Here is a 56605-nt window from a genome sequence, read left to right as displayed (position 1 = left end):
TGGCCAACCCATGATGGCCTGGTGCTGCGGCAATGCCAGGGTCGAGCCGCGTGGTAACTCGATCCTCATCACCAAGCAGGCTTCAGGCTCGGCCAAGATCGACCCGCTCATGGCCACCTTCAACGCGGTATCCCTTATGTCACTCAACCCCGAAGGTAAAGGCGGGATGGATGACTACCTGAATAATGGTTTCTTCGGACTTGTAGGCTGACTATGTCATTTCGTTGGTACAACCCACTGACGTGGCGTTTCTTTGGCTACACCGATCCGTTGACCGGTGACTACGTCGAAGTCGATCTTGAGATAGGCGGTAAGCGCACCAAGGCTGGCGTACGCATCACGTCCAAAAACGCGCTGAGCATCGGAATTGTCTGGTCTTGCGTGAAGATTCTGTGCGAATCGGTGTCCGGGCTGCCGCTCAAACTGTATGACGACCAAGACGGCAAGCGTGTGTTGGTCCCGTACAAGGACCGGGCAGCAAGGGTGCTGCGTAAGCCCAATCCCTACATGACGCGGCTGAACTTCCTGAAAGCGGCCGTCGTGAACATGGCGTTGCGGGGTAACAGCTACAACCTGATCGAGCGCGCGGCGAACGGCGATCCGATAGCGTTTCTGCCAGTGCCGTTTGACTCGGTTGAGGTCAATACAGACGGCGACCTGATTTATTTCGTGACCCTGGCTGGCGAGCGGTTTCCGGTGTCGCCCGAGAACATGCTGCATTTCAAGCTGTTCAGCATTGACGGCATCGTTGGGCTGTCACCAATCGAGTATCAGGCCGAAACGATGGGGCTGGCCAAGGCCGCGCAGGACTGGTCGGCGCACTTCATGCGCAAGGGCGGATTCACTGGCGGCTATGTGATCTACGAGCAGTTCCTGACCAAGGAACAGCAGGCGCAGGTCATGGAGAAATTCCCCGATGTTCGTAAAGGTGATGCAGCTGACATCGGCAAGATGGCGATTTTGCAGGGCAACCCCAAGATCATACCGGCGGGCCTCAGTCAGAAGGACAGCCAGTTCATTGAGTCTCAGCAGTTTCAGGAAGAGGCGCTGGCAGGTGTGTGGGGCGTTCCGCTCTATCTGGCCAACCGGGCCGGTAAAACCTCAATTATGGGTTCGAATCTGGAGCAGCAAACCAGCGGCTTTGTAACCTTCGGCCTAAAGCCCTACCTCGATGCCATCGAGGACGAGCTCAACGACAAGTTGTTTGCAGGCACGACTCGCTTTGTCGAGTTCATCGTGGAAGGCCTGCTGCGCGCTGACAGCGCTGGTCGATCGGCTTACTACACAGCGGCTCTTGGTGGCTCCGGCGGCTCTGGCTGGATGGCGATCAACGAAGTCCGCGAAAAAGAAAATCTGCCCCCGCTATTGGGCGATCAATACAACCAGGTCACCCGATGGGAGATGCAGACCAATGCTGACAAAAATTGAAGTTCCCTTCGAGGTAAAGGCCGTTGATGACGCCGGTAACTTCGAAGGTTACGCCTCGGTGTTCAACAACGTGGATCTGGGCGATGACGTGATTCTGCCGGGCGCTTTCACCAAGGTGAAGGCAACGCGCGGAGGGCGCTTGAAGCTGGCACTGTTTCACGACCTGACTCGCCTGGTTGGGTCTGCCGAGTTCACCCAGGACGCCCACGGCCTGTTCCTGAAAGGCAGGATCAACCTTGCCGTCAGCTATGCCCGTGATGCCTACGAGCTGATGAAGGAGGGCACGCTGGACAGCATGTCCATTGGCTTCAACACGCTGCTGTCGAGTTACGAAGAGCGTGCAGGCCGCCAGATTCGCATCATCAAGGAGGCTGAACTGTGGGAAGCCTCAATCGTCCCGTTCGGCATGAATCCCGAGGCGACCATTACCGACGTGAAGTCGGATATCAGACTTTTTGAAAAGGCCCTGCGTGAACGTATGGGCCTTTCGCAAAAGGAGGCGGCTGCGGTCGCCTCGCTCGGCTATACCGCCGTCCACCGTGATGGTGGTGCAGCGGACACGGTGATCGTGGATGAGCTGAAAGCAATCTCCCAACTGTTCATTACCCAATTTGGAGTTCAGCCATGACCGCTGACGTAAAAGAAATTCGCGAATCCCTCGAAAAGCAACTCAAAGAGGGCTTCGGTAACCTGCAAGTGAAGTACGACGCCGTTTCTGGCGAGCTGGAAAAAGGCAACGCTGTGGCTGGAGATCTGAAAAAGCAGATCGAAAACCAGAAAGGTGAGCTGGAGCGCATCATAGAGCAGGTGCAAATTATCGAAGAGAAGGGCATCAAGCTGCGTGGCCAGGGCGGCGAAAAGAAAGGCTTTATCGATTTCGTCAAAGGCAATGACGATTTCAAGGCCATGAGCTCGCGAAAGCAGGATAAGGCTGAAATCGAGATCATCAAGTCCGACATGGCGTCGATGACTGAAATGAAAGTCACCAGCTCCGGCCTGGTGGTCCCTCAGTACGATCCGATTATCCAGGACGTGCCCCGCCAGAACCTGCTGATTCGCGACCTGATCCCGAGCACTCCAGTAGACGGAAATTCTTACAGCTACTTCGTCGAGAACGTCCACACCCGGGGCGCTGGCATGGTTGCTGAAGGCGGTGTGAAGCCCACCAGCAACGTGACGTTCACCCAAAAGACCGACACCATCAAGAAGATGGCGGTTTGGATGCCGATCACCGACGAAGCGCTGGACGATGTGCCGCAGCTGTATTCCTACATTCAGGAACTGCTGCGCTACGACCTGAAGCTGGAAGAAGAAGGGCAGATCCTCAAAGGCGACGGTCAAGACAACAATCTCAACGGCGTCATGACCCAGGCAAGAGCATTTGACGCTGCTCTGTCCAAGACTGGCGACACGGCAATCGACACCGTGCGCCGCGCGATCTACCAAGTCCGCAAGCAGTCCAAGCGCGCCGCAGATGCCGTGGTCATGACCGACCTCGACTGGATGAACATCGAGCTGCAGAAGGATGCGGAAAACCGCTACCTGTTCGCCAACCTGCAAGGCCTGGTCACTCCAATCCTTTGGGGTCGTCCGGTGGTTGCTTCGGACAGCATGGACGAGGGCGATGGCGACACCACAGGTGGCGAGTTCCTGACCGGCTCGTTCGCCCAGGGCGCGCGCATCTATGACCGCATGGCGTTCACCGTAAAGGTCGGCATGATCAATGATGACTTCGTGCGCAACCAACGCGTCGTACTCGTCGAAGAGCGTCTGGGTTTGGCGGTCCGCCGTCCATACGCCTTCGTCAAAGGTCGCTTCGCGGCCAAGTAAGCAGCATTTCATTCACAAGGGCCTAACGGCCCTTTTTTTATGGATAACGAATATGAAAATTCGAGCGCTGTGGGGCTTTAAGGGCGTCCAGGCAGAGTTGAAAAACGCCACGGGCCAGGCCCGCGCTGGCGAAGAGTTCGACGTGAGCGACGAATACGGGCACACACTGGTGGGCAAAGGGTTGGCTGCGGAGGTTGACGGCAAAACTGCTCCCAAGACCACCAAGCAGGCCAAGCCCGAAGAGAACAAGTAAATGATCGACCTGGCGCTGGTGAAGATACAGCTCAAGGTGGACGGCGAAGAGGAAGACAGGCTCATTGCTGGCTACGTCGAGGCGGCCAAGTCTCACGTCGCCATGCACTGTGACCGGGAGCTGGTCGAGGGAGATCCGGCCGGCCCAGAGCAGATGGGTTTTACCCCGGATGTCGAGCAGGCCGTACTGCTGTTGGTCGGCCACTGGTACGTCAACCGCGAGGCCGTCGTTATTGGTGGCGCGCCTGCTGAGGTGCAATTGGCCTTTGAGCGACTGCTTTGGTACAGGAAGCGATTCTAATGAGAGCAGGCCCAATGCGGCACCGTCCTACGCTCTACAAGCCTGAGCGGGTCAAGAATCGAACCGGTGGTTTTGACGACACCTGGATCGAGTCCGGCAAGCTCTGGGCGGAGTTCACCTTGCCAACTGGCCGCATCGAAGCCATTGCTGAAAAGCTTTCTGCGGTGGTTACCGCAGAAGTCCGGGTCAGGCCACGGCCGGACCTGATTGCAGGCTGCCGCCTGGTGAACAGAGGCGTCACCTATCTGATTGTGGCTGCACTGCCAGACAACGAGCTTTCAATGCTCCGTCTGCTCTGCACCAATGTCCCCAACCCTTGAGGAAATCCCATGAACGTTAGAGCACTTGCCAACATCTCCGGCGCCGTAGGCGAGCGGACTACAGGCGATGAATTCACCGTGGACGCTGCTACGGCAAAGTCTCTGATTGAGCGAGGCCTGGTCGAAGAGGTCAAGAACACCCCGGCGCCGAAAGCCGACAAGGCAAAGGAGTAACCCATGGCGCGCCGGTCCCGTATGTCCGGTGACTTCAAGCTACGCCGGACGCTGCGCAACATTCATCAGAACGTGGATAACGAGCTGCGCCCGACCATGCAGGAGGCCGCCAACAAGATCCTGGCCACCATGAAGTCGACCATCCCTCGGGACACTGGCGAAGCGGCTGGCGCCCTGAAGGCGTTTGTCTCCAAAAGTGGCTTGGATGCGCAGATCGGCATTCGTGGCAAAAAGGACAACCGTCGATTCTTTTACCTGCGGTTCCTGGAATATGGCACCAAAGGCTACGACGGGGCAAAGCGCGCGGGCAACCGAAGCCGCTCGGTCAAGAATAAGTCGGACGGCTCCACTTTTTTCGGCAAGTACCCGAGCATACCTGCGCTGCCGGCTCATCCCTGGTTGCGGCCTTCGTTGGACGTGAACCGGGAGGTGGTGCTGGCAGACATCCGCGCTGCCGTGAATCGAACGCTGAAGAAGGCCAGTCAGGGAGGAAGCGATGGCTGATCCGTCCGTTGCCCTGCAGGTCGCACTTTTCGAGCGGCTACAGGCCGAGGTGTCATGCCCCATTTACGATGGTGCACCGCTGGACACGCCTATGCCGTATGTATCCATCGACCGCGAAATCTCGACCAACACCAGTCCTATCGCCGGGCGCAAGCGTCAGCAGCGCCTGCTCTACCTGACCGTCTGGTCGGATGCTCACGGCCAGGCCGAGGTCAAGCGCATCAACGCTGAGGTAACCGCCGCGCTGGATGAGCGCCCCCTGCCGCTGGAAGTTGGCAGGGCGGTGTCTGTCCGCGTAGAGCGCGCGGATTCACAGCGTGATGCAGACGGCGTCACGTACATGGGCGCTATCACGGTCCGCGTCATCACCACTCACTGATTCAACATCTGCCGCTTCGCGGCTTTATCCAATGTGCCTTTTGGAGGAATTTCCATGGCCGACGACAATTTGAACACCGCTGCAGGCTGCCGACTTAGCCTCGGCACCAAAACCGGCGCCGATACCGAAGCCGATTACAAACAGGACGTTTACGTCGAGCTCGGCGAAATCGAAGACCTGGGCGAGTTTGGCGACACCTTCAGTTCGGTGACCTTCACGTCGCTGAAGGATGGCCGCGTGCGCAAGTACAAGGGCACTGCTGACGCTGGCGACATGACGCTGACTGTCGGCCTGGACAACGGCGACGCGGGTCAAAAGGCCGTGAAGGTTGCCCACAAGGACCGCTCCAAGGGCGATTACAACATCAAGGTCACGCTGAACGACGGTGACGCGACAGCAACGCCTGCCGTGCTGCCGACCACCTTCTACTTCCGCGTGAAGGTGATGAACAACACCGTTGCGCCTGGCGCAGCTGACAACGTTGTGCGCCGCAACATCACCATGGGCATCAACTCCGATGTCATCGAAATTGCTGCCGGCCCTGCCGCCTGATCGGGTGAACCATGAGCAAGACATTGCACGGCAACATCGATCTTGTCATTGGCGGGACCACTTATCAATTGCGGCCAACCCTGGCTGCCGTCCGTTCTATCGAGGCGCGTTTCGGCGGACTTCGAGGCGCAGCCAGCGCGCTGCATCAGGTCAGCGTGGACGGTGCCGCGCTGATCATCGCTGCCGGTGCCAACCTGACTGAAAAGCAGACGGAAGGCTTGGCAGAGGCGGTATGGCAGGCGGGCGTAGCAGACATGACCCCGCAGCTGAACGATTACCTGGCAGCCCTGTACAACCCGCGCGGCGGTGAGCCGGGAAAGGAGCAGCCGACGGAGTCAGCGCCGTAGAGGCGGGGAGCTACGTCGATCGGCTTTACGCGGTGGCCACCGGCTGGCTCGGTTGGTCACCGCAAGTGGCGTGGCATACCTCGCTGCCCGAACTGTTCCTCGCCATGGACGCGAAGATCGAGTGGGCGCGCATGACCAGCCCCTTCCCCAGCAGCACCCAGTCCAGCCCCCAATCCAAACCCAAGCCGGCGACCGTCGCGCAGAAGCTGCGTATGGCGCTCACCGGCAAGGGCAGCACATAACGTTTTTCCGGAGTTCTACACGTGGCCGATACCGACGTCCAAGGCATGCTGGTTCGCATCGAAGCCACAACGGCGCAGTTGCGCCAGGAGTTGACCCGCTCGGAAGGCTCGGTGTCGAGCACCGCTCATAACATCGATCAAAGCCTGGGTCGGATCGACAACGCTTTCGACCGAGTGAACGCCAGCGCCCAGACCGTGGGCCGTGCGGTCACATCAGCATTCGATCAGATCGGCGCCGGTAACCTGGCCGCTGCTGGTTCGATCGCTGGGTTGGTGGCGCTGACGACCAGCACCATCGATTACGCGAAAGAGGTCAAGAACCTTTCCGCGCTATCGAACACCACGGTCGAAGACTTCCAGCGCATGGCCTTTGGTGCAAAAACTGTCGGCGTTGAGCAGGACAAACTGGGCGACATCCTGAAAGACACCAACGACCGCGTCGGCGAATTCCTGCAGCGCGGCGGCGGCGAGATGTCTGATTTCTTCAAAGAAATCGCGCCGAAGATCGGGGTAACTGCTGGCCAGTTCGCCAATCTGTCCGGGCCACAGGCCTTGCAGCTTTACTACACCTCGCTCGAAAAGGCCGGTCTGAATCAGCAGCAGATGACGACCTACATGGAGGCGATGGCCGACGAAACCACGGCATTGATTCCGCTGCTGCGCAATAACGGCAAAGGGTTCAAGGAGTGGGGGGATCAGGCCGATCGCGCGGGCTCGGTTATCTCAGAGTTTAACGTCAACCGTCTTGTCGCTGCGGGGCAGGCTATTTCCGGGTTGAAAGCGACCTTCTCCGGGGCGGCCAACCAAATCACCATCGGCCTGCTGCCAGGTATAGAGAGCATCACCAAGTCTCTGCAGGGCCTGAGCGACAACGGCGGCGCTCAGCGCCTGGGCGAGACGATCAGTTTTCTGGCCGAGAACGTGGATGTACTGGTCGCAGCGCTGGGCGGCAAGATGGCGGCGGCTTTTGCCAAGTTCGCCATCGATGCGGTGGCATCGTCTGCGGCGGCTACAAAGGCGACTCTCACCAACATCGCCACCACCAAGGCCTCGGCTATCGCCAAGGCCGAGGAAACGGCGGCGTCGGCAGCGTCCGCTGCGGCCAAACTGCGTGAATCAGTCGCAGCGTACTCGGCAGCTCAGGCGTTGGAAGCGGAGACAATCGCGCGGCTCGCCCAGGTGCAAGCAGCGCGTCAGGCGCTCGCCTATCAGGCCCGCCTGGCCGTTGGCACTGCGGAAGAGGCGCGCTACACCGCCGCGCTGGCGGCAATGGACGCTGAGCTGGCGGCAGCCAAGACGGCGGCCACCGCTGCCACTCAGCGCCTGGCTATCGCTACTGCGGCGTCTTCGTCTGCCATGGCGCGCGACACGGCGGCCACCGTCGCCAACGCGGCAGCACAGGCTCAGGCCGCAGCGGCCAAGAACGTGCTGGCGCGGGCGAGCTCGTCCCTGCTGGCGCTGCTGGGTGGACCGGCCGGGATCGCGGCACTGGCGATCGGCGTCGGCGTGGCGTTCCTGGCTATGGGGTCCAATGCCCAGACCGCCCGCACGGACGTGAACGATCTGAAGCGGTCGGTCGAGGAGGTGCGCAAGGAGTTCGCTCAGCTCACCCGCGACCAGCAGCAGGGCGCACTGGTGCGTATCTCCGAGCAGCAACGAGACTCGGCAAACGAAGCGGCGGACGCGTTCGAGGGCCTGCGCACTTCGATGCAGCGTGCGCTCATCGGGCCGCGCTCCAGCGAAGCGGGCGGCAAACAGTTCGCTGCGTTGGCGAGCAGCATGGACGAAGCCAGGAAGGCGGGACAACCGCTGTCCGACACGATTCTCAAGGTCGGCCAGCAGCTGGGCATTCCTCAGAAGCAGCTGGACGGCTGGGTCAAACAGTCCGAAGCCGTCAGCACGCTCGACGTTAATACCAACCTGCTGGCGGCCCGTCAGGAGTTGTACACCAAGCAGCTTGACGGCAGCACGAAGAGCACGAAGGACAAGAACGAAGCCGATATCGCCGCCGACAACGCCGGCAAGAATTATCAGCAGACCCTCGACAAGCAGATCCATGCGCTCAAGGACAAAACGAAGCTCGAGGAAGCCGACCGGTTCATTACCGAGAACAAGATTGATCCGCAGGGCGCGCTCGCTAAGCAGATCCGTGACACCGCCAAGGCCTACGACGCCCAGAAGGACGCGGACAAGTCTGCGACGGAGTCAGCGCAGAAACATAAAGAGGCCCAGAACAAGCTTGAGCAGCAGCTCAAGACCGCTGCTGATGCCTATGCCAAGCTCAAGGAGAGCTTCGATCCGGTCAGTGCGGCGGCAGATGAACAGTCGAAAAAAACCGATGAACTTCGGCTGCTTTACAAGGCCGGGAAGATTTCTACGGAAGAGTACGGCAAAGGCCTGCAATGGCTGAAACAGCAGTATGACCAGACCGTGGCGTCCGCCGACGGTATGGCTGCAGCGATGAAGTACGAGGCTGACCTGCAGCGGCAGCTCGCTATTGCTACCGCGTCTTACCAGCAGACGGCCTCAGCAGTCGGCATGGGTAGCAAAGAGGCTGAGCGGGCACAGGCTCGTTTGTCGCTGGAACAGGACACTAACAACAAGGTACTGGCGTTGCGTGAAGCTCTGGCAACTGCCACGACGGACAAGCAGCGTCAGGATCTGGAAAGACAGATCGCCTTGACTCAGCAATACGGCGCTAAGACCGCCCAAGCGATGCAGGACGGCTGGAAAAAGGTGGATCAGGCGCAAGGTGATTGGACCAACGGTGCTAAAGCAGCGTGGCAGAACTACCGGGACGAAGTTGCCAATATCGCCGGACAAACCCAGTCGCTGATTTCTGACGCGTTCGACGGCGCCGAGGATGTTCTGACCGAGTTCGTCAAAACCGGAAAGCTGTCTTTCAAAAGCCTGGCTGACTCCATCGTCGATGACTTGATCCGCATCCAGGTGCGCAAGGCGCTGGTCGGCGCCGTGTCATCTTTTGCCAGCAGTGGCCTGGGATCAGGTATCGCCTCGGTGTTTCAGGCTGATGGCGGTGTCTGGGATCGAGGCGTGCAGAAGTTCGCCAAGGGCGCCGCCTTCACCAACTCCATCGTCAACACCCCGACGCTTTTCGGTATGGCGGGCGGTAAGACTGGCATGGCGGGCGAGGCCGGGCCGGAGGCGATCATGCCCCTAACGCGCGCTGCCGACGGCTCGCTGGGCGTCCGCATGGTAGGTGGTGATGCAGGTGGCGGCAGTACCGCGACGACTTCGACCGCGCTGGGAAGCGTTACCCAGCACTTCACCTTCCAGGGCAACGCTGACGCCGTATCGAGAGCCGAGGTTCGGCGCGCAGCCCAGGAGGGCGCACAGGCGGCATATCAAATGGTGCTTAACGATTTCAAAACCAACGGGCCAGCCCGGCAACTGATCAACGGCTGATTACCAGCATAAGGAGGCGTCATGGCGCTTGATTGGCCTGAATCGCTTGAGCCATCGCAAACAACATGGGGTGTCACGTACAACAACCGCGCATTCACTTCCATTCTGTCGAACTCCCAACAAATCCTTGGCTACCCCGGCGCGTACTGGATATGCACGATGACCTTCGGCGTGCTGTTTGATGAGGACGAGCGCCAGCTCACCTCGCTGATCGGGAAGCTGCAGGGCATGTATGGGACTGTGAATATCCCCGCTATCACCCGTACCCGAGTCGACGATATTGGTGCTGCGGTAGTGGTGTCAGGTTTTTCCCAAGCCACGTTTATGACCATTGGCGGCGTGATACCCAGCGCCAAAGTGTTTTCGATGGGGGACTACATCACGGTTGGCGGTGAGATGTTCGAGGTGATAGATGATGCCAGTTCGACAGCGGAGGGCCGGGTGCAAGTTTCGCTCAACAAGCGCATCCGAAAAACGCTGACCGTGGGCGCACACGTTGAATATCGCAATCCCTACTCGGAGATGCGCCGCTTAGACGACACCCACCAGGTGGTTCAGGATCCCTTGGTATCCAACAGCGCTTTGCAATTCAGGGAGGCGTTCTAATGCCCTCAGCATTTCCTTTCAGTCAGCGTGTGGTGGATATCATCGCCACTGGCAAATTCATGCCGGTCTACGCCGTGCAGCTGGACTTCGCCGACGGCATGGTTTTCGCTCACACCGGAACCGGTGAGCTGGTCGTCGACGGTATCACCTACGAAGGCGTGGGCAATTTCGGTCAGGTCAGCCAGTCGAAAGAGAGTGACAACTCAGGCTCGCCCATGTCGGTGGATCTGACCCTGAGCGGGCTGGACTCCTACATCCTTTCCGAAACCAACGTGCGCGGTTGCCGGGGCCGAATGGCCAAGGTCATCTTCGTGGTGTTCGACGAGGCCGGTAACTACGCCGCCGACATCCTGTTTTCCGGGCGCATGGACGCCGCCAAATTCTCGTTCGCAGGGAATGGCCAGGAAGGCAACACCATAACCGTCCCGGTCATCGACCGCATGGCCGAATGGAGCCGGACCGGCACTGAGCGCTGGACGGATGAAAACCACCGCGCCCGGCACCAGGGCGACCGGTTCTTCTACGCAATCGCGCAAATGTCCGAATGGCCCATCTACTGGGGGTCTGCCAAGGATGCGCCGACCTTCAACTACGGTAGTTAGCTATGCGCCATAGAGACTGGACCACGCGTCTGAACGAAGTAATCAAGGCTGCCCAAGGGCGGCCTTTTTCGTGGGGCGGATTTGACTGTTGCCTGTTCGCCGCCGACTGCTCTAGCGCCGTGTGCGGTGTCGATCCAGCAGAACAATACCGTGGCACCTACAAGACTGAAGCGGGCGCCAAGCGTGCGCTGAAGAAGCGTCACGGTAGCCTGGAAGCTGCGTGGGACGCGTGCTTTGTAAGGGTTGCAGTTCCGTTCATCCAGCGCGGCGATGTGGTGATGTACGAAGCGCCGGCAGGGCGAAGCATGGCCGTGTTCTGGGCTGGTGATTATTGGGCGACGACCGATGACGGCGTTGCGCGCGTTATGTGTGAGCCGCTGGCGGCGTGGAGGGTTGAGTAATGCCAAGTGGCGTAAAGAAAATTGCTCAGGTCGCTGTCGGTGCTGTGATCGGCTTCGTGCAAGGTGGCCCGGTGGGCGCTGCTATCGGCGCTGGCCTGGCCTTCTATGCAGCATCGCAGCAGGAGAAGCTCAACACCAAATCCCCTTTGCGCGATAACGAGCCCTCCGCTCAAACGGTGAGGTCGTCGAAAGCACCGATCCGTTTCATCCTTGGCCGTGTGTCCACTGGCGGCGTGCTGGTCTGGGCTCAGGAGCAGTCCGGCACGCTCACAGAGGGCGAGCAAATCCACCTTGTGTACGTGTTGTGTGAAGGTGCTATCGATGCCTTGGAGAACATCTACCTGGGCGAGGAAGAGATCGGCTCGTTCGGTGAGTTCGCCAGCTATGAGCTGATCGTCAACCCGACAGAAGTGAACGCATTCCTCAAGGCAAACTGCCAGGACTGGAAAGACAGCCAGATCGGGCGCGGCCTGTCGTACGTGCGCATCACCCTAAAGTACAGCGCCGAGAAGTTCCCGTCCGGCATACCTGACACCCGCTTTGTGCTCCGTGGCCGGAATGATATTTACGACCCGCGCACCGGCAATAACATCTACACCGCCAACACCGCGCTGCACATCCTCTGGTATCTACGCACCCGCTGCAACGTTCCGGATGACGAGATCATTTTCGAGACCTTTGCCAGTGCGGCAAACGTCTGCGATGAAGCGCTGACCAATGCCGATGGCTCCGTCAGCCAGCGCTATCGCACCTCCTGCGTGATTGGTGCAGACGAGCAGCGCCCGGGCGTGCTGCAGAAGCTGGAAGCGTCATGCGCCGGGAAGTTGATACGCGTCGGCGGACGCTGGATGCTCCAGGCCGGGGCCTATTACGGGCCGTATGACTTCGAGATCACCGAAGACATGATCATCGGCACTGTGTCCGGCAGCACCGAGTCGACGAACGATTCCGCCATCAACACGGTGCGTGGCACGTTCATCGATCCTGAACAGTCCTGGACCGAAACGGATTACCCCGAGGTCAGCGTGTCCGAATGGATTCTTGAGGACGGCGGCGAAGCTGCAGAGACGATGACGTTCTCGTATGTGACCGACGCCTATCAGCCTCAGCGCCTGGCGAACATATCCCTGCGACAGCGGCGCGCTGGCGGGGCAATCAGCCTGCCGATGAACTTCTCTGGCTACAACTGCCGGCCAGGCCGCGTCGTTCGCGTAAACCTGCCATCACTGAACATTCTTGGCGAGTTCATCGTCTCTGACTGGTCGATGGGTGACAACGAAGGCTGCACTGTTCAGGTCAAGCAGTACGAGGCGGCTATCTTCGATGATGCCGTAGGGCAGCCTTACAATCCGCTGGGATTCATCAACCTGCCAAGCGGCGGGCTTGGGTCGCCCACCGGCCTTGCATGGTCCGCTGGCGATGCTGCTGAGGTGGTGCAGGGCGTTCTGTCGTGGGTACCACCGCAGGGCATCGTCACCTCGTATGTGGTCACGGTCCGCCAGGGCGGCGGTGTCGCGCAGTCACGCTCGGTGCCCGCGACGGCCAACACGCTTGCCATCAACGGATTGGCGTCAGGCACATACACTATGAGTGTGGCCGCCCTGGGCCCAATGGCTCGATCTGGCGAAGCGACTATCTCGGTGAGCATTCAGGGGCCGCCAATCCCTGAGTCGTGCGTGGTGCAGTCCTCAATCGACAGCATCGTACTGATCCCGCAGAACCCGAACCACGGATTGAACGGCGGCACCTACGAGTACTTTTTCAGCACCAACCCCAACGCTACATCGGGCACGGCGCAGTACTTGGGCCAAGGCCTCTCGTTCACGCACAACGACCTGACGTTCTATACCAATTATTACTATTTCATTCGCTCGACCAACGCATACGGGAAGAGCGCCTTCCTTTATGTGCCTACGTCGACATCAAACGATGTGTCGGCCTATCTGTCGGCTCTGGCCGGCAAGATCAGCAAGACCGAGCTCTCGCAGAACCTGCGTTCAGAGATTGAGCTGATCAGTGGCGACGGAGCTGGCTCAGTCAATGAGCGCCTGGAAGAGCTGAAGGCCAACATCGGAGAAATCACCGACGCGCTGGTCTACGTGCCGACCGATGCCTATGTGCGCGACAACACCGTGCGTGTAGGTGACAACCTTTGGACGGCCATTGCGGCGGTCCCAGCGGCTGCCAATGGTTCGAACGGTCCGCCCAATCCGACGTACTGGGTCAACACTGGCCAGTCGATTCGGTCGGCCAACGCGCAGGCGGCGCAGGTCAGCAAGAACACCGCCGATATCTCGACGGTTGACGGCAAGACCACCGCGACAGCTACCCAGTTGCAAGCGGTTCAAGCTCAGTACCGATCAGACAGCGTGGAAGGCGATCTGCTCGAAGCACTGAAAGGTTGGGACAGCACAGCCAGTTACGCGCAGGAAGTAAAGGTCAGGACAGAGCAGAACTTTGCCCAGGCGCAGCGCACTACGTTGCTGGATGCTCGGGTGGGAGGCACAGAGTCAAAAATCAGCATCGTTGAAACTGCTCAAGCTACGGACAGGGAGGCTACCACCCAGAAAATTACGAACCTGACGGCGACGGTCACCACGAACCAAACGACGGTTCAGGCGGCCATTCAGTCTGAAGAGAATGCCAGGTCGACCGCTGACGGTGCGCTGTCCACAAAGCTGGACCAAGTGCAGGCTACGGCCAACGGCGCGAGCGCAGCCGTTCAGACGGTCAGCTCGGCCCAGGCGACCACGGACGGCAAGCTCACAGCGATGTACACCGTCAAATTGCAAGTCAACTCCAACGGCCAGTACGTCATGGCGGGGATAGGCGCAGGGATTGAGAACGTTGGCGGGGTGCTGCAGAGCCAGATCCTCATGTCTGCCGACCGGTTCGCGCTGGTAAACACGCTGGCGGGCGGCGCGATATCGACTCCGTTCGTTGCCCAGAACGGGCAGCTGTTCCTCGGTCCGACCTTCATCATGGACGGCACGATCACTAACGCCAAGATCGGGAGTTTCATCAGCTCGACTGACTACGTCGCCGGACAGCGTGGATGGATCTTGCGCAAGGATGGAACGCTCGAGATAAACGGTTCAGGCGCTGCTGGCGGCAGGCTGGTGGTGACCAACAGATCGGTACGCGTGTACGACGCCAACAACGTCAAGCGCGTGCAGTTGGGGGACCTCAGCGAATGAGCAACGGAATGAGGGTATGGGGCGCAGATGCTGCGCTTCAGCTTGACGAGAATTCGTTCACGATCCGGGTTGTGCTGTCGACGCTCGTTACCTTCTCCGGCACCACAAAGACCAGTCAGGACTTTGCTGTGCCGGGTGTCGGGCCGGGTAACGGTGTGGCAATCGTAATTCCGGCTGGCGCTTACGACGGCAATCAGAGGCAGCACGAAACGGAGCTCGTTGACGGTATCGCGAGGGTTTACAACCACACCAGAACTTACGGCTCAAGCACGGTTTCGAACGGCACCATGCGGCTGCTTGTCATGAGGTTTTCATAATGGCGGAAGCATATGGCCTGGAGTTTTCCAACAACAGCAATGTGGTAGTTCTCGATTCGCAATATGCGCGTCTGATGGTGATTGCTTCGGGTCGCTATCAGCCCACCGAGGAAAGCGGGCTTGGCTCAACTACCTATTTTCCTCGGCCTGTTACATCACAAGAACCGCCCTTGGTGTTTGTGCGGCCCGACACTGTGAATGCGGTTGCAGGGCTTTGCATGATGCGTCTTGTCGGATCGGCCGGTAACTGGACGGGTTTCTATGTGCGGGCATATGACGTGAACACCGCTCAACCCAACGGCCGCTATTTCGTTGCTCAATTTGCTGCCCAGCCGGTGGCTGACTTCGGGATGCGGCTTTGGGATGGTGCGACAAACTTGCTGTTTGATTCTGGTACTTCAAGTGCGAACTTCACTCGCTCGTTCCAATCGTGGACCTACGAGAGATTTGATTACACCAGCCAGAGTCTTGTCAGGTGTTATTACTCAGTACCTTTTAACTTCCCTGAGAATGAATATCTATTGATTAATTCGTTCGGTATGGGACTGAACTCGGGTAGCGCCATATCCCGCGCACTGTATTGCTGGTGGGACTTTCCGAACAGTAAGCTTTACGCGATCACTATTGCCGCCGCTAACCCAACAGCATTTTTCCTACCGGCAGTCTTCGCAAAGATGAATGTCTGAAATCCATTTAGTGAGTAACAAATATGCCTTGGCTTAGAAACGGTACTGTGTCCGTGACAAACGGATCAACAGCTGTAACTGGCGTAAACGTAGCGTTTGACGCCAACTCGCGAGTGGGTGATGCATTCGTAGGTCCGGACGGACTTAATTACGAGATCGCCAACGTGGCCAGCCCCACGGTTATCTCGATTCTGCCACCCTATAAGGGGGCGACAGTCAGCGGTGCCGCATACGCAATCATGCCTGTGCAAGGCTACGATAAAATGCTGCGCGACGCTTTCAACCAGCTGCGGGTACAGTTCGGCGACAAGATGGCCGGACTCGGCACTACTGGCAACTACGACACGCTGCCAGTCGCGAAGGGGGGTACAGGTCGCAGTGACGGGAGAGCGATATTTTCAGAGGTCGGGATTCAGCAGTCCAGCGCGCTCTACAATATCCAAGGCCTGTATATGGGCTGGAACTCGGGCTCGCAGGGTGAGGGGCACTTCATTGTGAACCGTGGCGGCGGGGCTGGCGGATTTACTTGGCGCTCCGTAAACGGTGCAAACACAGCATCCGGACCGTCAATGACCTATAGCTATGAAGGTCTTCTTACCGTTCCCTCGCTTTACGTTAGTAGTCCCATTGGAGTTGCATCAGGCGGTACTGGCGGTAACAGCCAAGCTGCTGCGCGTCAGGGGTTGGGGCTGGGAGCAGCCTCGGTCGAGGACGTGGTTCCCATCTCTAAGGGCGGGACAGGGGCTAATAGTTCAAACGGCGCTAGAACCGCATTAGGCGTAGGTCCAGGTCAGGCCCCGACATTCGCGTCTATTGAACTTACAAACTCCAGTCCTTATATAGACTTTCATTATAACAATTCCGCAACGGACTATGACGTCAGGCTTATAAACCAACAGGCTGGCGTGTTGCGATTGGAAGGGGCGTTTCAAGTATCAGGAAGGCTAGAGTCGACCGGCACGTGGTGCCGTGCAGGCTTGAGCGCAGGTCGTGGCGGGACCGTATATAACTATAACTGGACCGGCTCTAATGTGGATGTATGGATCGATAACACTTACGTCGGCACAATGACGCTGTTTACTTCCGATTATCGCATCAAGAAGTTTATTAAGACCTTGTCCGATAAGCGCGAAATGGTCGTTGATTCTGTACCGTCGTTTTTTTTAGACCGTATTGATGCGTACCGAGTAGTTACGTTCCAAAAGAAAAAGTTCGGCGATGTGTTTTCTGGCGATGGCACCACCTACCAAGGGCTTATCGCGCATGAGGCGCAGGAGGTAAACCCGTTGGCCGTTACCGGCGAGAAGGACGGCGTCGACGAAAAGGGTAATGCACGTATCCAGCAGCTCGACCCGATGGCCTTGATCACAGACCTGATGGGGGCCGTCAAGGAGCTGCGCGCCGAGGTTATAGCGCTCAAGGCTGCTGCACAGCCAGCGGCTGAACCTGCCGCCGCGTAACACCTGCACAGCAACACCCGCACCCCGCCATCGAGCGGGTATTTTTTTGCCTGGAGAAACACCGATGTCGATCACCGCGCAGCAACTTCTGCAGATCCTCCCGAACGCCGGCCAGAAAGCCGGCGTTTTTGCACCCGTCCTCAACACAGCAATGAGCAAGTACCAGATCGTCACGCGCCTGCGCATTGCTGCATTCATTGCCCAGGTTGGGCATGAGTCCGGCCAGTTGCTTTACGTGCGCGAGTTGGGCGGCAGCGCCTACCTGTCTAAGTACGACACCGGCAAGCTGGCTGAGCGCCTTGGCAACACACCCGAGGCGGACGGCGACGGCCAGCTTTACCGTGGCCGTGGCCTGATTCAGGTGACTGGACGTGCCAACTACGAGGCTTGCGGCGAAGCACTGGGCCTGGACCTGATCAACCATCCCGAGTTGCTCGAGCTGCCGCAGCACGCCGCGATGTCGGCGGCGTGGTTCTGGCACCGGGCCGCGCTCAACACGCTGGCAGACAAGGGCGAGTTCGTGACCATCACCAAGCGGATCAACGGAGGCACGAACGGCATGGCCGATCGGCAGGCGCTGTACGCCCGGGCGCTTGAGGTGCTGGCGTGAAGGCCCTGCCGTGGAAGGCAGTCGGCCTGCTGCTGATCCTGCTGGCGCTGGCCGGGGCGTTATACGGGGCATACCGGCACGGCGTGACCGTCACCGATCTGGCCTGGAAGGCGAAGTGGGCCGAGGAAGTCAGCGCCCAATCCGAAGCGGTGGCCACCACGACCACCGACTACCGAACCGAAGAGCAACGCCGCCAGAAAGCGGCCAACCAGGTGGCAAACGATGCAAGACAAAACCAGACCGCTGCGCTTACTGATGGCTCTGTCGATGATGCTTCTGGTGAGCTCATGCGCATCGAAGCCGGAAAAATGGCAGCAACGGCAAGTTGCGTGCCCAGCGATACCGGAGCTGCCGAACGAGGCAAGGCAGCCACCCGCGCCGCTATGGTGCTCTCCGACCTGCTCGGCAGGGCTGACGCGCGAGCGAGAGAGCTGGCTAAGGCTTATGACCAGTCCCAAATAGCAGGGCAGGCGTGTAACCGCTTTGTCGATGAGCTATCCAGCACCACCAATTCAGCCAGGCCGTAGGCCGCCGGGGAAGCACTGTGCAGACAGCAACGAAGCAAGAAACCTACGACCGCACCATGAAAGTGACGTTGGCAGTGAAGGCGAACGGCGGGTCCGTGACGGTCCAGATCCAGGCCGGTGATAACTGGATCACCACCGACACGTTCTGGACAGACGGTGGCTATCAGCTGAGCATTCCGCCCGCGACGATCCGCTACGTGCCCGCTGCTGGCGCTGCGTTTGAGGTGTACGCATGAGCCTTCTGGTCAACCCGATCCCACGCCGCCAACCGATCAGGCGGGGACTGGGCCTGCTCGGCGACAGCTTCTCGGGCAACTGCCACACCATCGCGGCGACGGCGTTTGGCACCGAGGCCTATGGCTATGCGGGCTGGATAGCGGCGCGCACCGGCCTGTTCCCGAGCTACGTCGACAACCAGGGCAAGCTCGGCGACCACACCGGGCAATTTCTGGCCAGGCTTCCGGCCTGCATTGCGTCGTCCACTGCCGACCTGTGGCTGCTGCTGTCGCGCACCAACGACAGCACCACGGCAGGTATGAGCCTGGCCGACACGAAAGCCAACGTGATGAAGATCATCACCGCGTTCCTGAACACGCCCGGCAAGTACCTGATCGTCGGCACCGGCACGCCTCGCTTCGGCAGCAGGGCGCTGACCGGTCAGGCCTTGGCCGATGCGATCGCCTATAAAGACTGGGTGCTGAACTATGTCAGCCAGTTCGTGCGGGTCGTGAACATTTGGGACGGCTTCACCGAGGCAATGACCGTTGAAGGCCTGCACCCGAATCTCCTGGGTGCCGAGTTCATCAGTTCGCGGGTGGTGCCGATCATCACCGCGAACTTCGAATTCCCCGGCATCCCGCTGCCCACGGACGCTGGCGACGTTTACTCGGCCATCCGCCCGTTCGGCTGCCTCAATGCCAACCCGCTGCTGGCGGGCACCGGCGGTTCTCTGCCTGCTGGCGTGAATGCCGCGGCCGGGTCAGTGCTGGCGGACGGATACAAGGCCGTAGGCTCTGGCCTGGCCGGTATCACCACGCGCTGGTTCAAGGAGCCTGCCGCCTATGGCGAGGCACAGTGCATCGAGCTGCGTGGAAACATGGCGGCGGCGGGCGGCTACATCTACATGCAACCCACGGCCAACGTGGTACAGACCAGCCTGGCGGCCGGCGACGTTATCGAAATGGTGTCGGCGGTGGAAATCATGGGTTCGTCGCGCGGCATTCTGGCTTGGGAGGCTGAGTTGACCATCACCAAGACGGTCAGCGGTGCTGCGTCCACGTTCTACTATCGGTCAATGGACAAGTACCAAGAGCCGTTCACCATGCCGGCCAGCTTTTCCGGGGCGTTGGAAACGCAGCGCGGCACTATTGACCTGAGTGAAACCGTGATCACCTCGCGCATGGGCCTGTACCTGGCAGCAGGCGTGCCGCAGGACTCGACGGTCAAGGCCGCGCAGTTCGGGATACGCAAGGTGTAGGTGGGCGAGCGGGGCGCTCCGCTACTCTGTCGGAACGCCTCGTTGGCGGCTGAGTGACTGCGGCAGCTTGTTCGGGCATTCCGGGTCTTCGATAAAGCCTCGTCCATCGCAGTGCGTGCAATCGTCACGCACTGCGAATCCGTCCAGGCAGTGAAGGCATCTGATAAATATCGAGTAGCTATGACGCTCCCACAGCGAAACGTAGGCCTTGAAGTCGCCTTGTTCGAGGGCTACCGCTGAGGCGTCGACGAGCGCTCGATATTGATCTTCATCGCTCAGGCGTTGATAGCTCACACCGTTGATCTGCCTGGATTGCTCAACCAGCGTCAGCGTCTGGCCGGTTTCGGTGTAGATGTAGCGACCCTCGAGCACGCCGTACTTCTTGTAATCCCTCATGATGAGGTCGTTTTTCTCGTCGAGAAAGGCGAAGTGGGCAGCACGGTAGGGCGACTGGTCGGCCTCATGAAGCACGTATCGGGAGTTGAGCAGGCTGCCGACTATTACGCCGCCCTTGTTGTAGGCCAGATAGTCCGATGCCTGATGCCGCCATTCGTGGTTGCCTTCCTCGGTGAAGTGGCAAAAAGCGGCGCTGGCCAGCTCGAAGAGCTCAAAGCGCTCCAGCGGATCGACCAACCCGCCAGCCTGCATGTCTTCGGCCATGCGTGCCAGAAACCGGTAAGTGACCGCGGGGTTCGTCCACTGCCTCCTGTCGTTGATCCTTTTGTTCCATTCGGCCAAGGCTTCTGAGCTGTTGCTCTCGTTCATGGGGGTGATTCTCAATTGCTGTATGGGCATACAGTAGTTGAGTCTTTCAGATTTGGGGAGTGGTGTTCGTCGGCAGGAAGCCGGGAAAGGGTTTGGTGCGCATAAACTCGTATCGTTGAATTTCGTTCAGACCAGACTTAGTGAAAATTTGGAAAGTGCAAAGGCGCTGGGGGAAATTTGGGGGAGAAGATCCCCCGAATGATGTGGAACCCTGTTGTGTTATAACGCGCTAGAAGCCTTGTAAATGCTAGGGTGTGCTGATTTTTGATTTGTAAATATTGGGGTTGAAAACGGATTCGAAATCCGTTGTACCTTCACCGGTACCTAGGGTTCGAATCCCTATCTCTCCGCCATTATTTATCCAAAAAGCCCCGCAATGCGGGGCTTTTTGGTTTCCGGGATTTGATAATCCCCAGCCCAGCTCCCCACTTCTATCCTAGAAGGCAGCTTTGACCGCGAGGCCAGCCGAGGTACCGCTTGAACGCGTCGCCCCGACCAGTAGGTCAAGCGCGGTAAGGCGTGTAGTCGATGTAGCCCTGCGCATCGCCACCGTAGTAGGTGTCACGGTCCGGGGTCGTCAGGGGCCAGCCGTTTTTCAGCCGGGCAACCAGGTCGGGGTTGCCGATGAAAGGCTGGCCAAACGCAGCCAAGTCGATCAGGTTTTCTTCCAGCAGTGTATCCGCGCGTTCGCGGGTCATGTCGCCGGCGAGGATCAGCGCAGTGTTGCCCAGTTCGGCCTTGCAGTGCTTGAGCAGTTTACGCAGTGCCTGTTCCTGAGCGGCCGAGCTTTCGCCGGCCATGAAGAAGTGCGTCTGGTCCATGACGTGTACATAGGCGATGCCGCGTTCGCGCATGCCTGCACACAGCGCCGAGTAGGTTTCGTCGATCTCCGGGTAGAGCGGCATATCGAACAACTGGCCGTACGGCGAGATGCGAATACCGACGCGGTCGGCACCGATTCTGGCGCAGGCGGCATCGACCACTTCGAAGACGAAGCGCAGGCGGTCTTGCAGATTGCTCGCACCGTACTGATCGGTGCGGTCGTTGACCTGCGGGTTGAGGAATTGCTCCAGCAGGTAGCCATTGGCGCCGTGAATTTCCACGCCGTCGAAACCGGCGTCGATCGCATTCTGCGCGGCCTGGGCGAAATCCTCGACGACTCGCGCCACTTCATCGGTAGTGAGCGGGCGCGGCAGAGAGGTGGGCACGAAGCCGGGTTCGCCGTCTTCTCCATAGGCGAATGCTACTGCGCCCTGTGCTTGTTTGGTGGTGGCGCTGACCGGTGCTTTGCCGTCGATCTGGATCGAAGTGTGGGACACCCGGCCAACGTGCCAGAGCTGCGCGAACATGCGACCGCCGACGCTGTGGACCGAGTCGGTCACCAGCTTCCAGCCCTGGATCTGCTCCGGGGTATAGATGCCTGGATTGAACAGATAGCCCTGGCCTTCGCGAGAGATCGGCGTGCCTTCCGAAACGATCAGTCCGGCGGTAGCGCGCTGGGTGTAGTGCAGCGCGATCTGTTCGGTGGCGATATCCTCGGGGGCACGCGAGCGGGTCATGGGCGCCATGACGACGCGGTTGCTGAGGGGCGTGTTGCCGAGTTTGAATTCATTGAACAGAGTCAAGGCTGTCTCTCCTGTGGAGGGGGAATCAAAAGAACGATGACGGCAGCAGCCTTGGGGAAGACGGCTGTCAGGGGAGTACTGGCGACGTGTCGGCGGCAGCGCAGCGATCACTCCGAAGCCCATTAGCCACCCGCCAACCGGCCCTGCAGGGATGTTGCGACCGCCATCATCAGGACTGATAGTCCGAGCGTGAGGTGTTGTCCGGAGCCAGTTCAGCGCTGCATCAGGCTTAACTCCGAACAGGTTTTGACATAGTCTATTGGAGAAATAGTGTTTTATTTCTGCTGGTTTCTATCAAGTGAGTGGAATGGAATTCAATAATCGGAGTGTCTATGTTTTCGTCTGAGCGCCTCAAGGGTATCGATGTGTTCGTCATCGTCGCCGACATGGGCAGCTTCACGGCCGCCGCTGAACGGTTGAACCTGACCAACTCGGCGATCAGCAAGAGCATCGCGCGACTGGAAGGGCGTCTGCGCACCCGGTTGTTTCAGCGCACTACGCGTCGGTTGTCGCTCACCGAGGCTGGGGAAACCTTCTACCGTACCTGCACCACGGTCCTTTCGGATCTGGAGGAAGTCGAGATTGCGCTGACTTCAACCCAGACCGAGCCACAGGGCAAAGTGCGCATTGATTTGCCTGCTTCGTATGGGCGTTTACATGTCCTGCCGTTGATTCTTGATTTCATGAAGCAGCACCCCAGGTTGCAGCCCCATGTGTCTTTTTCCGATCGGTACGTCGACCCGGTGCACGAGGGCATCGATATCGTCGTCAGGATCGGTGGTTCAGATGCCTGGCCAGCCGCTATGGCTCACCAGTTTTTCGGAACACAGAAACTGATTTTCTGCGCGGCGCCCGAGTATGTGAACCAATATGGCGAGCCCAAAACGGTGTCAGACCTCGATGCCCACCGGTGCATCGGCTATGGGCAAAATGATGGTATGGCGATCCCCTGGTATTTCAAGGGCCGCCAGCCGGGGGATCGGGAGCGCAGGATCATGCATCCGCACATTGCTGTGGGCGACGGAGAAGGTGAGGTGATGGCGGTGTTGGCGGGGCTTGGCATCGCTCAGCTACCGACCTGGCTGGTCCAGGTGCATCTGAATAGCGGCAGGCTGGTGGAGGTGCTGCCGGATCTTGCTACCGAAGGCCTTCCAATGAATCTTGTCTGGCTGCGGAGTCGCGAGGCGCTGCCAAAAGTCAGCGCCTTGGTTGCCTACCTGGGAGCCAATCTCACGCCTGCCGGGCGTGTTGAGCGGGCTTGAATAGTCATTGGATCGATGACCGTAAACCCGGTGACAACAGGCTCGCGAAAGGCCGCGGCGGCCCCAAGCGCCTGGCAGCAAGAGGCTGACCCCGCCTCCTCAGCCTGACGTGATCGAAAATTCGGGGAGGATGTGTTCCTGAAGTTCATCGATCACCTCCAGAGAAGGGCGTCGCGTGGGCTTGAGGTTCAATGCGACATGATTGATCCCGGCGTCGCGTTGCCGCGAGAAGAAGTCTTTCAGCGCCTTTCGACCGCCCCGTAGCACCCGACCGGTTTGTAGCGGCGCGTCAGGATTGGCGTCGAGGTCGAACATCGCGCCATAGCCGAAAGGGACGAATCCCCTCAAAGCGGTTGCCTCACGCCAGTGCGGTACAGCCTCCGGCATGCGCAGCGCGTCGCCGTGCCAGATCCAGGCATCCACATTGGCCGCAAGCCACTCCAGGCTCTGTCCTGCACGACCGATGGCAATGATAGGGACCCGTTGAGCTGCGGGTTTGGGCACCAGATCGATATCGCCCCGCAGTTGGCCGAAATGCTGTGTCTTCAGGCGCGGAAATGACTCCGAAATCAGCGTTTTGATCAGCGTTACCGCTTCCCGATAGCGTTCCGCTCGGCTGGCAAAGTCGACCCCGAAAGCCGGGTACTCTGTTGCTCGGTCACCCGAGGCCATGCCGGCGAGAAAGCGGCCTCCCAGAAGTTGGTCCGCCGTCGCGATCTGCTTGGCGGTGATAACCGGCTCTCGCAACGGGCTGACGATGCCTGCAGTGCCGATGGCGATTCTATGAGTGAGTGCTGCCAGCCAGCCCGCGTACACCATCGGATCAAGGACCTGGCCGGTATCGCCAAATGACGGATCGTAAAACGGCACATCGCGCAGCCACAGCGCCGCAGCATCGCTCTGATCGAGGCGCTGCACGATCTCGGCCTGGTCCTCCAGGCTGGGAAAAGGGCTGTCAGGATAGCCTCTCGCGGGCGATATGAATCCGATGGTCAACTGATCAGACTGGAATGTACGGCGGAACGCCGTATGGTTCTCCAGGCCGAGCGATTGATTGTTCTGAATCATCGTTTTACTCCGTTTCGGAAATCGATCATTCGATTCTATAGGTGACCTGAAAGCTGATCTCAGATCTTTTGGATCAGTCATTGTGAAAAAAAATCACCAATATTCTTTCTGCAATATTTGACCGAACGACCGGCTGTCGATGCAGAGTAGAAACACTGTCATCCTCCTCGTGCGAAATCGCTTGGTTTTCACATGTTCCCTTTGGCCATTCGCAAACTAATCCTGCCTCCCGGTTTCGCTTTCGCCCTTTCTGATCTATACCTTGGGTTCAACGTTTTGTGAGGCGAGGAGCTTTCAGATGTCAGACGTAGATCAGGTACAAAAGTCGCAACCTTCTCCCAGCCAGAGCCACGATGACGTGATTGCTCAGTTCAAGTGGCAGGGCAAGCAGATCGACTGGTTGCTGCAATGGCTGGTCAAGTTTGTTGCCAACACCAAGGTGGAGATGGGCGTGACGCTGTCGGTGGGCGGGAATCTGGTTTCCGGGCATCTGATTTCTCACGATGCGTATTTCGAGCAATTGGCCGACGATATCTCGGCACCTTTCAGCTCGTTCGCCAATGGCACTGACGCGACCATGAAAGAGATGATCCTGTCCTTCAAGCCCGGTGAGTCGTCTGAAGACACCCCGGCCTTCCACTTCATTCACTTGAAGGACTGCCGCACCTATTCCACTGACGGCAACCCGATTTGCGATGCCGGCGTGCTGTGGCGAGGCCGGATCTCGGCAGTCGATGGCTTCACCATCGGGCTTATCGCCGAAAAGCCTGGCGCAGCCTGACCCCATGAAGCCTCGACATTCGTCGAGGCTTTTTCAAACCCGCCCCATGATGGCTTCCGGCATGCTGAATGCACTCGCTGGTCATGGAATGCTGCGCCTGCAATAGCGTCACTTAGCCACTCTTTGCGCGACAAAATGTCGCAAGCCGCTGTCAGGCGAGTAATATGTTCGCCCTGACCTTATCCGCCGAATGGTTTTCGGCATGGCCTGATAGAGAACTGGCGACAAGAAAAAACAACAAGAACTGAGCCAGGCTGCCCGCCCCGGTCGACGTAAAGAATTAATGAGTAGACGAAAAAGGCGATTAGAGAAAATGACCAAAACTTCGCGACCTTTGTACATTTCCTACGCAGGACCCTCACTGCTGGAAATGCCCCTGCTGAACAAAGGCAGTGCCTTCACCCCGCAAGAGCGGGTCGAATTCAATCTGATCGGGCTCCTGCCACAGAACGTAGAGACGATCGAAGAGCAAGTCACCCGGGTTTACAGCCAGTACAAACAATGTGCCAGCGACCTGGACAAGCATATCTACCTGCGCTCGATCCAGGACAACAACGAAACCCTGTTTTTCCGTCTGCTCGATTCCCATCTGGACGAGATGCTGCCGATCATCTACACGCCGACGGTGGGGCAGGCCTGTCAGGAATTCTCCAAGATCTACCGCACGCATCGCGGCCTGTTCATTTCCTACCCTGAGCGTGACCGCATCGATGACATTTTGCGCAGCGCGACCAAGGACCGGATCAAGATCATTGTCGTGACCGACAGCGAACGAATTCTCGGGCTGGGCGATCAGGGCATCGGCGGCATGGGCATTCCGATCGGCAAATTGTCGTTGTACACCGCTTGTGGCGGGATCAGCCCGGCGTACACGCTGCCGATCGTGCTGGATGTTGGCACCAACAATCGTGAGTTGCTGGATGACCCGATGTACATGGGCTGGCGTCACGAGCGGGTATCGGGCAAGGAATACGAAGACTTCATCGCGCTGTTCATCGACGCGGTGCAGCGTCGCTGGCCGGACGTGCTGTTGCAGTTCGAAGATTTCGCCCAGTCCAACGCCATGCCGCTGCTGGAAAAGTATCGGGATGAACTGTGCTGCTTCAACGATGACATCCAGGGCACCGCGTCGGTGGCTGTGGGTACATTGCTGGCGGCCTGCAAAGCCAAGAATGAAACCCTTGGCCAGCAGAAGGTGGTGTTTGTCGGTGCCGGTTCGGCAGGCTGCGGCATTGCCGAGCACATCATCGCAGCGATGCGCATCGAAGGCCTGAGCGAAAGCGAAGCGCGCAAGCGCATCTTCATGGTTGATCGTTTCGGCCTGTTGACCGAGGGCATGGACAACCTGCTCGACTTCCAGAAACGACTGGCGCAAAAGACTGCCGACGTGTCCGGCTGGACTGCCGGTACAGACGCCTTCCCGCAGTTGCTCGACGTGGTCACCCACGCAGGGGCCACAGTACTGATCGGCGTGTCCGGACAGCGCGGTCTGTTCACTGAACAGGTGATTCGCGAACTGCACAAGCATTGCCCCAAACCTCTGGTAATGCCGCTGTCCAATCCGACCTCCAAAGTGGAAGCCACGCCGGAAGAAATCCTGCGCTGGACGGATGGAAATGCGTTGGTGGCTACCGGCAGTCCGTTTGCGCCAGTGGAGATCAACGGTCGCACGGTGCACATCGCGCAGTGCAACAACTCCTACATCTTTCCGGGCATCGGCCTCGGCGTGGTGGCCTGCAAGGCATCGCGCATCACCGACCGGATGCTCATGGCCGCGTCCAATGCGCTGGCCGAGTGCTCGCCGATGGTGACAGGGAAGGGCGATGCGGTATTGCCGCCGCTCAAGGAAATCCAGCAGGTCAGCCGCAAGATCGCGCTGGCTGTAGCGAAGGAGGCGCAGGCCGAAGGGCTGGCACTGGAAACCACCGAAGAGGCGCTGCTTGAGGCCATCGAGCGTAATTTCTGGTTGCCGGGCTACCGGGCTTACCGCCGTCGCTCGGTCTGATCAGGCGCATTTGAAAGGATGAGGTCTCCGCAAGCCTGCTTGCGGAGACACGCTGCTCTGAACATGCAGTAATGCTGCAACGAATTTCTTCACAGTGAAATAAGCTTCATTCAACCCAATCCTCTCACCTTTTTCACATAAAATTGATGATGCGCTGCCTACAGTGCGCGCCATCCGGGAGTTCACTGGCTCCTGAATGCCCGATGCATATTAATTCGATAAGCAGACCACGATGCCGACACCCAGAACTGTTCGTCCAGAGGTTGTAACCCTACTTGCCAGTGCGTTTCTGTTACTGGGTTTCAATCTCAATCTCTGGCAGCATCTTTTCTCGATTACCAGCGCCGATAGCAAAGGTTTGGCCATGCGCTTCGCGTTTGGTGTGATGATTTTCTGCGTGTTCAATATCGTGTTGACGCTGTTGGCGTTCCGTCGTGTGTTTAAGCCGGTGTTGATCAGTCTGTTTATGATCAGCGCGGGGGTGGTTTATTTCATGAGCGAATACGGGGTCATGATCGACGCCGGGATGTTTCGAAACTTCGCCGAAACCAACGTTACGGAAGTGCAGGGCCTGCTGTCTTTAAAACTGGCGTTGTATATCCTGTTGTTAGGCGTATTGCCTTCGCTGATACTCTGGAAACTGCCGATCAGCTACCGTCGCTGGCACCTTGAACTGTTCAGCAAACTGCTGGTGACGGTGGTGTGCTGCGTGGCAATAGGCGGCGTTGCACTGGCCAATTACCAGGGCTTGTCGTCATTGTTTCGCAATCACCATGAATTGCGCCTGATGGTGGTGCCAAGCAACTACATCGGTGCGTCGCTGGGCTACCTGAGCGAGCAGGTGATCTCCGCAAGACGTCCGTTCGTCAAGATCGGCGAGGATGCCAAACGCTCTGCGGACTGGGCCAGGCATGCCCGCAAATCCTTGACCGTGCTGGTGGTCGGCGAAAGTGCCAGAGCCGAGAACTTCGGGATCCTTGGCTATGGTCGCAACACCACGCCCAACCTGAACAGGGAAAGCGGGCTGGTAGCGTTTACCGACGTGTATTCCTGCGGCACCGAAACCGCCGTGTCGGTGCCCTGCATGTTTTCCAACATGGGTCGCAAGAATTACAACGCTACCCAGGCGCGTAATCAGGAAGGCTTGCTGGATGTACTGAAGCGCGCGGGCATAGACGTGATATGGCGTGACAATCAGGCAGGCTGCAAAGGCACCTGTGATCGAGTGACCTTTCAGGACGTGAGTAATCTCAAGGACCCGCTGTTGTGCAACAACCATGAATGCCGGGACGAGATACTCTTGCAAAACCTGCAGACCTTTATCGACAGCCTCGACAAGGACACGGTGCTTGTTCTGCACCAGATGGGCAGCCACGGGCCTGAATACTTCAAGCGTTACCCAAAGGAGTTTGAAAAGTTTACCCCGGTGTGTGAAAGCAATGCGCTGAACAATTGCAGCCGGGACAGCATCGTCAATGCGTACGACAATACGTTGTTGTACACCGACCATGTGCTGTCCACGCTGATTGATCTTTTACGCGCCAATCAAAACAAGGTCGATACCGCCATGGTGTACCTGTCTGACCATGGCGAGTCGCTGGGCGAGTACAACCTGTTTCTGCACGGCACCCCTTATGTGCTGGCGCCTGATCAGCAAAAGCATGTGCCGATGATGGTCTGGTTGTCCGATACTTATCAGAAGTCCTTTGCCGTCACGCCGGAGTGCCTGGCCAAACAGCGTAATGCACCGTTGAGCCAGGATAATCTTTTCCATTCCATGCTCGGGCTGCTGAAAGTCGATACCAAGGTCTATGACCCCGGTCTCGATATGTTTGCCGGATGCCGCAGCGAGTTGGCGGCCACCGACAAGTAGCCACCGCGCGGCGTGTCGGGTTTTGATCGTCCTCTCCCGCGATGGGGATGATCATCGGCAGCGCGTCTGCCGGGCAATGGCGCCTCCTGTCCGTCATTTGCATGAAGATGCGCCAGACCCGGACGACAGACGCGCGATAATCTCCCATGACGATATATACTGCGCGCCATTGTTGAAGGGAGAGCCGTGTGGCCATCGATATTCACTGGATTCGCGACGACGACAGCCTCGCCCGGCATTGCGCACAATGGCAGTCACTGCCTTTCGTGGCGCTCGACACCGAGTTCATGCGGGTCGACACTTTTTATCCGATCGCTGCGCTGCTGCAGATCGGCGACGGGCAGAGCGCCTGGCTGATTGATCCGTTGGTGATCAACGACTGGCGGCCGCTGTCTGCCTTGCTCGAAAACCCCGACGTCATCAAAGTGGTGCACGCTTGCAGCGAAGACCTCGAGGTGTTGCTGCGCCTGACCGGCAGCCTGCCGGTTCCGCTGTTCGATACCCAGTTGGCAGCGGCCTACCTGAACCTCGGTTTCTCCATGGGTTACTCGCGTCTGGTGCAGGAGGTCCTCGACATCGACCTGCCCAAGGGCGAAACCCGTTCCGACTGGCTGCAACGTCCGCTGTCGGAAACGCAGATCAGCTACGCTGCCGAAGATGCGGTGCACCTGGCCGAGTTGTTCATCATCCTGCGCCCGCGCTTGTCCGACGACAAATACGCCTGGCTGCTGGATGACGGCGCCGAGCTGGTCGCCAACCTGCGTCGTGAAGTGGACCCGTACGAGGTGTATCGCGACGCCAAGCTGGCCTGGAAGCTGTCCCGTGCCCAACTGGCGGTGCTGCGTGAGTTGTGTGCCTGGCGTGAGCGCGAGGCGCGCGCGCGCAACCTGCCGCGCAACCGTATCGTGCGTGAACACTCGCTCTGGCCATTGGCCAAAACCCAGCCGGACAACCTCGGCGCACTGGCGCGGATCGAAGACATGCACCCGCGTACGGTCCGCCATGACGGCGAGTTTCTGCTCGAACTGATCAAGACTGCGAGCGTGCTGCCCCCGGAAGAATGGCCACCTGCGTTGCCCGAGCCTTTGCCCATCGATGCGGCCGGGTCGATCAAGCGTCTGCGTGCAATCGGTCAACAGTACGCCGAGCAACTGGACATGGCCCCGGAGCTGATGCTGCGCAAGAAGACCCTCGAAGCCCTGCTCAAGAGCGGCTACCCCGACGGTCCTTACCAATTACCCGACTCGCTGCGTGGCTGGCGTCGCGAGTTGATGGGTCAGGCGCTGCTGGACAGCCTGGCTACACCCGGAGAACCGTCTTGAAGCGCATCTGCTCGATTTATCGCAGCCCGAAAAGAAACGAGATGTACCTTTACGTCCTGAAAAGCGACGTCCTCAAACGTGTGCCGCCAGAGCTGATGGTGGCCTTCGGCAAGCCGATTCATGCGTTCGATCTGGTGCTTAGCCCCGAGCGGGCGCTGTCGCGCGAAGACATCAACGTGGTGCTGGAGAACCTCGACAGCCAGGGCTATCACTTGCAGATGCCGCCGGCTGAAGACGATTACATCGAGCACCTGCCCGAAGAGCTGCTGCGCCGCAACGATCCCATGTAATCGTTGCTCACGTTGTAAAGCGGCCCGCATCGACGTGGGTTGCCTGTCCTGTTTTTAAGGTTTTTGAAACATGCGCGTTCTGATTGCCGAGCACGATTACCACGTTTACACCCAATTGTTGCGCAAGGCTGCGCCTGATCTGGAAGTTTTCAGCACTGGCGATTCTGCCGAGTTGTCGCGCATGGCCAGCGACTGCCCGGTCTGGCTGGGACAGCCGGACCTGATGGCCAACCTTTTGCGGCAGGGGCACAAGCCGCAATGGCTGCAATCCACTTGGGCGGGCATCACACCGCTGCTGGCCGACAGCCTGTCGCGGGACTATCGCCTGACCCGTGCGGTCGGGATCTTCGGTCAGGTCATGGCCGAATTCGTTTTGACCTACATGCTCGGCCATGAGCGTGAGGTGCTGGCGCGCCTGATGAGCCAGGTCGAACGCAAGTGGGACAACCGCACCGGGCAGAGCCTGGCGGGCCGCAAGGCATTGATCGTCGGTGCCGGTGATATCGGTCAGCGGGTTGCCGAGTTCCTGCTGCCGTTCGGTGTACAGGTTTACGGTGTGGCTTCCAGTGCACGCACTCAGGAGCCGTTCATCGAGGTAGCGGCGTTGTCAGACATGACGCGTCTGCTCGGCGAGATGGATTACGTCATCAACCTGCTGCCCAACACGCCCGAGACACACGACCTGTACGACGCGAAGCTGTTCGCCAGCTTCAAGCCCACGGCGCTGTTCATCAACGTCGGACGCGGGGTAGCGGTTGTCGATGCGGATCTGGTCGAGGCGTTGAAGGAGGGGCATCTGGCTGGCGCGGTGATTGACGTCTGCCGCCAGGAGCCTTTGCCGCAGCGCCATCCGTTCTGGACTGCCTACGGTCTGCTGTTGACCGGTCACAGCTCGGCGCCTACCTCGCCAGTGGCCATGACCGAGCTTTTCGTGCATAACCTGAACGCTTTTCAGGCGGGAGAAGCGCTGCGCGGCGAGGTCGATTTTTCGCGAGGTTACTGACGCCCTTGCCAGCGGGCCGACGTTTCAGGCGTCGGCGCGCCGGCTTCGGTTACAGCAAAAGGTCGGTTACAGCGAAAAATCACCTTCGGCGGCCAGTTCTGCCAGCGGCTTGCGCGGGCTTGGCACTTCGCGGCCTTGCAGGTAGTCCGGCAAGGTCGACTTGTCACCCAGCTTGCCAATCGCGATGGCCGCATGCACTGCGTAGCCCTCCGGAATATTCAGTTCCTTGCGGGTCAGATCCTGATCGAAACCGGCCATGCCGTGGGTGTGCCAGCCGCTCAGGCTGGCCTGCAGTGCCAGGTAACCCCATGCCGAGCCGGTGTCGAAGGTGTGCCACAGGGCCGGGCTCTCTTCGCTTGCGCCGGGGGCGACGAAGGTGGTCTTGGAAATGACGATCACCAGGGCCGCTGCATGTTGCGCCCAGCTGCGGTTGAACTCGTTCAGCAAGCCCAGATAACGCTCCCAGTTCGGCGTATCGCGACGTGCATAGAGAAAGCGCCAGGGCTGTGAGTTATACGCCGAGGGTGCCCAGCGTGCGGCTTCGAAAAAGCTCAGCAGGGTTTCCTGGTCGATGCTTTCGCCGCTGAAGGCACGTGGCGACCAGCGTTCGGTGAATTGCGGATCGATCGGGTGATCGGCGATGCGAGGGTTTGTGCTCATGAAAGTCCTTGATAGCGAAGGTTGAAAACGAGCGTGGCTTGATGGGCCGTGGTCGGCAGGCATCGCTTGAACGCACTGAAAACCCGTTAACGCTACTGTTTTGCCCTGTCGCTGACAAGTCCCGGCTACCGGCAGTCGCAAGTGCTTGGCCCGCACCCCGTGTACCTCTAGACTGGCGGCCTTTTCATTATCGATACCGTTGTCCGAACCATGGCCGCTAAAGTTGAACCCTTCTGGATTCGCAAGACCCTTGACCAGCTCGATACCCAGGAGTGGGAGTCGTTGTGCGATGGCTGCGGCCTGTGCTGCCTGCAGAAGCTTGAGGATGAGGAAGACAACGCGGTTTATTACACGCGAATTGCCTGCAAGCTGCTGGATCTGAAAACCTGCCAGTGCTCCGACTACGCAAACCGGCGTGCCTCGGTGCCCGATTGCATTCAGCTAACGCCTGGTCAGGCAGATGAATTCAAATGGCTGCCACCGACCTGCGGCTATCGTCTGGTCAGTGAGGGCAAGGATTTGCCGCTCTGGCACCATCTGGTGTGTGGTGATCGCACGGCCGTGCATCAGGAACGTATCTCCCAGTCAGGCCGCATGCTCAGCGAGAACAATGTGGCCGAAGACGACTGGGAGGATTACCTGATTTTTCGCGCAGGTTGAACGCTTAAATGACCGGCTTTGGCTCGGTCAGCGCTTCCACGCCTTTGGCAGCAGCCGTCTTCACGGCATTTTCAGCGTCGTCCTTGAGGTTGTTCAGTTCCGCACCGGCACGTTCGATGGTCGAACGTGCGCTTTGCAGATCACTGCGGCCTTTTTCCATCAGGCTTTTGGCCGAGCAGTGACCACTGATGCCGCGCGCCAGTGCCGCGCCGCCGATGGCCAGTTGGATCAGGCCCAGGAAGCCGCCACGACGGACGCCTTTACCCATCAGCAGTACGCCGCCAGCCAGTGAGCCGATGCGCTCCCAGCCCTGTACATTCTGCTCGGGGTTGCGTTGAAGCAGTTCAGGTGTGTCGATGCGTTCGATGATCGGGGTGTCGCGCATGATGGCTATCCATGAGGTAGTAGGTCGGAGTTGGCAAATTGGAAGCAGTTGCTCGATTCAGAGAAACTGACTGCCCGTGCGCGACACAGGTTCAATGCTTTTCCGTCAGCGGTCGCTGGCCGGATCAATTTTCTCGCGACCGAACTGCGGGCCCGAACGGGTATTGATACCTTTGGCCATGCGGTCATAGAGGACGACGTTGACGGTCGCCGCCAGATTCATGCAGCCCTCGGTCGGGATATAGACCACGTCTTCACACCAGTCGCGAATCTCCTGATCCAGCGAGCCATCTTCCGGGCCGAAGATATACAGTGCGCGATCAGGGTGGGTGTATTCGGGCAATGCGCGGGCGCCCTCGACCAGTTCGACGGCCACCGGAATGCAACCCAGCGGCAGAATGCTTTTGAGGTCTTCGATGCCGATCAGCGGGATGTCCTGATGGATTTTCTTGGTGTCGGTGATGAAGTCCCGCGCGCGCTCATAGCGTTTACCGGTATAGAACACCGACGCCACGCCGTAACAGCCGGCCGCGCGCATGACGGAGCCGACGTTTTCCGGGGACTTGGGGTTGTAAAGACCGATGCAGGCGTACCGTTTGTTGGCCACGGGGAGGGTGCTCTGAAGAAAACCGGGATTATACGGCAGCCTCGGAGCAATGCCATTGACTGTGTTCAGAACCACATGCGCACGCCGACCACCAGTCGCGCGTCCTGAGTGTCTTCGTCGTCCTCGCGCGCGTAATCGGCCGTCTTGCCGTACGAGCGGTCCCAGCTCACCCCGACATAAGGGGCGAACTGCGGGGTGATCTCGTAGCGCAGCCTGAGGCCGAACTCACTGGTCGACAGGCCCGAGCCGTCGCCGCGCTGCGGGTCGTTCTTGCCGTAGAAGTTCAGCTCTGCGGTGGGCTGCAGCACCAGATTGTTGGTTAACTGGAGGTCGTAGTCGGCCTCCAGGCGAGCGGCGGTCTGTCCGGCTTCACCGATGAACGCTGTGGCCTCGATGTCCAGATCCGAAATGGCTTGCCCCTGCAGGCCGAAGGCCGCCCAGGTTTGCGGTGCGCCCGGTTTGAAATCCTGACGTGCTCCGGCGACAACGTCCCACCAGGGGCTTATCGAATGCCCCCACAACGCCTGGATTTCCGCTTCTTCGGTCTTGCCGTTGGTTCGCTCACCTTCGGAACGCAGCAAAAGGCGGTCGATATCTCCGCCAATCCAGCCGGACAGGTCCCAGGCCAGCGCGCTGCCGTCGTTGGCGTCCTGCCATTCCAGCTTGTCGGCCAGAAAGTAACTGTTGATGGCGCTGTCGTGGACCTGATGGCCCGCGTGGCTGGTGTACACCGCAGCCCGGTCCGCATCGGTGATCGGCGGGATCGGAGTTCGGCTCCGGGCGGGCGCAGGCTGCGGCGAGGGCGCGTCCTCGCCGTCGCTGGCGTCCATGTGCATCTCGTGGCTGCCGTGGTCCATGCCTTCCATTCCGGCGGCCATGGTCGAGGTCCACGGCGTGGCGGTCAGCCCGGCGGCTAGCAGCAGCATCGGCAGGCGGGGCGAATTCAGCGTTCTGCTCAACATCAAGGTCCTCATTCTTCCACCCGCACTTCGCGGAACATGCCCATTTCCATGTGGTACAGCATGTGACAGTGATAAGCCCAGCGGCCCAGCGCATCGGCGGTCACGCGATAGCTGCGGCGTGATCCCGGTGGCATGTCGATGGTGTGTTTGCGCACCATGAACTGGCCGTTTTCATCTTCGAGGTCGCTCCACATGCCATGCAGATGGATGGGGTGGGTCATCATCGTGTCGTTGACCAGCACGACACGCACCCGCTCGCCGTATTTGAGGATCAGCGGTTTGGCGTCCGAGAACTTCACACCGTCGAACGACCAGGCGAATTTTTCCATGTGCCCGGTCAGGTGCAGCTCGATCGTGCGGCTCGGCTCACGACCATCCGGGTCTTCGAAGGTGCTGTGCAGGTCAGCGTAGGTCAGGACTCTGCGACCGTTATTTCTGAGGCCGATGCCCGGATCGTCGAGCCTGGGCGAGGTGCTCATGGCTTGCATGTCGACCAGCGGGTTGTTGTTTTCGCTCTCCGGGTGCGATTGCAGGGTCGGCGTTTTCCTGGCCGGAATCTGCGCGTGGTCCATCCCCGGCATTGCGTCGTGGCCCATCTTGCTGTGGTCCATGCCCGCCATGCCCATATCATCCATGCTCAACAGCGGGCGTGGATCGAGAGGCGGCACGACAGCCTGCAGGCCAGGCCTGCTGGCCAGCGTGCCGCGGGCATAACCGGTGCGGTCCATCGACTGGGCGAACAGGGTATAGGCACCTTCCGCCGGTTCGACGATCACGTCGAAGGTTTCCGCCACTGCGATGCGCAACTCATCGACGGTCACCGGCTTGACGTGCAGGCCGTCGCTGGCCACGACGGTCATCTTCAGGCCCGGGATACGCACGTCGAAGTACGTCATTGCCGAGCCGTTGATCAGCCGCAGTCGAATCCGCTCGCCAGGCTTGAACAGCCCGGTCCAGTTCATGTTCGGCGCCTGACCGTTCATCAGGTAGGTGTAGGTCGCACCGCTGACATCCGCCAGGTCGGTCGGGTCCATCCTCATCTTCGCCCACATCCGGCGATCACGGGTGGTCTCGCTCCAGCCTTTTTCACCGACGTCGTTGATGAAGTCACCGACGGTGCGCTGGTTATTGTTGTAGTAATCGGACTGTTTCTTGAGCGTTTTCATCAGTTGCACCGGCTCTTCGTCGGTCCAGTCGCTGAGCATGATCACGTGCTCGCGGTCGTACTCGAACGGCTCTGGCTCTTTCGCATCGATCACCAGCGGCCCGTAGACCCCCGACTGTTCCTGGAAGCCGGAGTGGCTGTGATACCAGTAGGTGCCATGCTGCCTGACCTTGAAGCGGTAGACATACATGCCATCCGGCGCGATGCCGTCAAAGCTCAGTCCTGGTACGCCGTCCATGTTGGCCGGCAGGATGATGCCGTGCCAGTGGATGGACGTGGCTTCGTCGAGCCGGTTTTTGACCCTCAGGGTCACGGTGTCGCCTTCGCGCCATCTGAGCAGCGGGCCGGGAATGCCGCCGTTGATGGTCTGCGCGGTCCTGGCATTGCCGGTGATATTGACCTGGGTTTCGCCGATATACAGATCGAACTCGGTGCCGGACAACCCGTCGGGCTGACCCGGATTGGCCACCGCCCACGCCGGGCTGCGCCACAGCCCGAGGCCGCCGAGCAGGCCAGTGGCGGCAAGCCCTTTCACAAAGGTTCGTCTTGAGGTTCGGGAGGGCATGGCGAAATATCCGGTCGGTCGGGTGGCCGCAGGCTAGGGGAAGTGCGGGTAGGGCGGGGGAGCGTGACTGCTCGGAAGTACCGGGGTCACTCGTCCTTTTTCATCAGCCCGGCCAGTGCAGCGAACGGGTTGTGGGTCGCCTTGGCGGTTTTCGGACTGCCCAGGGAGCCATCGGCGAAGTACTGCTGATCGGTGTAGCGCGAGTGCTCGTTATCGTGGCAATACAGGCACAGCAGCTCCCAGTTGGAGCCGTCCTGCGGGTTGTTGTCATGGTTGTGGTCGCGGTGGTGTACGGTCAGTTCGCTGAGGCGTTTGCCTGCGAACTCGCGAGCGCAACGGCCGCAAACGTGCGGGTACATGCGCAGCGCCTTGTCGCGGTAGCCCATTTCGCGATCGCGCTGGGCGTCGGCCAGGATGCGGTCCAGCTTGGCAGTATGGGAAGGAGGATTGGCCGTGCTCATGGTGTCACCTGTGCGTGTGCGCATTGAAAGCGGAATGTCGGCAAGTTTAGCGCCAGATGGGCAAACTCACACCTGCTGGGAGAGTAATTGACCATCGACCATGCGCAGGCGCTTGGACAACGAGATGGCCAGGGCGCGAATGATCTTGGCGGCGATTTTCGGCGCGTCCTCGAGCATCTTGTCCAGCGAATCACGGCCCAGGTTCAATAGCTGGCAACTGGTGGCTGCGATACAACTGGCCGAGCGGCGCTCGCCGTCCAGCACTGCCATTTCCCCGAAGGCGCGTCCGCGCCGCAGAACGGCGATTTCCACCTGTTGACCGTCTGCGGCAAGCTTCTGCACAGACACGGTGCCTTGATGGATGATGCACATGAAGGTTCCGGCATCGCCCTCGGCGAAGATGGTCTCGCCTTTATCGATATCGGTAATGCTGAAATAGCCGGCTACGGTAAAGAAGTCGCCGGGCAGCAGCGTGTCGAACAGGCCGCAATCGAGCAGCATGTCGCGTATGGCGTTGTTCAGGTTGGACAGTGGTTCTGACATGTGAGGTCTGGTAATCCTGACAAAGGGGCAACTCCGCTGCCCCCGATCCTAGTAAGACAGGTGTTTCACACCAAGTTCATTCGGCGATCTGCAATACCTTGAAGATAAACGCGTACTCCAGCGCCACGTCACGCAAGCCCTGATAGCGACCGCTCATGCCACCGTGTCCGGCACCGAGTTCGGTCTTGAGCAGCAGCGGGTTGTCGTCGGTCTTGGTGGCGCGCAATTTCGCGACCCATTTGGCGGCTTCCCAATACTGCACGCGGCTGTCGTTGTAGCCGGCGATGACCAGCATGGCCGGGTAGGCCTGGGCCGTGACATTTTCATAGGGCGCGTAGGCCTTGATGCGCTCGTAGACCTCCGGCTCCTGCGGGTTGCCCCATTCGTCGTATTCGGTGACGGTCAGCGGCAGGTCCGGGTCGAGCATGGTGTTCAGCACGTCGACGAACGGCACTTCTGCAATCGCCGCCTTGAACAGCTCGGGCCGCTGGTTGAGCACCGCACCGATCAGCAGGCCACCGGCACTGCCGCCGCTGATCACCAGTTGCTCGGCGCTGGTCAGACCCTGGGCGACAAGGTGTTCGGCGCAGGCAATGAAGTCGCCGAAGGTGTTCTGTTTGTGCTCCTGCTTGCCGTTGCGATACCAGGCCTCGCCCAGCTCGCCGCCGCCGCGCACATGGGCAATGGCGAACGCTACGCCACGGTCGAGCAGGCTCAGTCGGGCGTGGGAAAACCACGGGTCGAGGCTCTCGCCATAGGCGCCGTAGCCGTACAGATACAGCGGGGTGGCCTGTCCGGCCAGTTCGCGCTTGACCACCAGACTGATCGGCACCTGGGTGCCATCGCCGGCCGTGGCCCACAAGCGCTGGCTGACGTACGCATCGGCGTCGAAGGTGCCCAGCACCGGGGTTTCCTTGAGCACCACTTGCTCGCCGCTGGCCAGGGTCAGTTGGCGGACCTGGGCCGGACGGTTCAGCGACTGGTAGCGCAGGCGGATTTTGTCACTGTCGAATTCCAGCGTGTCCTGCACATACAGGCTGTAGGCGGCGTCAGGCAGCTGTACGCGATAAGTCGGCAGCGCTTGCGGACGTACCTCGATGATCGGCAGGCCGCCCTCGCGCAGGCTCAGGCTGATGCCCTTGGCATTGAGGCTGACGCCTTCAAGCATGATCTTGTCGTCGTGCGCGACCAGCGTCTGCCAGTCATCCCGCACCGGTACGCCACTGGCTTGTTGCGCAGCGCGATACAGCGCGAAGTTGATGCCGCTCTGATTGCTGCGGATGAACCAGGTCCAGACGCCGTCGAGCAGCCCGTGGTCTGGATAGTATTCGTGACCTTCGCTGCGCGGCGCGAGGCAGGTGAAGGCCTGTTGCGGATGATCGGCGTCCAGCACCCAGGCTTCGCTGGTGGTTTTGCTGTTGAGCAGAATGATCAGTTGGCGCTCTGAGCTGCTGCGGAAGCAATGCAGGAAGAATCGGCCATCCGGCTCGTCGAATACCTGCTCGGCCGATGCCGTGCCCAGAGTATGGCGATGCAGCTTGCCCGGGCGATGGGTTTCGTCCAGCTCGCCGAAAAACAGGGTCTGGCTGTCGTTGGCCCAGGTCATGCTACCGTCGCAGTTTTCGAAGGGCAGGCTGCTGATCTGGCCGGTGCTCAGCTCCTTGACGTAAAGCGCGTACACCTCGTCGCCACTGGTGTCCAGGCTGTAGGCCAGACGCTGGTGGTCGGGGCTGATGCTGAATGCGCCCAGCGAGAAAAAGCCGCCATCGGCCATCTCGTTGGGGTCGAGCAACAATTCCTCGGCGCTTTCATCCACCGTATTGCTGTCGTCGGCCGGGCGCGGGCAGCGGTAGTGCCGGGCGTATTCGTCGCCCTGTGTGGTGCGGGTGTAATAAAGGTACGGGCCCCAGGGCGAGGGCAGGGACAGGTCGGTTTCGAGGATGCGGCCCTTGATTTCCTCGAACAGGCTTTCGCGCAACCCGGTCTGCTCTGCCAGTTGCTGCTCCTGCCAGGCGTTTTCGGCCTTGAGGTAGTCGAGCACTTCTTCGGTGTCGCGGTTCTGCAGCCAGGCATAGGGGTCGGAACCGTCGGCCTTGCGAGCGATCGGGGCGCTGGAGGTTGCATTCGAGAAGGACATGCTGGGCTCTCTGTTAAGGCATCAATCAGGAAAATATCGGTACACGCTGAACCGAATACTGAAGCGAGGCAAGCCGCGTCAGGCAAAAGCCGTTATCATAAGCGCCTCTTTACCTGGCTTACCACGGACGTCATGACCGAAAACGACTATCTGATCGCCTGGAGCGTCTACGCCTTCGCCGCGTTGGGTTGCCTGCTGGTATGGTTTCTGATGACCCGCTGGATGTGGCGGTATCTCAAGGAGCCGTTGCTGGTGGCGGTCGCGGTGCTGCTGTTTACGCCGACCATGGTCGACCCTGCCAAGGATGCGATGGCGCCAGCCGTGGCGATCACCGCCCTCGACCTGATGTTCAAGGTCGGCAGCAATGTCTGGACCGCCGTGTCGGACCTGGCCATGTATGGCATGTTCGCCTTCACGGCATACCTGTTGTTCGTGCTGATCCGCTGGCCGATCGAACGCAGCCGCAAGGCTCGCCAGCCCAAGCCTGCGGCCCAGCCTGTCGAAACAGACCCTGCTGACGAGCCCTTTGCCGAAGACGATCACTACGCTCGCAGGAATGCTGCGCCTCTTCCGCCGACCAGGGCTGCGCGAGTCGAGCCGCGGTTGTAGCTCCCGCTTCGTTGGCAAGCGCCGTGACCTGCGGCGCATGACCTGCTGCAAAACGTCTTGAAGCGAGAACCTGAGCATGTGTGAACTACTGGGCATGAGCGCCAATGTCCCGACCGACATAGTCTTCAGCTTTACCGGGCTGATGCAGCGGGGCGGCCGCACCGGTCCGCATCGCGATGGCTGGGGCATTGCCTTCTACGAGGGCCGTGGTCTGCGCCTGTTTCAGGACCCGGCAGCCAGCAGCGAATCGGAAGTCGCACAACTGGTGCAGCGTTATCCCATCAAGAGTGAAGTCGTGATTGGCCATATTCGTCAGGCCAACGTCGGCAAGGTCTGCCTGTCCAATACCCATCCTTTCGTGCGTGAACTCTGGGGCCGCAACTGGTGTTTTGCCCATAATGGCCAGCTGGCGGATTTCACCCCGGGCGTTACCTTTTATCGGCCAGTGGGCGATACCGATAGCGAAGCAGCCTTCTGCGACCTGCTCAATCGTGTTCGCGCAGCCTTTCCCGAGCCAGTCGAGGTCGAGGAGTTACTGCCTGCGCTGATCCAGGCGTGTGCCGAATATCGCAGTAAAGGCGTGTTCAACTGCCTGTTGAGCGACGGTGACTGGCTGTTTTGCTTTTGCAGTACCAAACTGGTTCAGATCACCCGCCGTGCGCCGTTCGGTCCGGCGCGATTGAAAGATGTCGACGTGATTGTCGATTTTCAGGCTGAAACGACGCCGCACGATGTGGTCACGGTCATCGCGACCGAACCCTTGACCGAGAACGAAAACTGGAACCGCTATGAACCGGGCCAGTGGAGCCTTTGGCGCAAGGGCGAATGCGTGGCGCAAGGTTCGGTCGACACGGTCACCGAGACGGCCAGGCCCTGATACATCAGCACATTGGCTTACTGGATAAAAAAGAAGAGGGATATTGATGCTGCGAAGTTATCTGCGATTGGTGCTGTTCACCGTGGGCCTGCTGTTCGGGGTTCAGATTCCCGGTTTCATCAGTGACTACAGCAAGCGTGTCGAAGCGCATCTGATCGAGGCGCAGCAAGCCGTGAAGGGCTATACCGCCACTGCGCAGCAGTTCTTCAAGGGCGATATCCAGGCGCTGATCCAGCACTATCGCAGCAGTGAAGACCCGGTTTTTCGCAGTGATGCGGATACCATCGACACCCTGATGAACCGCACGCACATCCTTGAGCGTCAGTGGCTCGGGCTTCAGGGGCCGTGGTATTCAAAAGCCTTGTTCGTCGCCACCTCTTCCGACCCGGATATCCGTCGCGAAACCTTCAACGGTTACACGTGGCAAGTCCTGCTGGCCCCCGAAGTCATCGCCTGGGGCATCATCAGCGCCTTGCTGCTGGCGCTGGTGATCGAAAGTGTCGTGCTGCTAATCGGCTGGGTTTTCAACGGCGGACGACGCAAGCCGCAACTCGAACGGGATTGGCGTTGACCGCGGGTAGCGCGCAGCAAAACATAGCGAGGCAGTTCATATGACTGCCCGCGTTTCATTGTGTAGATAGGCGAGTACTGTTTCAGGTGCGTTCCACATCAGCACGTCAATGATCGAAAGGTTTTCGACAAAATTCATGGGTCCCGTGGAATAACTGAATGAAGAGGGCTCAAGAAACCTCAGTTCTATACCTCTTTCCTGCCAGTCGCCGGGTGTAAAGATTTCGCGTCCACCAGTGGCATTGACGTACTGCCGCGCTTCCAGCACGGTGCTTATTTCCAGCGCCCATTGGCCCGCATGTTCAATGGGGGGCAGGTCCAGGTTCATCGCTGCACAGCTTTCCCAGTTAAAGCTCATGCCTAAATACTCGCAGACCACTTGCAGCGCGCGCGTGTTGAGTTCACACAAGTGGGTGGCAGGTGTGCCGAATGTCTGCTCGACCACGTGCAAGGTTTCCCGGAAGTAGGGGGCCTTGCCTCTATAGTGTTCAAGCTGATTCGTGATTCGTCGGTGGGCGCAGGCAAGGTCGATAATGGTTGCGTCCTTGATCAGTGCGCCCTCGCTGACGCAGACCGGAACACTGATGTATTGCCAGTCGCCTTTACTGTCCAGTACCCGATTGCGGTTCATCCAGCTTTTGCGTTTGTATTTGACGATGTCAAAGACAAGCCCGCGCTGAACCGCCGCAATGAGCTGGAAGTAACCGATGTAGGGGAAAAAGTAAGGCTGCATGATCCCGAGCGTTTCGTTCATAAGTAACCCGCGAAGTCGCGACGGCTGCTCAGGCAAAACGATGGAGTAACTGCAAAACTATCTACTCAATCAGCACTTCTCCGTCTGATTGGTGGTGTGGAATTGTCAGCGTAGTTCGGCGTTTTAAAACGATCATGCTGCTGGTCGGGTTGTAGCGGCCGGTCGATGACCGGCTTATACATTATTGGACGCACCCTTATTTCATTTCGCCAGGTAGCGCATGCCTTCTTCCAGGCCGCTCAGGGTCAGCGGGTACATCTGACCTTCAATCAAGTCACGTACGATATGCGTCGAGGTGGTGTAGTCCCAGGCATCTTTCGGGTAGGGATTGATCCAGATGATCTTCTTGAATTTAGCCATGAAGCGCTGCATCCACACATAGCCTGCCTCTTCATTCCAGTGTTCGACACTGCCGCCGGGCTGGCTGATTTCATAGGGCGCCATCGAGGCGTCGCCGATGAAAATCACTTTGTAGTCCTCGCCATACTTATGCAGCAGGTCCTGGGTGGCGGTCCGCTCCGAGCTTCTGCGCTGGTTGTTCTTCCACACCGATTCATAGATGAAGTTATGGAAGTAGAAATACTCCATATGCTTGAACTCGGTCTTGCACGCGGAGAACAGCTCTTCGCAGACCTTGATGTGCGAATCCATCGAGCCACCGATGTCGAACAACAGCAATAACTTGATGGTGTTGCGCCGCTCCGGACGCATTTGAATGTTCAGCAGGCCCGCATCGCGTGCGGTGTGATCAATGGTGCTGTCGATGTCCAGTTCATCCGCAGCGCCCTGACGAGCGAACTTGCGCAGGCGGCGCAGGGCCACCTTGATATTGCGCGTCCCCAGCTCAACCTGATCATCCAGATTCTTGTACTCGCGCTGGTCCCAGACTTTGACGGCCTTGCCTTTGCGCTCGCCTGCATCGCCGACACGAATGCCTTCCGGGTTGTAGCCACCCGAACCGAACGGACTGGTGCCACCGGTGCCTATCCATTTGTTGCCACCGGCGTGACGCTCCTTCTGTTCTTCCAGGCGTTTCTTGAACTCTTCGATCAGCTTGTCGAGGCCGCCCAGCGACTGGATCTGCGCACGTTCCTCGTCCGTCAGCGAGCGCTCGAACTCTTTGCGCAGCCAGTCTTCCGGGATCAGCGCCTGCAAATGATCGTCGAGGTTTTCCAGACCGTTGAAATACGCACCGAAGGCGCGGTCGAACTTGTCGAAATGGCGCTCGTCCTTGACCAGAATCGTGCGCGCCAGAAAGTAGAACTCATCGATGTCAGCGAAGACGACCCGCTGTTTCAGCGCATTGATCAGGTCCAGCAGTTCACGCAGGGACACCGGCACCCTGGCCGCGCGCATTTCGTTGAACAGGTTGAGCAGCATGGCTGTCGCCCTTACATGGCAGGTTGGGTAGACACGATCAGCGATTACCGCGACGGCTCATGAACGCCAGACGTTCCAGCAGGTGCACGTCCTGCTCGTTCTTGACCAGCGCGCCGGCCAGCGGCGGAATGGCCTTGGTCGGATCGCGTTCGCGCAGCACGGCTTCACCGATGTTGTCGGCCATCAGCAGCTTCAGCCAGTCGACCAGCTCGGAGGTGGAGGGCTTCTTCTTCAGCCCCGGTACCTTGCGCACGTCGAAGAATACGTCCAGTGCTTCGCTGACCAGGTCTTTCTTGATGTCCGGGTAATGCACATCGACGATGCGTTGCAGCGTGGCCCGGTCCGGAAAGGCGATGTAGTGGAAGAAGCAGCGACGCAGAAAGGCGTCCGGCAGCTCCTTCTCGTTGTTAGAGGTAATGATGATGATCGGTCGCTTCTTGGCCTTGATCGTTTCATCGATCTCGTAAACGTAGAACTCCATCTTGTCGAGTTCCTGCAAAAGGTCATTGGGGAACTCGATATCGGCCTTGTCGATTTCGTCGATCAGCAGGATCACACGCTCCTCGGACTCGAAGGCTTCCCAGAGCTTGCCCTTTTTCAGGTAATTGCGTACGTCGTGGACCTTGTCGACGCCCAGTTGCGAGTCGCGCAGACGGCTCACCGCATCGTATTCGTACAGGCCCTGATGGGCCTTGGTCGTGGACTTGATATGCCAGGTGATCAGTTTCGCGCCGAAGGACTCGGCCAGTTGCTCGGCGAGCATGGTCTTGCCGGTGCCGGGCTCGCCCTTGACCAGCAGTGGACGCTCCAGCGTGATGGCCGCGTTGACCGCCAGCTTCAGATCGTCAGTGGCAACGTAGGCCGGCGTACCTTCGAACTTCATTGATCCATCCTTTTCGCATGGGCGTGCGTAACCGGTCGGCACGCACGCCGTAATAGGGGCAAGCAATGCCCTGACTATAACGTGGCTGCCCGAGGGCTGTGAACGAAGACGCCTTATTCAGTTCTTGAATGGGGCGTCACGTCGTGACCGGGTCTGAATTGTAACGCCGCTTTTGGTAGGGCTGATTTGCCGATACCGCTGCTTACTGTCGTCTGAATACCGCACTCAGTTGAGAGAAAAGAGCATCCGCCGCCACTTGTTCATTCGGAATGCGCCGCGGAAAAGTGGGGCGTATATACCGTGGATAAACAAGCACGTCAGGAACCCTTGCTGCTCTCATAGCGCGCATTGAATGCCTGCACGAACGCATTGCGCAGGATCTGCAGAAACGCCTGGAAGCCGCTGATGTCCTGCTGATGAACGCTGCCGCTAAGGTCGACGCGTGTGGCGAACTGGTTTTCCCGCTGGTTTTTCAATACGGTTTCGCTGGTGCCGACCAACGCTTCCCAGATCGAGCGGAAAACCCCCTTGTCCTTGTTTTCGACATCCTGCTGCCAATTGAATACGTCCACATTGCGCAGCAGCGGCTTGATGTAGCCCTTGAGCTGGCCCTTATCGGCCTGGGCTTCAATCACCACGTCGCCATCGCCGGCATTGAAATCGAACTTGCCGTAGGCCGACGAGAAGTCGTTGAGTTTCTTGAGCTGGATGCCGGTGGCGCGCAGTTTGAAGTCGAAGTCTTCAAAGTTGCTGAACGGGTCGAATCTGGCTGAGCTCTCCAGATCGGCATGGCCCAGCAGACGCGCCTTGCCCTTGAACTCGGCATCGCGATTGCCTTCCACGTCGACCACATTGGTCAGGTTGTAGATGCTGGCATTGACCTGATCCGCCTCGATTTTTACCTTGGGCTTGGAGTTGAAGTTATTGAACGTGATGCGCCCGTTGTCGATGCGCAACTCGTTGAGGGTCATGGGCAACAGCTTGTCCATCTGGGTACGCCAGTCGGTGCCCTGACCGGTCTGCGAGTCTTGCTTGCTGCCGCCGTCCACGAAGTTGATCTGCGGGCCGGTGAACAGGGCTTTCGCGACCACAGCATGGTCATACCAGAGTGAATGCCAGCTGACTGCCAGTTCGATCATCGGCGCGTCGAAGAAGGGCACCGGCACCTTGCCATCGGTCTTGACGATCTTCAGTCCCTTGATCCGGTACGCCCCTCGCCACAGTGCCAGGTCTACATCGGCGATCTCGCCTCGGTAGTCCCCCATGTCGGCCAGTTTGTCGTTCAGATAGTCACGCACCAGATAAGGCAGGGCGATATTGACAGCGATCAGCAGGACTACCAGAGCGGCCAGGGTCCATAACGGCCAGCTGTAGCGACGTTTCATGACATGAGTCTCCTGTTTCAATGAAGGATTGACTGCTTGCGCCGTCATCCGTTCGGTCAGACTGGACGCCCCAGAGTTGGCGGCATAGGCTTTGGGTCTTTAACCGATGTGCACAAGGACACCCTCATGAGCCGTATCTACGCTGATAACGCCCATTCCATCGGTAATACGCCGTTGGTGCAGATCAATCGTATCGCGCCGCGCGGTGTCACCATTCTGGCCAAGATCGAAGGGCGTAATCCCGGCTATTCCGTCAAATGCCGTATCGGCGCCAGCATGATCTGGGACGCCGAAAGCAGCGGCAGGCTCAAGCCGGGCATGACCATCGTCGAGCCGACTTCGGGCAACACCGGTATAGGCCTGGCCTTCGTTGCCGCTGCCCGTGGCTACAAGCTGATGCTCACCATGCCCGCTTCCATGAGCATAGAACGTCGCAAGGTACTCAAGGCACTGGGCGCAGAACTGGTGCTGACCGAAGCGGCCAAGGGGATGAAAGGCGCGATTGCCAAGGCCGAAGAACTGCTGGCAGGCAACCCCGAGAAATATTTCATGCCTGCACAGTTCGAGAACCCGGCCAACCCGGCCATCCATGAAAAGACCACTGGCCCGGAAATCTGGGCAGACACCGACGGTGCCATCGACGTCCTGGTGGCAGGCGTAGGAACTGGCGGGACTATCACCGGTATCTCCCGGTATATCAAGCACACCGAAGGCAAACCGATCCTGTCCGTCGCGGTCGAGCCGGACGGTTCGCCGATCATCACCCAGGCGATGGCCGGTGAAGCGATTACCCCCAGCCCGCACAGGATTCAGGGCATCGGCGCCGGCTTCATCCCGAAAAACCTCGATCTGTCGATTGTCGATCGGGTAGAGCGTGTCACCGATGAAGAGGCCAAGGCCATGGCGCGGCGTCTGATGCAAGAGGAGGGCATTCTCTGCGGTATTTCGTGCGGTGCGGCAATGGCGGCCGCCGTCCGTCTGGCTGAAAAGCCGGAGATGCAGGGCAAGACGATCGTGGTGGTCCTGCCGGACTCCGGCGAACGTTACCTGTCGAGCATGCTGTTCAGCGATCTGTTTACCGATCAGGAGCTTGCCCAGTAACACATCTTCGCAAGTGTGCACTTCATGCGGGCAACGCAAGGGTTTATGATGGCCAGCTTATGACTCGCCGGACGATGAGCGCTGCCGCCCGGCGCTCCGGTCATTATTCAGAATCATGCATCAGCACTGCCCGCGTGACGTTTGGCGTTATCCGCCCGCTTCAAGGAGAGCTTCATGACCCTTTCATTTGTTGCCAAGGCATCGATCCTGATGCTGTTTCTGGGCAGCACGCTGTACGTTCACTTGCGCGGTCGGGCCCGGCTGCCTCTGTTGCGGCAGTTCGTCAACCATTCGGCATTGTTCGCACCGTACAACGCACTGATGTACCTGTTTTCCCGCGTGCCGTCCGAGCCCTATCTGGACCGCAGCAAATTCCCTGAGCTGGACATCCTCAAGGACAACTGGGAAACCATTCGCGACGAAGCCATGCACCTGTTCGACGAGGGCTATATTCGTGCAGCGGAGAAAAACAACGACGCCGGTTTTGGCTCGTTCTTCAAGAAGGGCTGGAAGCGCTTTTACCTGAAGTGGTACGACAAGGCCCTGCCGTCTGCCGAAGCGCTGTGCCCGAAAACCGTTGAACTGGTCAACAGCATTCCCAACGTCAAGGGCGCGATGTTCGCGCTGCTGCCGGGTGGCAGTCACCTCAATCCGCACCGCGATCCGTTTGCCGGTTCGCTGCGTTATCACTTGGGCCTGTCGACACCCAACTCCGATGATTGCCGGATCTTCGTCGATGGCAAGGAATACGCCTGGCGTGACGGTCAGGACGTCATGTTCGATGAGACCTACGTTCACTGGGTCAAGAACGAGACCGATCAGACCCGTGTGATCCTGTTCTGTGACATCGAGCGTCCGCTGACCAACCGTTTCATGACCCGTATGAACCGCAGCGTCAGCGCGTTTCTGGGTCGCGCCACCGCTCCGCAGAACCTCGACGACGAGCGTGTCGGCGGAATCAACCAGGCGTATGCGTTCAGCAAGCGTTTCAGCGATGGCTTCAGTGGCAAGGTCAAGCAGTTCAAGCGCGCCAACCCCAAGGCTTACCGGGTACTGCGCCCTGTGCTGGCAGTCGCGGTACTGACGCTGCTGGGCTACTGGTTGTTTGGTTAAGCGACAGTCTTTCCGGTTATTCCCCTCTGATCCGGTTGTTCGTGGCCTCTGCGAACAACCGGTATTTCGTTATCCTTCCAGACTTACATGCCGGCTCAACAGCGCGCGCAGCGCTGCAGGCTTGACCGGCTTGGGCAGGTAATCGAGTCCCGCCGCGTGTACCTGAGCGATCAACTCTGCACGCCCATCCGCACTGATGAGCACGCCCGGTACCGGCTGACCCAGTCGGGTGCGCAGCCAGGCCATGAGTTCAGTACCGGTTTCGCCCTCATCCAGGTGGTAATCCACCAGGGCAATCTGCGGTAGAACGCCGTTGTTCAGCAGCGCTTCGCACTCCTGACGATTGCGGGCGGTCCAGACCTGACAGCCCCAGCGTGACAGCAGGCTGTGCATACCGATCAGGATGCTGTCTTCGTTATCGACACACAGCACGTGGGTACCGTTCAGCGCGGGGCGGCTGACATCAGGCAGTGTCGCGGGAAGTGCTGCCTGAGGCGCGGCAAGTGGCACCCTGACGCTGAACACGCTGCCTTTGCCAGTCCAGGAGCGCACCTGCAAAGGATGCTCAAGAATGCGACACAGGCCATCGGCAATCGCCAGCCCCAGACCCAGCCCCTTGGCCGCGTGAGTCTTGTGGCTGTCGAGGCGTTTGAATTCTTCGAAGATCACCTTGCGCTTGTCCTCGGGAATGCCCGGTCCACGGTCCCAGACTTCCAGGCTCAGGCTGTCACCGTAGCGCCTGACGCCCAGCAGAATAGGGCCTTTGGCGTAGCGGAAAGCGTTGGTCAAAAAGTTTTGCAACACCCGGCGCAACAGCTTGATATCACTGTCGACACGCAGTGCACTGCCCCTCACACGAAAGATCAGACCCTGCTCCTGGGCCAGCGCCTTGAACTCGGCACCAATTGTGTCAAACAGCGCGCTGAGCGGGAACGGCTGACGGTCCGGGGTGATCTTGCCGTTTTCGATTCGGGAGATATCCAGCAGGTCGCCGATCAGGTCTTCGGCAGAGCGCAACGAGCTGTCCAGGTGCCGAACCAATTGCAGGGCGTCGCTGGAAATCCCTTCCTGCTGGTGTGACAGCGCAGCGGAGAACAGTCGTGCAGCATTCAAAGGCTGCATCAGGTCGTGACTTACCGCTGCCAGAAAGCGCGTTTTCGATTCGTTGGCGGCTTCAGCGGTGCCCTTGGCTTCGGTCAGCGCCTGGTTGAGCTGGGACAACTCATGGGTACGCGCGGCGACCCGCTGCTCAAGGCTTTCGTTGACGCCTTTGAGGGCGTGTTCGGCGGCGCGAAACGCAGTGATGTCGGTGAAACTCATGACGAATCCGCCGCCCGGCATCGGGTTGCCAATCAGCTCGATCACCTGGCCATTGGGAAACAACCGCTCCGAGGTATGAGCGCGGCCCTGGCGCATCCAGTGCAGACGCCGCGCCACGTGAACCTCTGCCTCGCCCGGTCCGCAAAGGCCGCGCTCGGCGTTGTAGCGGATGATGTCGGCGATCGGTCGGCCGACGCCAATCAGGCCTTCGGGGTAGTTGAACAGCTCAAGGTAACGGCGATTCCAGGCCACCAGTCGCAATGACTGGTCAACCACGCTGATGCCCTGGGTAATGTTTTCGATGGCACCCTGCAGCAGCGCGCGGTTGAACTGCAGGACTTCGGAGGCTTCGTCGGCGATGCGTACGACGTCTTCCAGCTGCATGTCGCGACCTTCGATAGCGGCCTTGACCACGGCGCGGGTCGAGGAGGTGCCGAGCACGCCGGCCAGCAGTCGCTCGGTATGCGCGATCCACTCGCCGTCGGCATTCAGGCTGGGATTGAAACCCTTGCCCTGCCTTTGGGCGAAGCGGATGAAACTCTGCCGCGCGCGGTCTTCACCGACGAAGCGCGCCGACAGGCTGAGCAGGTCCTCGATCTGCACCGCAAGCAGTGGGCGGCTGAAGTCGCGTCCCTGGGTTTCCTGACCGATGAAACGCCCCGCCTGCCAGTGCTCGGCCACTCGCGTGCGCGACAACATCGACACCCAGGCGAACAGCGTGCAGTTGCCGGCCATCGACAGCACCACACCCTGGGTCATCGGCGAGATAGGCAGGTCGAACGGGTTGCTGTGCAGCCATGAAAGCAGCGGGAAAGTGCTCAGTGACCAACCCATGCCATGCGCCGCCACCGGTAGCACCAAGGTGTAGAACCATATGAAGATGCCCGCCGCCAAGCCTGCAAAGACGCCACGCCGATTGGCCTGTTTCCAGTACAGCGCACCAAACATGGCGGGCGCCAGTTGGGTGATCGCGGCAAAGGCGATCTGGCCGATGGTTGCCAGACTCGCCGTCGACCCGAGCATCCGGTAGCTGACATAGGCCAGCAGGAGAATCATCACGATGCTGATGCGTCTGACAGAAAGCATCCAGTGACGAAACGCTTCGAACGGCCGCTCGGTGTTTTTGCGTCTTAACAGCCACGGCAGCAGCATGTCGTTGGAAATCATCGTCGACAGGGCCACGCAGGCGACGATCACCATGCCGGTTGCCGCCGATGCTCCGCCGATGAAGGCCAGCAGCGCCAGCGACGGGTGGGCGTGCGCCAGCGGCAGGCTGATCACGAACGAGTCGGGCAGCATGGAACCGGGCAGGAGCATTTGTCCGGCCAGTGCAATCGGCACCACGAACAGCGCAGCCAGCGCCAGATAGGCCGGGAACACCCATTTGGCGAGATTCAGGTCCTGAGGCTCGATGTTCTCGACCACGGTGACGTGGAACTGGCGGGGCAGGCAGACAATCGCCATCATCGCCACGCCGGTCTGCACGAACATCGACGGCCAGTTGATCGTGTCTTTCCAGTATTCCTCGAGGCGTGGCGCCAGTTTGGCCTGATTGAACAGGTCGTCGAATCCGTCGTACAGGCCGAACGTGACGAACACACCGACCGCCATGAACGCAAACAGCTTGACCAGCGCCTCGAAGGCGATGGCCAGCACCATGCCGCGATGGTGTTCGGTGACATCCAGATTGCGCGCGCCGAAGACGATGGTGAACAGCGCGAGAATCAGCGACACCACCAGCGCGGTGTCCTGAGCGCGGGTGCCGGTGGAGTCGGCCACGGCACCGATCAGGATATTCACCCCCAGCACGATGCCTTTGAGCTGCAGCGCGATGTACGGCAGCATGCCGATCAGGCAGATCAGCGCCACCATGACCGCCAGGGACTGGGACTTGCCGTAGCGCGCCGCAATGAAGTCGGCGATTGAGGTGATGTTTTCCTGTTTGCTGATCAGCACCATTTTTTGCAGCACCCAGGGTGCCAGTACCATCAGCACGATGGGCCCCAGATAAATCGGCAGAAACGACCACAACTGTTCGGCGGCCTGACCCACTGCGCCGAAAAACGTCCAACTGGTGCAATACACCGCCAGCGACAGGCTATAGACCCAGGCACGCATGGTCGGGCGCAACGAGGCGCTGTATCGGTCGCCGTAGAAGGCGATGGCGAACATGATGGCCATATAGGTAAGGGCAACGGCCGCAATCAGCCCGCTGGACAGCGACATATCAAATTCCACACCGTATCGATAACGCGCAGTCTCGCACGATGGCCGCGCTTCGTCTTTGTCGACCAAGGTCGAGCGTGGCGCGGTGTCGCAGCGGCCCTGGCAAAGTCCGAAGCGATAAAAATAGCGACACAGGTTTTGTAAAAAGAAATGCTCTATCGACATTCGGCGGCGTTACGTCTTCAATGTGCCTTGGATTGGCCGCTGCGTCAGTTCACCCCAGCCTCTCAGGACCACGGACGATGAGCCAACAGTCACAATTCAGCCTGCTCGGGAAACGCCGTTTCCTGCCGTTTTTCATCACGCAGTCCCTCGGGGCGTTCAATGACAATATCTTCAAGCAGTCATTGATCCTTGCCATCCTTTACAAGCTGAGCATCGACGGGGATCGCTCGATCTACGTCAATCTGTGCGCCTTGCTGTTCATTCTGCCGTTCTTTCTGTTCTCGGCGCTGGCCGGGCAGTTCGGCGAGAAATACCCCAAAGACAAGTTGATCCGGATCATCAAGTTTGGCGAGATCGTCATCATGGCGGTGGGCGCGGCAGGCTTTCTGTTCAATCATCTGGAGTTGATGCTGGCCGCGCTGTTCGCCATGGGCACGCATTCGGCGCTGTTCGGGCCGGTCAAGTATTCGATACTGCCCCAGCACCTGCGCGAGAGCGAACTGGTCGGTGGCAACGCGCTGGTCGAGATGGGCACTTTTCTGGCGATTCTGGCCGGCACCATCAGCGCGGGTGTGATGATGTCCTCCTCGCAATACGCCTGGGTGGTGGCTGCTGCCATCGTGCTGGTCGCCTGCCTGGGATTCCTGGCCAGCTTCGGTATCCCGCGCGCCGATGCTGCCTCGCCGGAGATGAAACTCAACTGGAACATCTTTACCCAGTCGTGGGCCACCTTGCGCATGGGGCTGGGGCAAACGCCCGCAGTCTCGCGCTCGATTGTCGGCAACTCGTGGTTCTGGTTCGTGGGGGCTATCTACCTGACGCAGATCCCGGCCTATGCCAAGGAATGGATGTACGGCGACGAAACGGTCGTTACGCTGATTCTGACCGTGTTCTCCATCGGCATCGCGCTGGGCTCTCTGCTCTGCGAGCGCTTGTCCGGGCATAAGGTCGAGATCGGACTGGTGCCGTTCGGCTCGATGGGCCTGACGATTTTTGGCCTGCTGCTGTGGTGGCATTCGGGCGGTTTCCCGCAGAGCGTGCAGGCCAACGACTGGCTGGCGGTGCTGTCCTTCGGGCAGGGTTGGCTGGTGCTGTTCGACATTCTCGGTATCGGCGTATTCGGTGGCTTTTACATCGTGCCGCTGTACGCGTTGATCCAGTCGCGCACGCCGGTGAAGGAGCGCTCGCGCGTCATTGCCGCCAACAACATCCTCAACGCGCTGTTCATGGTGGCCTCGGCGATTGTCTCGATCCTGCTGCTGAGCGTTGCCAAACTGTCGATTCCGCAGCTGTTTCTGGCCGTGTCGGTGATGAACATCGGGGTCAACATCTACATCTTCAAGATCGTCCCCGAGTTCACCATGCGCTTCATGATCTGGCTGCTTGGCCACTCCATGTACCGCGTCGAACATCGCAACCTGGACCGGATCCCGGACGAAGGTGCGGCGCTGCTGGTCTGCAATCATGTGTCCTTTGTCGATGCATTGCTGATTGCCGGAGCAGTGAGGCGTCCGATCCGCTTTGTCATGTACTACAAGATCTACCAGCTGCCGGTGCTTAACTTCATCTTTCGCACGGCCGGGACCATCCCCATTGCCGGGCGTAACGAAGACATGGACATCTACGAGAAGTCGTTCAAACGCATCGCCCAGTACCTCGCGGAAGGCGAACTGGTGTGCATCTTCCCGGAAGGCAAACTGACCACCGACGGCGAAATCAGCGGCTTCAAGAGCGGCATGACCCGCATCATCGAGGAAACACCGGTGCCAGTCATTCCGCTGGCACTGCAAGGCCTGTGGGGCAGCTTCTTCAGCCGTGACCCGAGCAAAACCCTGCTTCGCCGCCTGTGGTCTCGCGTCGTACTGGTTGCCGGTTCGCCCATTGCAGCAGATGTGGCGACACCCGTGGACGTGCGCGAAGAAGTTAAAGCACTGAGAGGGAAAGTGCAGTAGCGTTTACGCTCTGTACAACTGACGTGCCAATCACTTCGGATTGGCACGATGGCCAAAGGTGACCTGAGCTGGAACCCACATCTACCTGACCTCGCAGAACCGCCGTGTGACGCGGAGCGTCACGAACTGCATTCCCACGCGGAGCGTGAGGAACGATAGTCAAAATCGCATTAACTACCACCGAAATGCTTTTCAACCGCGATGGCACAGACGACGCAGAGTGCGACGTAAGTGACGGCTGAGTCCTGGCGCTGATCCGGGGGTAGCCTGGCAGGACGCCAGGCTAGCCGCACCGGGCCATGGATGGCCCGTTGCGGCGACCCCCGGATCAGTGACAGGGCGAAGGAACCCGACGAAGTCGGGCCGGAAACGGAGCTGGGACTTTGCTCACTTTGGTCCCTCAAAGTGAGTCGCCGAGGGGCGAAAAGGTGACCTGAGCCGGACCACAATCCTCCTGATATCGCAGAGCCGCCGTGTGACGCGGAGCGTCACGAACTGCATTCCCACGCGGAGCGTGGGAACGATGGTCATTCATTGCCAGCCACTGTTGCATAAGCGCTTTTCGAACGCGATGGCACTGACGACGCAGGGTGCGTCGACCCCCAATCTACCTGGCATCAACGAACGGACGTATTCTCTTCCTCCGGCATCTTCCTGAAATACGTCGACAGCAACGCACCGGAAATATTGTGCCAGACACTGAACAGCGCGCTTGGCACCGCCGCCAGCGGCGAAAAATGAGCACTGGCCAGCGCAGCGCCCAGTCCCGAGTTCTGCATACCGACTTCCAGCGCCAGCGACTTGCGTTGCGCCAATGGCAGCTTGAAAACCTTGCCAGTGAAATAACCCAGCAGAAAACCGAACGTGTTGTGCAGGATCACCACCGCCATGATCAGCAGGCCGGATTCAGCGATTTTCGCCTGGCTGGCGGCGACCACCGCACAGACGATCATCACAATGCTGACCACCGACACCAGCGGCAGCACGTCTACCGCATAGCTGACCCGCGCGCCCAGCAGGCGTTGGGCAATCACGCCCAGCACAATCGGCAGCATGACCAGTTGCAGGATCGACCAGAACATATCGAGAAAGGACACCGGCAGCCACGCCGACGCCAGGAACCAGATCAGGGTCGGGGTCAGCAGCGGGGCAAGCAGAGTGGTGACTGCAGCGATTGCCACCGCCAGCGCCAGATCACCCTTTGCCAGCCAGGCCATGACATTGGATGAAGTACCGCTCGGGCAGCAACCGACCAGAATCACGCCCACGGCGATTTCCGGCGGTAGTTGAAACACCTGGCAGAGCAGCCAGGCCACACCGGGCATGATCACAAAGTGCGCGATCACACCCAGCGCCACTCGCCAGGGGTTACGCGCGACTTCGGAAAAATCGTCGAGTTTCAGGGTCAGGCCCATGCCGAACATGACCAGCCCCAACAAGGGCACGATCCAGCTTTTCAGGCCGATGAACACCTGGGGAAACAGGAACGCCAGAATGGCGAACAGCAAAACCCAGTAGGCAAACGTGTTGCCGACAAAACGACTCAAGGCAGCCAGAGCGCGCACGGTACTTCTCCTTCTTTTGCTTCGAATGTTTATGAAAGCACCGGCCGGTCTATCGGCGAGGGGAGGGATCGTAACCAAAAATGCCCTTGCCGAACAGGTCCGGCAAGGGCAGAAAAGGGGGAGGAGCGGCGCGTTGCACGCAAGCCCTTTCTCTGGCGCAGGTGGCTTCAGAAACCTGTACGCAGATGCTCAGGGTCATCTGCGTACAGGTCCTGTGCCTATTTTTTCGAGGTGTCGCCTTGCGCGGATGAGCTGGCCTCTACCTTGTTGCCCTTGAAGGCTTTTTTTACACTGCTACCCGCTTCAGCCAGCAATCCCGGACCGTCCTCCAGTGTGTCGGTGACCAGCGCCTCGACCATTTCGCCCACACCCTGAAGCCTCACGTAGGCATCTTCCGCCTTGCGAGACAACGTGCCGGCCTTGGTCGCATGAGTGAAGTGTTCGCGTCCCGGGTCGGTGGTATTGTTTAACGCCGTGCGCAGTCGTTCATAACTTCGAGGCCCGGCTGGTGCGGCGGTTCCGCCTTGCTCCAGCGCTTTTCTGTCACGCTCGGTGGCGAGTGCCTTCTTGTCGGCCGTCACCTGTGCCCCCAACCCGAATCCTCCCCAGGCTTGAGACAGCAGCATGGCCGACTGCACGCCTGCAGCAAGACCGGTCAAACCAGCTTTCATGGCGGGACTGCTGCCAGATACCGCGTCGATAGCGGGGTCCAGTATCTTGGCGTAACCCATAGCGGCAATCATCGCTGCCACTTTGTTTTCGAACACCTTGCGATTGGCCGTTTCAAAAGGATTCAGTTTTGCCAAGCCATCGTCAACGGCTTTTTTCACTCGGGCTCCTGTTGGTTTGTCGGAAGGCTCTTTCATGGTGTGCGCATGCAGTTTGCGTCCGAACTGATCGGTCATTTTCGCGTTCAGTCCGTCCGCGCC

57 protein-coding genes (2 of these 57 running past the window's edge) are annotated in these 56605 nt (G+C 59.3%); 39 read left to right on the top strand and 18 right to left on the bottom strand.

All coding sequences use genetic code 11. The features are described from left to right. The 25 genes from BLR20_RS07580 to BLR20_RS07465 form a co-directional block, all read left to right on the top strand. Nucleotides 1–211, top strand: partial view of a terminase large subunit gene (locus BLR20_RS07580; RefSeq protein ID WP_054994516.1) — the 3' portion only. 1478 nt of this gene lie to the left of the window's left edge; only the last 211 of its 1689 coding nucleotides appear in the window; the start codon falls outside the window, past its left edge; its stop codon occupies nucleotides 209–211. A gap of 2 nt (nucleotides 212–213) precedes the next feature. After that, nucleotides 214–1428, top strand: coding sequence for a phage portal protein (locus BLR20_RS07575; protein WP_003418884.1), 1215 nt, complete (start codon nucleotides 214–216; stop codon nucleotides 1426–1428). Beyond that, on the top strand, nucleotides 1412–2056 hold the full coding sequence (locus tag BLR20_RS07570) for an HK97 family phage prohead protease (RefSeq protein WP_054994517.1): 645 nt from the start codon (nucleotides 1412–1414) through the stop codon (nucleotides 2054–2056). The genes BLR20_RS07575 and BLR20_RS07570 overlap by 17 nt, the downstream gene beginning before the upstream one ends. Further along, nucleotides 2053–3258: a phage major capsid protein gene (locus tag BLR20_RS07565; protein ID WP_054994518.1), complete on the top strand. Its 1206-nt coding sequence runs from the start codon at nucleotides 2053–2055 to the stop codon at nucleotides 3256–3258. Before BLR20_RS07570 ends, BLR20_RS07565 begins: the two co-directional genes overlap by 4 nt. A 52-nt stretch (nucleotides 3259–3310) precedes the next feature. Then, nucleotides 3311–3511 carry a hypothetical protein gene (locus tag BLR20_RS07560; RefSeq protein WP_054994519.1) on the top strand — a complete coding sequence of 67 codons (201 nt, stop codon included), beginning with the start codon at nucleotides 3311–3313 and terminating at the stop codon, nucleotides 3509–3511. Continuing rightward, entirely contained in the window at nucleotides 3512–3811 is a 300-nt protein-coding gene (locus tag BLR20_RS07555) for a head-tail connector protein (RefSeq protein WP_054994520.1), read from the top strand. Beyond that, nucleotides 3811–4131, top strand: coding sequence for a head-tail adaptor protein (locus tag BLR20_RS07550; RefSeq protein ID WP_054994521.1), 321 nt, complete (start codon nucleotides 3811–3813; stop codon nucleotides 4129–4131). The genes BLR20_RS07555 and BLR20_RS07550 overlap by 1 nt, the downstream gene beginning before the upstream one ends. Nucleotides 4132–4140: 9 nt before the next feature. Then, on the top strand, nucleotides 4141–4305 hold the full coding sequence (locus tag BLR20_RS27735; protein WP_162832608.1) for a hypothetical protein: 165 nt from the start codon (nucleotides 4141–4143) through the stop codon (nucleotides 4303–4305). Between the two features lie 3 nt (nucleotides 4306–4308). Continuing rightward, nucleotides 4309–4809: an HK97-gp10 family putative phage morphogenesis protein gene (locus BLR20_RS07545; protein WP_054994522.1), complete on the top strand. Its 501-nt coding sequence runs from the start codon at nucleotides 4309–4311 to the stop codon at nucleotides 4807–4809. Further along, nucleotides 4802–5188 carry a DUF3168 domain-containing protein gene (locus BLR20_RS07540; protein WP_003313676.1) on the top strand — a complete coding sequence of 129 codons (387 nt, stop codon included), beginning with the start codon at nucleotides 4802–4804 and terminating at the stop codon, nucleotides 5186–5188. Before BLR20_RS07545 ends, BLR20_RS07540 begins: the two co-directional genes overlap by 8 nt. 54 nt (nucleotides 5189–5242) lie before the next feature. Next, nucleotides 5243–5740, top strand: a complete 498-nt coding sequence (locus BLR20_RS07535) for a hypothetical protein (protein ID WP_054994523.1) — start codon at nucleotides 5243–5245, stop codon at nucleotides 5738–5740. Between the two features lie 11 nt (nucleotides 5741–5751). Continuing rightward, nucleotides 5752–6087 carry a hypothetical protein gene (locus BLR20_RS07530; protein WP_024670827.1) on the top strand — a complete coding sequence of 112 codons (336 nt, stop codon included), beginning with the start codon at nucleotides 5752–5754 and terminating at the stop codon, nucleotides 6085–6087. Between the two features lie 32 nt (nucleotides 6088–6119). Then, a complete protein-coding gene (locus tag BLR20_RS07525; protein WP_004408598.1) occupies nucleotides 6120–6329 on the top strand; it encodes a hypothetical protein in 210 nt (69 codons plus the stop codon). 21 nt (nucleotides 6330–6350) lie between these two features. After that, the gene (locus BLR20_RS07520; RefSeq protein WP_054994524.1) at nucleotides 6351–9755 is read left to right on the top strand and encodes a phage tail tape measure protein; all 3405 of its coding nucleotides are present in this window, start codon (nucleotides 6351–6353) and stop codon (nucleotides 9753–9755) included. A gap of 21 nt (nucleotides 9756–9776) precedes the next feature. Then, a complete protein-coding gene (locus BLR20_RS07515; RefSeq protein ID WP_054994525.1) occupies nucleotides 9777–10361 on the top strand; it encodes a hypothetical protein in 585 nt (194 codons plus the stop codon). Further along, nucleotides 10361–10963, top strand: a complete 603-nt coding sequence (locus BLR20_RS07510; RefSeq protein ID WP_003313670.1) for a hypothetical protein — start codon at nucleotides 10361–10363, stop codon at nucleotides 10961–10963. The genes BLR20_RS07515 and BLR20_RS07510 overlap by 1 nt, the downstream gene beginning before the upstream one ends. A gap of 2 nt (nucleotides 10964–10965) precedes the next feature. Then, nucleotides 10966–11364 (top strand): DUF6950 family protein, encoded by a 399-nt coding sequence (locus BLR20_RS07505; RefSeq protein ID WP_054994526.1) that lies wholly within the window; start codon nucleotides 10966–10968, stop codon nucleotides 11362–11364. Beyond that, nucleotides 11364–14561, top strand: coding sequence for a phage tail protein (locus tag BLR20_RS07500; protein WP_054994527.1), 3198 nt, complete (start codon nucleotides 11364–11366; stop codon nucleotides 14559–14561). Before BLR20_RS07505 ends, BLR20_RS07500 begins: the two co-directional genes overlap by 1 nt. A gap of 8 nt (nucleotides 14562–14569) precedes the next feature. Next, nucleotides 14570–14878 (top strand): hypothetical protein, encoded by a 309-nt coding sequence (locus BLR20_RS07495; protein WP_054994528.1) that lies wholly within the window; start codon nucleotides 14570–14572, stop codon nucleotides 14876–14878. Beyond that, a complete protein-coding gene (locus tag BLR20_RS07490) occupies nucleotides 14878–15564 on the top strand; it encodes a hypothetical protein (protein WP_054994529.1) in 687 nt (228 codons plus the stop codon). The genes BLR20_RS07495 and BLR20_RS07490 overlap by 1 nt, the downstream gene beginning before the upstream one ends. Nucleotides 15565–15587: 23 nt before the next feature. Beyond that, a complete protein-coding gene (locus BLR20_RS07485) occupies nucleotides 15588–17024 on the top strand; it encodes a tail fiber domain-containing protein (protein WP_054994530.1) in 1437 nt (478 codons plus the stop codon). A gap of 64 nt (nucleotides 17025–17088) precedes the next feature. Beyond that, complete coding sequence (locus BLR20_RS07480; protein WP_054994531.1) at nucleotides 17089–17634, top strand: glycoside hydrolase family 19 protein; 546 nt, start codon at nucleotides 17089–17091, stop codon at nucleotides 17632–17634. Further along, nucleotides 17631–18161, top strand: coding sequence for a DUF2514 domain-containing protein (locus tag BLR20_RS07475; protein WP_054994532.1), 531 nt, complete (start codon nucleotides 17631–17633; stop codon nucleotides 18159–18161). Before BLR20_RS07480 ends, BLR20_RS07475 begins: the two co-directional genes overlap by 4 nt. Before the next feature lie 56 nt (nucleotides 18162–18217). After that, entirely contained in the window at nucleotides 18218–18397 is a 180-nt protein-coding gene (locus BLR20_RS07470; protein ID WP_054994533.1) for a hypothetical protein, read from the top strand. Next, entirely contained in the window at nucleotides 18394–19638 is a 1245-nt protein-coding gene (locus BLR20_RS07465; protein ID WP_054994534.1) for an SGNH/GDSL hydrolase family protein, read from the top strand. Before BLR20_RS07470 ends, BLR20_RS07465 begins: the two co-directional genes overlap by 4 nt. A 21-nt stretch (nucleotides 19639–19659) precedes the next feature. On the opposite strand, the gene BLR20_RS07460 is transcribed toward BLR20_RS07465, so the two are convergent. Both BLR20_RS07460 and BLR20_RS07455 read right to left on the bottom strand, forming a co-directional pair. Continuing rightward, nucleotides 19660–20298 carry a hypothetical protein gene (locus BLR20_RS07460; protein WP_054994576.1) on the bottom strand — a complete coding sequence of 213 codons (639 nt, stop codon included), beginning with the start codon at nucleotides 20296–20298 and terminating at the stop codon, nucleotides 19660–19662. Between the two features lie 608 nt (nucleotides 20299–20906). Further along, nucleotides 20907–22028, bottom strand: a complete 1122-nt coding sequence (locus BLR20_RS07455) for an alkene reductase (RefSeq protein WP_054994535.1) — start codon at nucleotides 22026–22028, stop codon at nucleotides 20907–20909. Between the two features lie 332 nt (nucleotides 22029–22360). Between BLR20_RS07455 and BLR20_RS07450 the strand changes: the two genes are divergently transcribed. Next, complete coding sequence (locus BLR20_RS07450) at nucleotides 22361–23290, top strand: LysR family transcriptional regulator (protein WP_032616101.1); 930 nt, start codon at nucleotides 22361–22363, stop codon at nucleotides 23288–23290. Between the two features lie 99 nt (nucleotides 23291–23389). Here the strand turns inward: BLR20_RS07450 and BLR20_RS07445 are convergent, their stop codons facing one another. Continuing rightward, entirely contained in the window at nucleotides 23390–24358 is a 969-nt protein-coding gene (locus BLR20_RS07445; protein ID WP_054994536.1) for an LLM class oxidoreductase, read from the bottom strand. A gap of 298 nt (nucleotides 24359–24656) precedes the next feature. On the opposite strand from BLR20_RS07445, the gene gvpU reads away from it, so the two are divergent. From gvpU to BLR20_RS07415, 6 genes are all read left to right on the top strand, one after another. Further along, nucleotides 24657–25139 (top strand): gas vesicle accessory protein GvpU, encoded by a 483-nt coding sequence (gene gvpU, locus BLR20_RS07440; protein WP_010432140.1) that lies wholly within the window; start codon nucleotides 24657–24659, stop codon nucleotides 25137–25139. Nucleotides 25140–25452: 313 nt separating this feature from the next. Continuing rightward, nucleotides 25453–27144 carry an NAD-dependent malic enzyme gene (locus BLR20_RS07435; protein WP_010432138.1) on the top strand — a complete coding sequence of 564 codons (1692 nt, stop codon included), beginning with the start codon at nucleotides 25453–25455 and terminating at the stop codon, nucleotides 27142–27144. A 232-nt stretch (nucleotides 27145–27376) separates the two neighbouring features. Further along, nucleotides 27377–29017 (top strand): phosphoethanolamine transferase, encoded by a 1641-nt coding sequence (locus tag BLR20_RS07430; protein WP_054994537.1) that lies wholly within the window; start codon nucleotides 27377–27379, stop codon nucleotides 29015–29017. A 188-nt stretch (nucleotides 29018–29205) separates the two neighbouring features. After that, on the top strand, nucleotides 29206–30339 hold the full coding sequence (rnd, locus tag BLR20_RS07425; protein ID WP_054994538.1) for a ribonuclease D: 1134 nt from the start codon (nucleotides 29206–29208) through the stop codon (nucleotides 30337–30339). Then, on the top strand, nucleotides 30336–30629 hold the full coding sequence (locus BLR20_RS07420) for a YcgL domain-containing protein (protein WP_054994539.1): 294 nt from the start codon (nucleotides 30336–30338) through the stop codon (nucleotides 30627–30629). Before rnd ends, BLR20_RS07420 begins: the two co-directional genes overlap by 4 nt. Before the next feature lie 70 nt (nucleotides 30630–30699). After that, nucleotides 30700–31632, top strand: coding sequence for a D-2-hydroxyacid dehydrogenase (locus tag BLR20_RS07415; RefSeq protein ID WP_032616106.1), 933 nt, complete (start codon nucleotides 30700–30702; stop codon nucleotides 31630–31632). Nucleotides 31633–31698: 66 nt separating this feature from the next. On the opposite strand, the gene BLR20_RS07410 is transcribed toward BLR20_RS07415, so the two are convergent. After that, a complete protein-coding gene (locus tag BLR20_RS07410; protein WP_003317403.1) occupies nucleotides 31699–32292 on the bottom strand; it encodes a nitroreductase family protein in 594 nt (197 codons plus the stop codon). 210 nt (nucleotides 32293–32502) lie between these two features. Between BLR20_RS07410 and BLR20_RS07405 the strand changes: the two genes are divergently transcribed. Further along, nucleotides 32503–32952, top strand: a complete 450-nt coding sequence (locus tag BLR20_RS07405) for a YcgN family cysteine cluster protein (protein WP_010432119.1) — start codon at nucleotides 32503–32505, stop codon at nucleotides 32950–32952. Between the two features lie 4 nt (nucleotides 32953–32956). Here BLR20_RS07405 and BLR20_RS07400 read toward each other — a convergent pair whose 3' ends face one another. The 7 genes from BLR20_RS07400 to BLR20_RS07370 form a co-directional block, all read right to left on the bottom strand. Further along, complete coding sequence (locus BLR20_RS07400) at nucleotides 32957–33337, bottom strand: YgaP family membrane protein (RefSeq protein WP_010432116.1); 381 nt, start codon at nucleotides 33335–33337, stop codon at nucleotides 32957–32959. Between the two features lie 105 nt (nucleotides 33338–33442). Next, nucleotides 33443–33943 (bottom strand): RNA methyltransferase, encoded by a 501-nt coding sequence (locus BLR20_RS07395; protein WP_003368283.1) that lies wholly within the window; start codon nucleotides 33941–33943, stop codon nucleotides 33443–33445. A 65-nt stretch (nucleotides 33944–34008) separates the two neighbouring features. Next, on the bottom strand, nucleotides 34009–34905 hold the full coding sequence (locus BLR20_RS07390; RefSeq protein WP_412778646.1) for a copper resistance protein B: 897 nt from the start codon (nucleotides 34903–34905) through the stop codon (nucleotides 34009–34011). 8 nt (nucleotides 34906–34913) lie between these two features. Further along, on the bottom strand, nucleotides 34914–36635 hold the full coding sequence (locus BLR20_RS07385) for a copper resistance system multicopper oxidase (RefSeq protein WP_054994540.1): 1722 nt from the start codon (nucleotides 36633–36635) through the stop codon (nucleotides 34914–34916). A gap of 86 nt (nucleotides 36636–36721) precedes the next feature. Then, nucleotides 36722–37096: a YajD family HNH nuclease gene (locus BLR20_RS07380; protein WP_003317410.1), complete on the bottom strand. Its 375-nt coding sequence runs from the start codon at nucleotides 37094–37096 to the stop codon at nucleotides 36722–36724. Nucleotides 37097–37162: 66 nt separating this feature from the next. Beyond that, entirely contained in the window at nucleotides 37163–37639 is a 477-nt protein-coding gene (locus BLR20_RS07375; protein WP_003345583.1) for a cyclic nucleotide-binding domain-containing protein, read from the bottom strand. A 76-nt stretch (nucleotides 37640–37715) separates the two neighbouring features. Next, a complete protein-coding gene (locus BLR20_RS07370; RefSeq protein WP_054994541.1) occupies nucleotides 37716–39776 on the bottom strand; it encodes a S9 family peptidase in 2061 nt (686 codons plus the stop codon). 132 nt (nucleotides 39777–39908) lie between these two features. Here BLR20_RS07370 and BLR20_RS07365 point away from each other — a divergent pair, with 132 nt between their 5' ends. The 3 genes from BLR20_RS07365 to BLR20_RS07355 all read left to right on the top strand — a co-directional run bounded on the left by BLR20_RS07365 (nucleotide 39909) and on the right by BLR20_RS07355 (nucleotide 41833). Then, nucleotides 39909–40385: a hypothetical protein gene (locus tag BLR20_RS07365; protein ID WP_054994542.1), complete on the top strand. Its 477-nt coding sequence runs from the start codon at nucleotides 39909–39911 to the stop codon at nucleotides 40383–40385. Between the two features lie 76 nt (nucleotides 40386–40461). Continuing rightward, nucleotides 40462–41262 carry a class II glutamine amidotransferase gene (locus BLR20_RS07360; RefSeq protein WP_054994543.1) on the top strand — a complete coding sequence of 267 codons (801 nt, stop codon included), beginning with the start codon at nucleotides 40462–40464 and terminating at the stop codon, nucleotides 41260–41262. A gap of 46 nt (nucleotides 41263–41308) precedes the next feature. Next, nucleotides 41309–41833 (top strand): DUF2937 family protein, encoded by a 525-nt coding sequence (locus BLR20_RS07355; protein ID WP_010432096.1) that lies wholly within the window; start codon nucleotides 41309–41311, stop codon nucleotides 41831–41833. Nucleotides 41834–41869: 36 nt separating this feature from the next. Here BLR20_RS07355 and BLR20_RS07350 read toward each other — a convergent pair whose 3' ends face one another. The 4 genes from BLR20_RS07350 to BLR20_RS07335 form a co-directional block, all read right to left on the bottom strand. After that, nucleotides 41870–42586, bottom strand: a complete 717-nt coding sequence (locus BLR20_RS07350) for a WbqC family protein (protein ID WP_054994544.1) — start codon at nucleotides 42584–42586, stop codon at nucleotides 41870–41872. Nucleotides 42587–42787: 201 nt separating this feature from the next. Beyond that, nucleotides 42788–43966, bottom strand: coding sequence for a vWA domain-containing protein (locus tag BLR20_RS07345; RefSeq protein WP_032616124.1), 1179 nt, complete (start codon nucleotides 43964–43966; stop codon nucleotides 42788–42790). Between the two features lie 37 nt (nucleotides 43967–44003). Then, nucleotides 44004–44849: an AAA family ATPase gene (locus tag BLR20_RS07340; RefSeq protein ID WP_003407249.1), complete on the bottom strand. Its 846-nt coding sequence runs from the start codon at nucleotides 44847–44849 to the stop codon at nucleotides 44004–44006. 317 nt (nucleotides 44850–45166) lie between these two features. After that, the gene (locus tag BLR20_RS07335; RefSeq protein WP_032616128.1) at nucleotides 45167–46234 is read right to left on the bottom strand and encodes a DUF748 domain-containing protein; all 1068 of its coding nucleotides are present in this window, start codon (nucleotides 46232–46234) and stop codon (nucleotides 45167–45169) included. 126 nt (nucleotides 46235–46360) lie between these two features. On the opposite strand from BLR20_RS07335, the gene cysK reads away from it, so the two are divergent. Beyond that, entirely contained in the window at nucleotides 46361–47335 is a 975-nt protein-coding gene (gene cysK / locus BLR20_RS07330) for a cysteine synthase A (protein WP_054994545.1), read from the top strand. A gap of 174 nt (nucleotides 47336–47509) precedes the next feature. Then, the gene (locus BLR20_RS07325; RefSeq protein ID WP_054994546.1) at nucleotides 47510–48448 is read left to right on the top strand and encodes an aspartyl/asparaginyl beta-hydroxylase domain-containing protein; all 939 of its coding nucleotides are present in this window, start codon (nucleotides 47510–47512) and stop codon (nucleotides 48446–48448) included. Nucleotides 48449–48517: 69 nt separating this feature from the next. Here the strand turns inward: BLR20_RS07325 and BLR20_RS07320 are convergent, their stop codons facing one another. Beyond that, a complete protein-coding gene (locus BLR20_RS07320; RefSeq protein ID WP_054994547.1) occupies nucleotides 48518–51994 on the bottom strand; it encodes a PAS domain-containing hybrid sensor histidine kinase/response regulator in 3477 nt (1158 codons plus the stop codon). A 242-nt stretch (nucleotides 51995–52236) separates the two neighbouring features. Here BLR20_RS07320 and BLR20_RS07315 point away from each other — a divergent pair, with 242 nt between their 5' ends. Continuing rightward, nucleotides 52237–54111: an MFS transporter gene (locus tag BLR20_RS07315; RefSeq protein ID WP_032616133.1), complete on the top strand. Its 1875-nt coding sequence runs from the start codon at nucleotides 52237–52239 to the stop codon at nucleotides 54109–54111. A 617-nt stretch (nucleotides 54112–54728) separates the two neighbouring features. Here the strand turns inward: BLR20_RS07315 and BLR20_RS07305 are convergent. After that, complete coding sequence (locus BLR20_RS07305) at nucleotides 54729–55676, bottom strand: bile acid:sodium symporter family protein (RefSeq protein WP_010427568.1); 948 nt, start codon at nucleotides 55674–55676, stop codon at nucleotides 54729–54731. A 218-nt stretch (nucleotides 55677–55894) separates the two neighbouring features. After that, nucleotides 55895–56605: the end of a hypothetical protein gene (locus BLR20_RS07300; RefSeq protein WP_143009982.1), read on the bottom strand. The gene runs 1164 nt beyond the window's last position; the window shows 711 of its 1875 coding nt (coding positions 1165–1875); its start codon lies beyond the right edge, outside the window — the gene reads right to left on this strand; it ends in the stop codon at nucleotides 55895–55897.

Origin of the sequence: Pseudomonas congelans, from assembly GCF_900103225.1 — a bacterium.
GTDB classification, from domain to species: Bacteria; Pseudomonadota; Gammaproteobacteria; order Pseudomonadales; family Pseudomonadaceae; genus Aquipseudomonas; species Aquipseudomonas congelans.
Note: the sequence above shows the minus strand (reverse complement) of the source record. Positions and strands in the feature narration are given on the sequence as shown.

Excerpts from the sequence above, each read along its gene's own strand:
- BLR20_RS07505 (WP_054994526.1), top strand. The coding sequence starts at position 10,966 with ATGCGCCATAGAGACTGGACCACGCGTCTGAACGAAGTAATCAAGGCT.
- cysK (WP_054994545.1), top strand. The coding sequence starts at position 46,361 with ATGAGCCGTATCTACGCTGATAACGCCCATTCCATCGGTAATACGCCG.
- BLR20_RS07430 (WP_054994537.1), top strand. The coding sequence starts at position 27,377 with ATGCCGACACCCAGAACTGTTCGTCCAGAGGTTGTAACCCTACTTGCC.
- BLR20_RS27735 (WP_162832608.1), top strand. The coding sequence starts at position 4,141 with ATGAACGTTAGAGCACTTGCCAACATCTCCGGCGCCGTAGGCGAGCGG.
- BLR20_RS07565 (WP_054994518.1), top strand. The coding sequence starts at position 2,053 with ATGACCGCTGACGTAAAAGAAATTCGCGAATCCCTCGAAAAGCAACTC.
- BLR20_RS07390 (WP_412778646.1), bottom strand. The coding sequence starts at position 34,905 with ATGTTGAGCAGAACGCTGAATTCGCCCCGCCTGCCGATGCTGCTGCTA.
- BLR20_RS07515 (WP_054994525.1), top strand. The coding sequence starts at position 9,777 with ATGGCGCTTGATTGGCCTGAATCGCTTGAGCCATCGCAAACAACATGG.
- BLR20_RS07510 (WP_003313670.1), top strand. The coding sequence starts at position 10,361 with ATGCCCTCAGCATTTCCTTTCAGTCAGCGTGTGGTGGATATCATCGCC.
- BLR20_RS07540 (WP_003313676.1), top strand. The coding sequence starts at position 4,802 with ATGGCTGATCCGTCCGTTGCCCTGCAGGTCGCACTTTTCGAGCGGCTA.
- BLR20_RS07405 (WP_010432119.1), top strand. The coding sequence starts at position 32,503 with ATGGCCGCTAAAGTTGAACCCTTCTGGATTCGCAAGACCCTTGACCAG.
- BLR20_RS07350 (WP_054994544.1), bottom strand. The coding sequence starts at position 42,586 with ATGAACGAAACGCTCGGGATCATGCAGCCTTACTTTTTCCCCTACATC.
- BLR20_RS07480 (WP_054994531.1), top strand. The coding sequence starts at position 17,089 with ATGTCGATCACCGCGCAGCAACTTCTGCAGATCCTCCCGAACGCCGGC.
- BLR20_RS07570 (WP_054994517.1), top strand. The coding sequence starts at position 1,412 with ATGCTGACAAAAATTGAAGTTCCCTTCGAGGTAAAGGCCGTTGATGAC.
- BLR20_RS07355 (WP_010432096.1), top strand. The coding sequence starts at position 41,309 with ATGCTGCGAAGTTATCTGCGATTGGTGCTGTTCACCGTGGGCCTGCTG.
- BLR20_RS07345 (WP_032616124.1), bottom strand. The coding sequence starts at position 43,966 with ATGCTGCTCAACCTGTTCAACGAAATGCGCGCGGCCAGGGTGCCGGTG.
- BLR20_RS07530 (WP_024670827.1), top strand. The coding sequence starts at position 5,752 with ATGAGCAAGACATTGCACGGCAACATCGATCTTGTCATTGGCGGGACC.
- BLR20_RS07485 (WP_054994530.1), top strand. The coding sequence starts at position 15,588 with ATGCCTTGGCTTAGAAACGGTACTGTGTCCGTGACAAACGGATCAACA.
- BLR20_RS07460 (WP_054994576.1), bottom strand. The coding sequence starts at position 20,298 with ATGGCCGAAGACATGCAGGCTGGCGGGTTGGTCGATCCGCTGGAGCGC.
- BLR20_RS07560 (WP_054994519.1), top strand. The coding sequence starts at position 3,311 with ATGAAAATTCGAGCGCTGTGGGGCTTTAAGGGCGTCCAGGCAGAGTTG.
- BLR20_RS07325 (WP_054994546.1), top strand. The coding sequence starts at position 47,510 with ATGACCCTTTCATTTGTTGCCAAGGCATCGATCCTGATGCTGTTTCTG.
- BLR20_RS07385 (WP_054994540.1), bottom strand. The coding sequence starts at position 36,635 with ATGCCCTCCCGAACCTCAAGACGAACCTTTGTGAAAGGGCTTGCCGCC.
- BLR20_RS07365 (WP_054994542.1), top strand. The coding sequence starts at position 39,909 with ATGACCGAAAACGACTATCTGATCGCCTGGAGCGTCTACGCCTTCGCC.
- BLR20_RS07435 (WP_010432138.1), top strand. The coding sequence starts at position 25,453 with ATGACCAAAACTTCGCGACCTTTGTACATTTCCTACGCAGGACCCTCA.
- BLR20_RS07370 (WP_054994541.1), bottom strand. The coding sequence starts at position 39,776 with ATGTCCTTCTCGAATGCAACCTCCAGCGCCCCGATCGCTCGCAAGGCC.
- BLR20_RS07450 (WP_032616101.1), top strand. The coding sequence starts at position 22,361 with ATGTTTTCGTCTGAGCGCCTCAAGGGTATCGATGTGTTCGTCATCGTC.
- gvpU (WP_010432140.1), top strand. The coding sequence starts at position 24,657 with ATGTCAGACGTAGATCAGGTACAAAAGTCGCAACCTTCTCCCAGCCAG.
- BLR20_RS07415 (WP_032616106.1), top strand. The coding sequence starts at position 30,700 with ATGCGCGTTCTGATTGCCGAGCACGATTACCACGTTTACACCCAATTG.
- BLR20_RS07380 (WP_003317410.1), bottom strand. The coding sequence starts at position 37,096 with ATGAGCACGGCCAATCCTCCTTCCCATACTGCCAAGCTGGACCGCATC.
- BLR20_RS07550 (WP_054994521.1), top strand. The coding sequence starts at position 3,811 with ATGAGAGCAGGCCCAATGCGGCACCGTCCTACGCTCTACAAGCCTGAG.
- BLR20_RS07490 (WP_054994529.1), top strand. The coding sequence starts at position 14,878 with ATGGCGGAAGCATATGGCCTGGAGTTTTCCAACAACAGCAATGTGGTA.
- BLR20_RS07545 (WP_054994522.1), top strand. The coding sequence starts at position 4,309 with ATGGCGCGCCGGTCCCGTATGTCCGGTGACTTCAAGCTACGCCGGACG.
- BLR20_RS07410 (WP_003317403.1), bottom strand. The coding sequence starts at position 32,292 with ATGAGCACAAACCCTCGCATCGCCGATCACCCGATCGATCCGCAATTC.
- BLR20_RS07445 (WP_054994536.1), bottom strand. The coding sequence starts at position 24,358 with ATGATTCAGAACAATCAATCGCTCGGCCTGGAGAACCATACGGCGTTC.
- BLR20_RS07400 (WP_010432116.1), bottom strand. The coding sequence starts at position 33,337 with ATGCGCGACACCCCGATCATCGAACGCATCGACACACCTGAACTGCTT.
- BLR20_RS07495 (WP_054994528.1), top strand. The coding sequence starts at position 14,570 with ATGAGGGTATGGGGCGCAGATGCTGCGCTTCAGCTTGACGAGAATTCG.
- BLR20_RS07320 (WP_054994547.1), bottom strand. The coding sequence starts at position 51,994 with ATGTCGCTGTCCAGCGGGCTGATTGCGGCCGTTGCCCTTACCTATATG.
- BLR20_RS07500 (WP_054994527.1), top strand. The coding sequence starts at position 11,364 with ATGCCAAGTGGCGTAAAGAAAATTGCTCAGGTCGCTGTCGGTGCTGTG.
- BLR20_RS07575 (WP_003418884.1), top strand. The coding sequence starts at position 214 with ATGTCATTTCGTTGGTACAACCCACTGACGTGGCGTTTCTTTGGCTAC.
- BLR20_RS07375 (WP_003345583.1), bottom strand. The coding sequence starts at position 37,639 with ATGTCAGAACCACTGTCCAACCTGAACAACGCCATACGCGACATGCTG.
- BLR20_RS07535 (WP_054994523.1), top strand. The coding sequence starts at position 5,243 with ATGGCCGACGACAATTTGAACACCGCTGCAGGCTGCCGACTTAGCCTC.
- BLR20_RS07335 (WP_032616128.1), bottom strand. The coding sequence starts at position 46,234 with ATGAAACGTCGCTACAGCTGGCCGTTATGGACCCTGGCCGCTCTGGTA.
- BLR20_RS07470 (WP_054994533.1), top strand. The coding sequence starts at position 18,218 with ATGAAAGTGACGTTGGCAGTGAAGGCGAACGGCGGGTCCGTGACGGTC.
- BLR20_RS07360 (WP_054994543.1), top strand. The coding sequence starts at position 40,462 with ATGTGTGAACTACTGGGCATGAGCGCCAATGTCCCGACCGACATAGTC.
- BLR20_RS07315 (WP_032616133.1), top strand. The coding sequence starts at position 52,237 with ATGAGCCAACAGTCACAATTCAGCCTGCTCGGGAAACGCCGTTTCCTG.
- BLR20_RS07340 (WP_003407249.1), bottom strand. The coding sequence starts at position 44,849 with ATGAAGTTCGAAGGTACGCCGGCCTACGTTGCCACTGACGATCTGAAG.
- BLR20_RS07555 (WP_054994520.1), top strand. The coding sequence starts at position 3,512 with ATGATCGACCTGGCGCTGGTGAAGATACAGCTCAAGGTGGACGGCGAA.
- BLR20_RS07465 (WP_054994534.1), top strand. The coding sequence starts at position 18,394 with ATGAGCCTTCTGGTCAACCCGATCCCACGCCGCCAACCGATCAGGCGG.